36 protein-coding genes and 1 pseudogene (1 of these 37 running past the window's edge) are annotated in these 46,977 nt (G+C 53.3%); 26 read left to right on the top strand and 11 right to left on the bottom strand.

The annotated features are described in order from the left end of the window. Window positions 1-351 precede the first annotated feature (351 nt). The 15 genes and pseudogenes from C173_RS14255 (at window position 352) to C173_RS14185 (ending at window position 18,861) form a co-directional block, all read left to right on the top strand. On the top strand, window positions 352-3,735 hold the full coding sequence (locus tag C173_RS14255) for a DUF5107 domain-containing protein (protein WP_051478055.1): 3,384 nt from the start codon (window positions 352-354) through the stop codon (window positions 3,733-3,735). Further along, a complete protein-coding gene (locus tag C173_RS14250) occupies window positions 3,719-5,005 on the top strand; it encodes a cellulase-like family protein (protein WP_036725837.1) in 1,287 nt (428 codons plus the stop codon). Before C173_RS14255 ends, C173_RS14250 begins: the two co-directional genes overlap by 17 nt. A gap of 198 nt (window positions 5,006-5,203) precedes the next feature. Further along, window positions 5,204-5,744, top strand: a pseudogene (locus C173_RS14245) (Rpn family recombination-promoting nuclease/putative transposase); the annotation flags it as partial. A 78-nt stretch (window positions 5,745-5,822) separates the two neighbouring features. Next, the gene (locus C173_RS14240) at window positions 5,823-6,308 is read left to right on the top strand and encodes a molybdenum cofactor biosynthesis protein MoaE (protein WP_036725835.1); all 486 of its coding nucleotides are present in this window, start codon (window positions 5,823-5,825) and stop codon (window positions 6,306-6,308) included. Window positions 6,309-6,327: 19 nt separating this feature from the next. After that, window positions 6,328-7,035: a DNA alkylation repair protein gene (locus C173_RS14235; protein WP_036725834.1), complete on the top strand. Its 708-nt coding sequence runs from the start codon at window positions 6,328-6,330 to the stop codon at window positions 7,033-7,035. A gap of 107 nt (window positions 7,036-7,142) precedes the next feature. Beyond that, window positions 7,143-7,634, top strand: coding sequence for a pyridoxamine 5'-phosphate oxidase family protein (locus C173_RS14230; RefSeq protein WP_036725832.1), 492 nt, complete (start codon window positions 7,143-7,145; stop codon window positions 7,632-7,634). A gap of 183 nt (window positions 7,635-7,817) precedes the next feature. Continuing rightward, window positions 7,818-8,375: an RNA polymerase sigma factor gene (locus C173_RS14225; RefSeq protein ID WP_235191889.1), complete on the top strand. Its 558-nt coding sequence runs from the start codon at window positions 7,818-7,820 to the stop codon at window positions 8,373-8,375. Next, window positions 8,357-9,541 carry a hypothetical protein gene (locus C173_RS14220; protein WP_036725831.1) on the top strand — a complete coding sequence of 395 codons (1,185 nt, stop codon included), beginning with the start codon at window positions 8,357-8,359 and terminating at the stop codon, window positions 9,539-9,541. Before C173_RS14225 ends, C173_RS14220 begins: the two co-directional genes overlap by 19 nt. A 201-nt stretch (window positions 9,542-9,742) precedes the next feature. Next, entirely contained in the window at window positions 9,743-11,092 is a 1,350-nt protein-coding gene (locus tag C173_RS14215; RefSeq protein ID WP_036725829.1) for an ABC transporter substrate-binding protein, read from the top strand. A gap of 175 nt (window positions 11,093-11,267) precedes the next feature. Beyond that, the gene (locus C173_RS14210; RefSeq protein ID WP_036725828.1) at window positions 11,268-12,230 is read left to right on the top strand and encodes a carbohydrate ABC transporter permease; all 963 of its coding nucleotides are present in this window, start codon (window positions 11,268-11,270) and stop codon (window positions 12,228-12,230) included. Then, window positions 12,227-13,072 (top strand): carbohydrate ABC transporter permease, encoded by an 846-nt coding sequence (locus C173_RS14205; protein ID WP_036725825.1) that lies wholly within the window; start codon window positions 12,227-12,229, stop codon window positions 13,070-13,072. Before C173_RS14210 ends, C173_RS14205 begins: the two co-directional genes overlap by 4 nt. 101 nt (window positions 13,073-13,173) lie before the next feature. Further along, on the top strand, window positions 13,174-14,937 hold the full coding sequence (locus tag C173_RS14200; RefSeq protein ID WP_051478050.1) for a sensor histidine kinase: 1,764 nt from the start codon (window positions 13,174-13,176) through the stop codon (window positions 14,935-14,937). A 43-nt stretch (window positions 14,938-14,980) separates the two neighbouring features. Next, complete coding sequence (locus tag C173_RS14195; protein ID WP_036725823.1) at window positions 14,981-16,585, top strand: response regulator transcription factor; 1,605 nt, start codon at window positions 14,981-14,983, stop codon at window positions 16,583-16,585. A gap of 112 nt (window positions 16,586-16,697) precedes the next feature. Continuing rightward, window positions 16,698-17,780 carry a Gfo/Idh/MocA family protein gene (locus C173_RS14190; RefSeq protein ID WP_036725821.1) on the top strand — a complete coding sequence of 361 codons (1,083 nt, stop codon included), beginning with the start codon at window positions 16,698-16,700 and terminating at the stop codon, window positions 17,778-17,780. Window positions 17,781-18,180: 400 nt separating this feature from the next. Further along, on the top strand, window positions 18,181-18,861 hold the full coding sequence (locus tag C173_RS14185; RefSeq protein WP_036725818.1) for a hypothetical protein: 681 nt from the start codon (window positions 18,181-18,183) through the stop codon (window positions 18,859-18,861). Between the two features lie 403 nt (window positions 18,862-19,264). Here the strand turns inward: C173_RS14185 and C173_RS14180 are convergent, their stop codons facing one another. Next, window positions 19,265-20,308: a HAMP domain-containing sensor histidine kinase gene (locus C173_RS14180; RefSeq protein WP_051478049.1), complete on the bottom strand. Its 1,044-nt coding sequence runs from the start codon at window positions 20,306-20,308 to the stop codon at window positions 19,265-19,267. Beyond that, entirely contained in the window at window positions 20,305-20,979 is a 675-nt protein-coding gene (locus tag C173_RS14175) for a response regulator transcription factor (protein WP_036725816.1), read from the bottom strand. Before C173_RS14175 ends, C173_RS14180 begins: the two co-directional genes overlap by 4 nt. Window positions 20,980-21,195: 216 nt before the next feature. Here C173_RS14175 and C173_RS14170 point away from each other — a divergent pair, with 216 nt between their 5' ends. Together C173_RS14170 and C173_RS14165 are read left to right on the top strand one after the other, a co-directional pair. Further along, the gene (locus C173_RS14170; protein WP_036725814.1) at window positions 21,196-23,574 is read left to right on the top strand and encodes an ABC transporter ATP-binding protein/permease; all 2,379 of its coding nucleotides are present in this window, start codon (window positions 21,196-21,198) and stop codon (window positions 23,572-23,574) included. A 195-nt stretch (window positions 23,575-23,769) separates the two neighbouring features. Further along, on the top strand, window positions 23,770-24,111 hold the full coding sequence (locus tag C173_RS14165; protein WP_036725812.1) for a hypothetical protein: 342 nt from the start codon (window positions 23,770-23,772) through the stop codon (window positions 24,109-24,111). 44 nt (window positions 24,112-24,155) lie between these two features. Here C173_RS14165 and C173_RS14160 read toward each other — a convergent pair whose 3' ends face one another. Both C173_RS14160 and C173_RS14155 read right to left on the bottom strand, forming a co-directional pair. Continuing rightward, on the bottom strand, window positions 24,156-24,446 hold the full coding sequence (locus C173_RS14160; RefSeq protein WP_036725809.1) for a hypothetical protein: 291 nt from the start codon (window positions 24,444-24,446) through the stop codon (window positions 24,156-24,158). Between the two features lie 162 nt (window positions 24,447-24,608). Then, window positions 24,609-26,039, bottom strand: a complete 1,431-nt coding sequence (locus C173_RS14155) for a DHA2 family efflux MFS transporter permease subunit (protein WP_081751171.1) — start codon at window positions 26,037-26,039, stop codon at window positions 24,609-24,611. Between the two features lie 298 nt (window positions 26,040-26,337). Here C173_RS14155 and C173_RS14150 point away from each other — a divergent pair, with 298 nt between their 5' ends. From C173_RS14150 to C173_RS14135, 4 genes are all read left to right on the top strand, one after another. Continuing rightward, on the top strand, window positions 26,338-26,919 hold the full coding sequence (locus C173_RS14150) for a TetR/AcrR family transcriptional regulator (protein WP_036725805.1): 582 nt from the start codon (window positions 26,338-26,340) through the stop codon (window positions 26,917-26,919). Window positions 26,920-27,039: 120 nt separating this feature from the next. Further along, window positions 27,040-27,867: a metallophosphoesterase family protein gene (locus C173_RS14145; protein ID WP_036725803.1), complete on the top strand. Its 828-nt coding sequence runs from the start codon at window positions 27,040-27,042 to the stop codon at window positions 27,865-27,867. Between the two features lie 138 nt (window positions 27,868-28,005). Then, entirely contained in the window at window positions 28,006-28,479 is a 474-nt protein-coding gene (locus C173_RS14140; RefSeq protein WP_036725800.1) for a VOC family protein, read from the top strand. A 36-nt stretch (window positions 28,480-28,515) separates the two neighbouring features. After that, window positions 28,516-29,214 carry an SDR family NAD(P)-dependent oxidoreductase gene (locus tag C173_RS14135; protein ID WP_036725799.1) on the top strand — a complete coding sequence of 233 codons (699 nt, stop codon included), beginning with the start codon at window positions 28,516-28,518 and terminating at the stop codon, window positions 29,212-29,214. A 24-nt stretch (window positions 29,215-29,238) separates the two neighbouring features. Here C173_RS14135 and C173_RS14130 read toward each other — a convergent pair whose 3' ends face one another. Further along, the gene (locus C173_RS14130; protein ID WP_036725797.1) at window positions 29,239-30,450 is read right to left on the bottom strand and encodes a sugar efflux transporter; all 1,212 of its coding nucleotides are present in this window, start codon (window positions 30,448-30,450) and stop codon (window positions 29,239-29,241) included. Window positions 30,451-30,705: 255 nt separating this feature from the next. On the opposite strand from C173_RS14130, the gene C173_RS14125 reads away from it, so the two are divergent. From C173_RS14125 to C173_RS33660, 3 genes are all read left to right on the top strand, one after another. Next, entirely contained in the window at window positions 30,706-33,546 is a 2,841-nt protein-coding gene (locus C173_RS14125) for a glycoside hydrolase family 3 protein (RefSeq protein ID WP_051478048.1), read from the top strand. A gap of 152 nt (window positions 33,547-33,698) precedes the next feature. Further along, window positions 33,699-37,925 (top strand): hypothetical protein, encoded by a 4,227-nt coding sequence (locus C173_RS34670; RefSeq protein WP_051478047.1) that lies wholly within the window; start codon window positions 33,699-33,701, stop codon window positions 37,923-37,925. An 18-nt stretch (window positions 37,926-37,943) separates the two neighbouring features. Further along, the gene (locus C173_RS33660) at window positions 37,944-38,363 is read left to right on the top strand and encodes a hypothetical protein (protein ID WP_051478046.1); all 420 of its coding nucleotides are present in this window, start codon (window positions 37,944-37,946) and stop codon (window positions 38,361-38,363) included. A gap of 139 nt (window positions 38,364-38,502) precedes the next feature. Here the strand turns inward: C173_RS33660 and C173_RS14110 are convergent, their stop codons facing one another. Continuing rightward, window positions 38,503-39,414 carry a helix-turn-helix transcriptional regulator gene (locus tag C173_RS14110; RefSeq protein ID WP_036725793.1) on the bottom strand — a complete coding sequence of 304 codons (912 nt, stop codon included), beginning with the start codon at window positions 39,412-39,414 and terminating at the stop codon, window positions 38,503-38,505. A gap of 182 nt (window positions 39,415-39,596) precedes the next feature. Between C173_RS14110 and C173_RS14105 the strand changes: the two genes are divergently transcribed. Both C173_RS14105 and C173_RS14100 read left to right on the top strand, forming a co-directional pair. After that, window positions 39,597-42,731, top strand: a complete 3,135-nt coding sequence (locus tag C173_RS14105) for an alpha-mannosidase (RefSeq protein WP_036725791.1) — start codon at window positions 39,597-39,599, stop codon at window positions 42,729-42,731. A gap of 16 nt (window positions 42,732-42,747) precedes the next feature. Further along, a complete protein-coding gene (locus tag C173_RS14100) occupies window positions 42,748-43,887 on the top strand; it encodes a glycoside hydrolase family 88/105 protein (RefSeq protein ID WP_051478045.1) in 1,140 nt (379 codons plus the stop codon). A 481-nt stretch (window positions 43,888-44,368) separates the two neighbouring features. Here C173_RS14100 and C173_RS14095 read toward each other — a convergent pair whose 3' ends face one another. The 5 genes from C173_RS14095 to C173_RS14075 form a co-directional block, all read right to left on the bottom strand. Further along, on the bottom strand, window positions 44,369-44,743 hold the full coding sequence (locus C173_RS14095; RefSeq protein WP_235191888.1) for a hypothetical protein: 375 nt from the start codon (window positions 44,741-44,743) through the stop codon (window positions 44,369-44,371). Then, on the bottom strand, window positions 44,724-45,653 hold the full coding sequence (locus C173_RS14090) for a phosphotransferase enzyme family protein (protein WP_036725790.1): 930 nt from the start codon (window positions 45,651-45,653) through the stop codon (window positions 44,724-44,726). The genes C173_RS14095 and C173_RS14090 overlap by 20 nt, the downstream gene beginning before the upstream one ends. Before the next feature lie 75 nt (window positions 45,654-45,728). Then, on the bottom strand, window positions 45,729-46,181 hold the full coding sequence (locus C173_RS14085) for a GNAT family N-acetyltransferase (protein WP_036725788.1): 453 nt from the start codon (window positions 46,179-46,181) through the stop codon (window positions 45,729-45,731). Between the two features lie 38 nt (window positions 46,182-46,219). Next, window positions 46,220-46,675: a DinB family protein gene (locus C173_RS14080; protein ID WP_036725787.1), complete on the bottom strand. Its 456-nt coding sequence runs from the start codon at window positions 46,673-46,675 to the stop codon at window positions 46,220-46,222. Window positions 46,676-46,734: 59 nt separating this feature from the next. Further along, window positions 46,735-46,977: the 3' end of a hypothetical protein gene (locus C173_RS14075; protein ID WP_036725785.1), read on the bottom strand. It continues 336 nt past the right edge of the window; only the last 243 of its 579 coding nucleotides appear in the window; the start codon falls outside the window, past its right edge; its stop codon occupies window positions 46,735-46,737.

Below are 46,977 nucleotides of genomic sequence, written 5' to 3'. Positions count from 1 at the left end.
CCAACCCCAACCCCAACCCCAACCCCAACCCCAACGGTTGGGAAAGCGTATGCTCATCGCAGTGACGCCCGAAATCTAAGCTTACACAGAATAAGAATATAATCCATCACTTCCCGCATTTCGTCAATTGGAAACTCCCCGGCCAGCGGCTAGAGTAGAACTATCAAGTCAAGGGAGGCAGTGAAGGGCATGCAGTATGCAGGTGGGGGTAAGAAGCCGGAGGCAGCCGGGGACAACGCTGACAACGGTGGCAATGGGGACAATGCGGACAATGCGGATAATACGGATAATACGGACAATGTGGACAATCCGGACAGAGCAGACCGGGTACAGGTACGGGAGACCAGTGTGATGATACCAACCTATGAGGCAGGCGCCGCTGATCCAAATCCTATGTTTCTGGAGAAAAGAGTCTATCAGGGAAGCTCAGGGCGTGTATATCCGCATCCTGTGATTGAGAGCATCTCGAATGTGAAGCAGGATAGGGCGTACAAGCTGATTATTCTGGAGAATGAATATCTGCGCATAGAGATCATGCCGGAGCTTGGGGGGCGGATCTACCGGGCGCTCGACAAGACGAACAATTATGATTTTGTCTATTATAACCGCGTAATCAAGCCAGCGCTGGTCGGCCTTGCAGGTCCCTGGATCTCCGGGGGCATTGAGTTCAACTGGCCGCAGCATCACCGCCCCAATACGTTCGGCCCGGTTGGATATAAGCTTGAGGCTGCTGAGGATGGAAGCGCTGCCGTATGGGTGAGCGAGATTGACCGGATGTACGGGACGAAGGTTACGGCTGCGTTCAGACTCTATCCCGGGAGAGCCTATCTGGAGGTCCATGCGCAGTGTTATAACCGGACGCCGCAGCCGCAGACCTTCCTCTGGTGGGCCAACCCGGCGGTTGCGGTGAATGATCAGACGCAGTCTGTTTTTCCGCCTGATGTCACAGCTGTCTTCGATCATGGCAAAAGGGATGTATCGCGGTTCCCTATTGCGACCGGTACCTACTACAAACAGGATTATTCGGAAGGCGTGGACATCTCCCGCTATAAGAATATTCCGGTTCCGACCTCCTATATGGTCTATAAGTCGGATTATAATTTCGTCGGCGGATATGATCACGGTGTCCAGGCGGGGCTGCTGCATGTGGCTGATCATCATATCTCACCGGGGAAGAAGCAATGGACCTGGGGGAACGGTGAGTTCGGCCAGGCCTGGGACCGCCAGCTGACCGATGAGGACGGACCTTATATTGAACTCATGACGGGCGTGTACACCGATAATCAGCCTGACTTCACCTGGCTGCAACCGTATGAGGAGAAGAGCTTCACCCAGTATTTCATGCCGTATAAGGGCATCGGTCTGGTGAAAAATGCCTCGGTAGACGCTGCGGTCAATCTGGAGGTTGATGCCGCATTGGCTCAGGCGGTGGTGAAGGTATACGTGACTTCACGGTTTGAACAGGCCATTATCCGGTTAAGCGGAGCCGCAGGCGAATATCTGCGGGAGACTGCAGATCTGTCTCCCGCAGAGGTTATAGAGCGTAAGGTTATGCTGAACCATGGAGAGCAGGAGCATAACCTCAAGCTGACGGTTCATAGCGGGGAGGGCAGGCTGCTGGTCGCCTATCAGCCGAAGCGTCCGGAGATCGGGCGTATCCCTGAGGCGGCGAAGCCGCTGGCCCCGCCGGAAGAGCTGCGCTCAGCAGAGGAGCTATATCTGGCCGGCCTGCATCTGGAGCAGTACCGGCATGCCACCTTTGAGCCGGAGGCCTATTATCTGGAGGGGCTTAAACGGGACAGCGGGGATATCCGGCTGAATGTAGCGTATGGAACGCTGCTGCTCCGCCGCGGGCAATATGCGCAGAGTGAGCCTTTGCTCCGCCGCGCCATTGAACGTCTGACCTCGCGTAATCCTAACCCGTATGACAGCGAAGCCTATTATCAGCTGGGGGTTGCCCTGCGCGGTCAGAACCGCCTGGATGAGGCTTTTGCTGCTTATTACAAAGCGGTATGGTCGGCAGCCTGGCAGGATGCAGGGTATTACTCACTAGCTCAGATTGCCTGCCGGCAGGGCCGGTATGCCGAGGCGCTGGAGCTGGCGGAGCGTTCGCTGATCCGCAATGCGCGTAACTATAAGGCGAGGAACCTCAAGTCAGCTCTCCTGCGGAGGCTTGGCCGGCCGCAGCAGGCGAGGGGATTCGCAAGTGAGACTGTGCAGCTTGATCCTGCTGATTTTGGCGCATATAACGAACTGGCCCTGGCCCTTGCAGCACTGGGTGACCCTGCTGCGGCAGAAGAGGCGCTGACAGAATTGGAACGGCTTATGCGTGATGATGCACACAATTACCTTAATCTTATGGCAGATTATATGGGCTGCGGACTGTATGCGGAAGCTCTTGCTGTAGGGGAGAGGGCGGCCCAGCGGGGCAGACCCGGATCTGAAACCGGATTCAAATCTGAACCTGAATCCGTCTATCCAATGCTGCATTATGCCCTTGGCGAATGTTATGAGTGTACGGGACAAGATGAGCAGGCACGGGAGGCCCGCCGCCAGGGGCAAGCAGCCTCCCCGCTGCACTGCTTCCCGAACTCCCTGTCCGAGCTTGAATGGCTGTTAAGTGCCGTCCGGGCGAATCCCCTGGATGATAAAGCCTATTACTATCTCGGCAATCTCTATTATGACAAGAAGCGGCCGGAGGAAGCGGCGGCAAGCTGGGAACGTTCACGTGAACTGAGAGGGGATTTCGCCATCGTTCACCGCAATCTGGCCCTGGCCTATTACAACAAGCAGCACAATCCTGAGGCGGCGCTCGCTTCACTGGAGCAGGCCTTCGCCTGTGCGCCGCAGGATGCGCGGATTCTGTATGAGCTGGATCAGCTGCGCAAGAAGCTCGCGTGGTCCGCCGGGGAACGGCTGGAACATCTTGAATCACGGCGCAGCTTGGTGGAGCAGCGGGATGATCTGTATATCGAATATGTAACGATGCTTAACCAGCTTGAGCGCTATGACGAAGCGGTTAGGGCATTAAGCTCGCGTAACTTCCATCCCTGGGAGGGCGGAGAGGGGAAGGTGACCGGGCAATACCAATTCGCCCACAGCGGGCTTGGCAGACTGGCACTGGAGAACGGGCAGTATGAAGCGGCGCTTGAGCATTTCCGGCTGGCGCTGGCCTATCCGCATAATCTGGGCGAAGGGAGGCTGGAAGGGGCGCAGGAGAATAATATTCAATATGCTCTTGGCCGGGTATACGAAGGACTTGGGCAAGAAGAAGAGGCTGAGCGCTGCTACAGGGCGGCTTCACAAGGTCTGGCGGAGCCGGCAAGTGCGGTGTTCTACAATGACCAGCCGCCGGAGATGATTTTCTACCAGGGGCTGGCCTGGTTGAGGCTCCGGCAGCCGAAGGAGGCGCAGCGCCGCTTCAATTTATTGATCGATTATGCCGAGCGTCATCTTTTCGATGATATCAAGCTGGACTATTTCGCCGTATCGCTGCCGGATTTCCTGGTGTTTGAGGATGACCTCAACCGGCGCAATGTCATTCATTGCCGCTACATGCGGGGGCTCGGGCTTCTCGGGCTCGGGCGCAAGCAAGAAGCTGCGCGGGAACTGGATGATGTGCTGGCTATGGAGCCGAATCATCAGGGAGCCCTTGTTCACCGCCATATATGCAACGCAGGGAATGAATCGAATTCAACCCTAGAAGGAGTGAAAATGAATGGAATACGCAAATAGCAGGCTACCGCGCAAGCTTACCCTCACCATGTGGGATTTCTCCTGGTACACCATGACCTTGCCGGGCGAGCCTTATCATGATCTGGCGGCAAGATGCAAGGAGGCAGCCGACAGAGGATACAACACCATCCGGATCTGCGCCATGCCGTTCCTGTTATTCACAGCGGAAGGCAAACGCCCCGGACCACTGCACTTCGGCAGTCTGGGGGAAGTGGGCCAGCGTACCCGCTGGTACAACTGCCGCGGCGGTGCCGAGCTGGACGGGCATGCGCATCTGCTGGAGCTGTTCAGGCAGGCCAAGGCGCAGGGACTCTATATTATGCTGTCTTCCTGGGAATATCAGCAGAGCCCCAGCTTCCTGGCCTATCCCGCGCTGCGTGATGAGCTGGCTGCAGTTGCTCCCGCAGAGCGGTTCATGACCCTGGCCCGGTCGATGGACCAGCTCATCCGGTATATCAAGGGGGAAGGCTTCGCTGATCGAATTGTTTATGCCGAGCTGCATAATGAAGTGGAATTCGGGCAGCTTACCGCCGTGGGTACCGTGCAGGGAATCGGCGCAGCGGATACGCCTAGGCTGGTGGAGGCCATGCAGCCTTATATCGAGGAAGCGGTGGGTTATCTCCGGGGGCAGCATCCCGATGTTCTGATCACAGCCAGCTATACACTGAACGAAGCTTATCCGAAGGCATATGTAGCCCGTAATTTACAGGTGGCTCACTATCATCTCTATATCAAAGGCGTGCTGAATGAGCTTATGGACGCAGCGGGGTTGAATGATGAGGGGGTGCCTTTTCCGAATACCTTTGTCCGGTCTATGCTGAGGGAAGATGCCCCGCCCTTCGGGGAATGGAACCTGCCCGCAGGGCAGGAGTGGCGGATGGAGGGCAATCCGGTCGGGATGAAGCTGATCTATCTGCATGATTGGGCCGACCCTGATCTATGGGATCTCTACCTGTATGACCGCTATGGAGCCCATAAGCTGGCGATGCTGCAAAAAGCGGACATGCGCCTGGAAGAAGCGCAGGAATGGGCGGTACATTCGGGCCTGCCGGTGGTAATCGGCGAAGGCTATGTCGGCTATACCCCGCTGCTTGCAGGCTTCGAGGAAGGCCCGGTCGGGAAATTCATTGCCGAGTATGCGCTGCGTAAGGGGATGGCCCTGGGCTTCTGGGGCATGACGCTATGCTCCAACTGTGCGCCGCATCATCCGTTCTGGCAGGATGTGGCCTGGCAGCAGCGGTGGAACCGGTACATTCTTGAAGCGGAGTAGCGGAGTAGTGAAGCGGCGTAGTCAGCGCGGCAGACCGGCAGCTTGTCATGCCGCGTCCCTCCGGGGCGGACAGCCGTTCCGAAGTAACACGAGAGAGCGCATTGTCTTGGCTGTATGTTTTATAGAGCTTTGAGGACAGAATAGCAGTATATGGGGCCCAAAAGGGCTGGCTTTGTCTACAACGCGTAGTTCTGCCATGATATAATCGCAGAGAAGCAGTCTATTCTGGACATCAAGGCCAAGACGGCTGAGGGCAAACGGATCAGCATCGAAATGCAGCTGTTCAATCCATACAATATGGAGAAGCGGACGCTTTTCTACTGGAGTGAGATGTATTACCACCAAATTCAAAAAGGCGACGATGATCAATATACTGAACTACTCCTGTCTGCCGAATGACCGTCATCATAATGTGTTTCATCTTCGGGAAGATCACACTGGAATTTCTCTTAATAACGATCTTGAGATTCATGTGATGGAATTAACAAAGCTCGAGGAGCAGGCCGTTCCATTAACTGGTGGTCTGATCAACTGGTTATTATTCCTGAAGGGTGTTGAACAACCAAATTGGGAGGTGCTAACCATGAATGAACCGATGTTGAAAAAAGCAATGGATACGCTGGAGTTCCTGAGTCAAGATGCCGCTACACGTATGGAATATGATGCCCGGATGAAGTATTTACGTGATGAGGCGTCACGGATGAATGGGGCTAAGGCTGAGGGGATTGCTGAGAGGATCAAAAGACTGCTCCAACTTGGGGCAGTTTTTTTGAAAATATAAGTAATTTATATGTTTCACTCGAAGGGAAGTGAGCGAATGGGCCATTCGTTATTTGAAATTACAGAGTCCGCGATTATACCCGCTGAGGTATCTGATAAAGTTCTGCGCAGAGAAGCCGGGGCGATTACCTTATTCATTGGGACGGTGCGTGAGTTCACACAGGGGAAGAAAACCTTGTATCTTGAATATGAAGCATACCCGTCCATGGCTGTAACGCAGCTGAAGCGTATCGGGCAGGAAGTGCTGGAGCGCTGGCCGGATACGAAGGTTGCAGTCACCCACCGGATAGGTAAGCTTGAGATTACCGACATTGCAGTGGTCATCGCAGTCTCCTCGCCCCACCGTAAGGCTGCCTATGAAGCGAATGAATACGTGATTGAGCGGATCAAGCAAATCGTCCCCATCTGGAAAAAAGAAACCGGCGAGGACGGCAAAGCGTGGATTGGCGACCAGCTGAATCAAAATGCCTACCCTGAGGGCCGTCCGCTGCTGCCAGATATTCCAGCGGAAGACGAGAGGTAGCTAAAAGGAGGAACGTTCAATGAATGCAGAACAAGTGATGCAGGAGCTTGAAGCGCTTGGCAAGGAACGGACCAAGAAGATGTATACCGCAAACGGTGCACGGGAGCCGCTCTTTGGTGTGGCTACCGGTGCAATGAAGCCGATTTTCAAGCAAACCAAGATCGATCAGGCGCTGGCTGAGGAGCTGTATGCTACAGGTAATTATGATGCGATGTATTTTGCCGGGATCATTGCCGACCCGAACGGGATGACAGAAGCGGACTATAACCGCTGGATGGACGGGGCTTATTTCTATATGCTGTCTGATTTCGTCGTGGCTGTAACCTTGGCTGAAGCAGATATTGCCCAGCAGGTGGCGGATGAGTGGATCAGGAGCGGAGAGGATCTCCGGATGTCGGCAGGCTGGAGCTGTTACTGCTGGCTGCTGGGAAGCCGCCCGGATCAGGAGTTCCAGCGCGACAAGCTGGCCGGGATGCTGGAGCTTGTGGGTAAGACCATTCATGACTCCCCGGAGCGTACCCGGTACTCTATGAACAATTTTATGTATACCGTAGCCGTGTCCTATTTACCGCTGCATGATCTGGCATGTGAGACGGCGGAGCGGGTGGGTCCGGTCGAGGTGGACAAGGACAAGCCGAAGAGCAAGCTCATCAGCGCTTACGATAATATTATGAAGGCTGTCGGCAAAGGACGGACCGGCTTCAAACGCAAACATGTACGCTGCTGATTTCCCGGTTTTCACCGGCATCCGGTAATGCTTCGCCGCTTCTGGTTAATAAATGCTATGCATTTGGATAACCTATTCCCTATCCCGGAAGAAAAGAGGCGGTTAAGATGTCAACTACACACCATAGTCACGAGGAAGCCGTTGAGACGGTCCGCAAGCTGATCAAGGGTATTGATATGGCTATGCTTACCACGATTTCGGAGGAAGGGCTGGTCTCCCGGCCTATGAAGACACAGGAGGTTGAATTCGACGGAGACTTGTGGTTCCTGACCAAGAAGGATACGAGCAAGTTCGGGGAGATACTGTATGACCCGCGCGTCAATGTCGTGTATGCCGACAAGTCCTATGTCTCCATCCGTGGAACGGCCGAGATTGTAACCGATGTAAGTAAGAAAAAAGAGTTTTGGAGTGCAGGGTACGAGGCGTTCCTGAAGACAAGCTATGATGACCCGAATGTCATTCTGATTAAAGTCCATGCCGAAGCGGCTGAATACTGGAAGAGCGGCAACCTGGCCGAGAAGGCGGTATACATGTTCAAACGGATGACCGGCCAGGACACTGACAAGCTGAATCTGAATCAGACGGTCGAGCTGGAGTAGAGTAGAGTGGAGTAGACAGACAGGCGGTTTTAGGAAGCCTTAGGTTCATAGGTTCTGCAACGGAGAGATCAACAGAATTCATCTGTGGGTCTCTTTTTTTGTTGTGGAGCCGGGAAAAGATAATTGTCACATTACATACGGCTCAAGTGTTATATCTATATGATTTGCAGAAAGGAGATTATCGTGGACCCTATCGAAGAGAAAATTAGAAGGATACAAGACGGGGAAGGAGGCCTGTACTCGGATGTGATCAGGCTGTACCAGCAGCGGATTTACCTCTATTGTTACCGCTTGCTGAATAACAAGGAAGATGCGGAAGATGCGGTACAGGACATCCTGATCAAGGCCTACCAGAATATCGGGCAGTACAAGCCTCAGGCAGATTTCACCTCATGGCTCTACAAAATTGCTTATCATCACTGCCTGAACCTGCTGCGGCGGCAGAAATTCCAGCAGCAGGTACGGAAGCTGCTCCGGCAGGAGGTTACGGAGAAAAGCGCAGAGCAAATAGCCCAGAACCGCCTGTTCAGTGAGCCGGTCTCGGCTGCTCTGGGGAAGCTGGATGTGGAGGACCGGAATTTATTGATCCTGCGGATTTATGAAGATAAATCATTTGCGGAAATCAGTGAAATTCTGGGTGTGAGTACGGCTACCGTACGCAAAAGATATGAACGGACCAGGGAAAAACTTAAAAAAGCGATTGAGAGAAAGGAGAAACAATTATGGGCAAGCGTGAATTAACTCCAGAGGAGCAGTTTCTGAAGGAGGGAGACCGTTCAGCACATTGGAACACTGTTGATGTTCATGAACCAGTAATGAAGGCGCTCGGGCTTGAGTGGGCATTGACTGCTGAAGAAGACGAGACCCTGCTTCAGACCCTTCCGCCAAGCGGAGAGGCACCAAAAGTAATGCGCAGAATGGAAACAAGAACCGGGCGGAGACAGAAGCGGATTCCGGTGAAGGGCTGGGCGGCGGCGGTCCTGGCACTGGTCTTGCTGGGCGGCGGCTATACCCAATTCTCCGGCAAACTCCAGCAAGGAGCTGAAGCCCAGAGTTCGGGTGAAGTCCGGCAAGGGGCCGGAGCCCCGTATAAGGTGCTTCCGTATCAGCCGATTCCGGCGACGGCTTCCGGCGGAACGCTGATTGAGAAGGCGAAACAACCCTTGAAGCCTTATATTCCCAACGCAGAGCCGGATGCAGACGATGAAGCCAACCAGCAGCTGAGTATTCTCTATAACCAGAAGTATTCAAAAGGGGCAGAGCTCATGAAGGAGCTGCTGCTTCCTGGAGAGTATGCCACCTATGTAATTACGCGTGAAGATGAGGAGGGAGAGGGGAGTATGAACATGTATCGCCCGCCCCTCACGTTCAAGGACTATACCGCCTATAAGACCAGTGTAGAGGAGCACAACGCTCCGGTCCTGGAGCAGCCGGCGTATCTGCCGGAAGGGTATGCCCTGGACGAGGCAATCATTAAGCCTTCTTTCTTAAAAGTTCCGGAGGTGCAGGAGCTTAAAGGCGGAAACGAGAGAGACCTGGGAGACAACTTCCGGTTAGCCTGGAGAGTGGAGAAGGCGGAGAACATTGACTACCCGTATTCCTCACTGGTATACAAGAAGGGGGAGGTTCAGGTGAGAATCGGTGTCTCGCGTGTGGATGACAACCAAAACCCGGCAGATCCGCTCTCGTGGAGTGAACATACAAAGATGGAAAATATAGAGATCAAAGGCAGACAAGCTATTTTTTCGGATGACACGGACAACAAGGAGCTTGACTTGGGATTTAAGTACGAGTTAGTTTGGTCTGATCCGAGTGCAAAGGTTATCTATTCTGTGATCGCCGGCCAGGAGAATACGGAGCTAACGAAAGACGAGCTTATCGGCATTGCCGCCAGTATGATGAAATAAGTAACGCAGAGTTGACACTCAGGGCTGTTTCGCTATCTTAGGATAGCGGAGCAGCCTTTGAACGTTTTTTGCCGATCTGCAGGATGGCATATTCGTAAGATTTTATAAGAATTCGTGCATTGCTCTCCTATGAACTTCAATTCCATATTGTTACTATAGCAATGTAGCAAGAGAATACAGATGCATACAGGAGGGTTAAAGATGTTGAAATGGAAGCGTTCTCTTTCGGTCCTGGCGATGACAGCGATATTAGGTACACTGGCTGCCTGCGGCGGCGGAGGGAATAAAGTAAACAATGCAGGAGGGGCTACAGAAGCACCTGCCAGCACCAATGCTGCTGCGACGGCTGCTGCAACTGATGCACCAAGCACCAATGAGCCGGTCAAGCTGCGGATTATGTGGTGGGGCTCCCAGCCGCGTCACGAAGCTACCCTGGCGGCCCTGGAATTGTACACGAAGAATAATCCGAACGTAACCTTCGAGCCGGAGTATTCCGGTATGGACGGTTATCTGGACAAATTATCCACGCAGGCAGCGGCCAACAACGCACCTGATGTTGTTCAGCTTGACCCGGGCTGGATGCCGGACTGGATGGCCCGCCAGCAGCTGGCCGACCTGGCTCCTGAGGTGGATGTAAGCAAATTCGACGCGAAGCTGCTGTCAGGCGGCCAATTGGACGGCAAGCAGTATGCCGTTCCGCTCGGCTCGGTGGCCTTCGGTATGGTATATGATAAAGCCGCTATGGATAAGCTGGGCATTGCGAATCCGGCTAACGGCTGGACCTGGGATGAGTTCTTCGCCCTGGCGAAGGAATCCAAGTCCAAGCTGCCGAAGGGACAGTATTTTACCCTCGACTATGCAGGTAACTATTTCATGTACTCAGCGTATCAGTATGCCAGAGGCAAAGGGCAGGTCATCACAGATGACGGTCACTTCAACGTGGATGAAGCCACTTATCTGGACTGGACCCGCAAGTTCGAAGAGCTCCGCAAGGAAGGGCTTGTTCCTCCGGCGGATGTGAATGCCTCCGATAAGGAGAATGATCCGCAAATGGATCTGCTCGCAGCAGGCAAGGTGCTGTTCCGTTACAGCTTCTCCAACAATCTGGGAACCTGGGACAGCATTAAGCCGGGAGCCTACGCACTTGTAACCATGCCGCGTGCCGAAGAGGCCGGAGGCTGGCTGAAGCCGTCGATGTACATGGCGGTCTCCAAGAACTCCAAGCATGCTGAAGAAGCCAAGAAATTCATCAACTGGTTCGTGAATGATGCTGAGGCTGCCCAAATCACCAAGACCTTCCGCGGCCTCCCGGCCAACAAGGATAATGCCGCTCTGCTGGAAGCTAATATGAGCGATCTGGATAAGGTAGGCTTGGCTCTGCTCCGTGCTACGGAGCCGGATGGCCAGACCTGGTCGGCCGGAGCCGGCGGCTGGACGAACTTCGTGGATAAAGACTGGGTACTGGTCCGTGACCAGCTCAGCTTCGGTAAATCCACACCGGAAGAGGCGTTCAAGCAGCTGAAGGAAGCCTCGCTATCCTACGAGAAATAAGGTATGAACTGTAAGCCCGGGACAGCAATGTTCCGGGCTTTATCTTTTTAAAAGATAAGAATGTACGAATTAATCGTTATATTTTGAAAGAATTCGAGCATTGCCCTCCTTTAGCCGGAGTGTGGGCCAATACTATACTTAAGCTATACAAATTGACCACAAGAGGTGACCACAGATGAACCGCTCCACAACCACTTTAGCCCAAGCCTCGCCAGCGCCGAAAAAAAGCTCCTATTTCAAAAGCCGGTGGAACGCTCCGCTTGCAGGCTATTTGTTTATTTCGCCCTGGCTGATCGGGTTCCTGGTACTGACGGCGTATCCGTTGTTCTTATCCCTGTATTATTCGTTTACCGACTACACCCTGATGCAGCCGATGAAATGGATCGGGTCCCGCAATTACGAACGGATTTTCACCGCAGACCCCAAATTCATTCAATCCGCCAAAGTCACAGTCATGTATGTGCTGGCCTCCGTGCCGCTTAAGCTGATTGCGGCCCTGCTCGTGGCCATGGTACTCAGCAGAGCGGTCAGAGGGATCAGCGTCTACCGCACAGCGATCTATTTCCCTTCTCTAATCGGAGGCAGTATCGGGGTATCGCTGCTCTGGCGTAACATCTTCGGGGTAGACGGGATTTTTAACAAGCTGATTGCCGTCTTTGGCATCGAAGGGAAAAGCTGGATTACCAACCCGGACACCGCGCTTAGCACACTGATTCTGCTCACGGTCTGGCAATTCGGCTCCACCATGGTTATCTTCCTGGCAGGGCTGAAGCAGATTCCCAATGACTTGTATGAAGCTTCCTCGGTAGACGGGGCGAACAGGTTCATTCAATTCTTCCGCATTACATTGCCTATGCTGTCGCCGATTCTCTACTTCAACCTGATTATGGCCGTGATCAACGCCTTCCAGATGTTCACCTCGGCCTTCGTGATTACGAATGGCGGACCGATGAACGCTACATATGTATATGCCATGTATTTGTACGAACGGGCCTTCAGCCGGTACGAGCTGGGCTACGCTTCTGCATTGGCCTGGATTATGCTGGTCGCCATTGTGGCCGCAACACTTCTGATCTCTTACACCTCGAAGTATTGGGTATTCTATGAGACTGACACTGGAGGGAAAAAACGCAAATGACAACTTTGAATTGGAAGCCTGCACTCCGGCATGTGTTCATGATTCTCTTCAGCTTCCTCATGGTCTATCCGATTGTCTGGTGGATCGGAGCCTCGCTGAAGGACAGCACCGAGCTGAGTTCACCGGGAATCTTCCCGTCCGTTCCGCAATGGGAGAACTTCACCAAAGGCTGGAACTCGGTGCCCGGACATACATTCACTGATTTCTACCTTAACACCTTCTGGCTGGAAATTATGGTGCTGATCGCAACCCTGTTATCCTGCACGCTGGTTGCTTTCGGATTCGCCAGACTTGATTTTCCGCTGAAGAAATTCTGGTTCTCGATTCTGATGCTGACGCTGATGATGCCGGGCCAGGTGCTGATTATTCCCCAGTATGCCTTGTTCCATCAGCTGGGCTGGGTGAACACGTATTTGCCGTTTGTCGTTCCCCATCTGCTGGCGGGCGGGGCCGGCGGAAGCTTCTTCGTCTTCCTGCTGATCCAGTTCATCCGCGGTGTGCCCAAGGAGCTGGACGAATCGGCCAAAATCGACGGCTGCTCCTGGTTCGGGATTTTCTGGAGAGTGGTCATGCCGCTCGCCTTCCCGGCGGTCGTTACGGTGACGATCTTCTGCTTCCTGTGGAACTGGGATGACTTCCTGGGACACCTCCTGTACATCAACACAGTTGACAAATACACGGTGGGCCTTGCGCTGCGTATGATTAATGACTCCCAGTCTGCAGCCGAGTGGGGCCAGCTTCTGGCCATGTCGCTTGTCTCTATTGTTCCGGCAACGCTTGTGTTCACCTTCCTGCAAAAGTATTTCGTGGACGGGATTGCGACAACAGGCATAAAGGGATAAGATGTAAAAAAACATCCGTCCGATAACGGTAAAGCGCCTGAGCCTTATTCGACGCTTTACCGTTTATTTCGTATGAAGCGGAGGCGAAGGAAGGGGATCACTTGACCAATCCTTTTAAAAAGTACAGGATCGACCGTCTGTTTTTTCACAGCTTTGCCATTATAATTATTCTGGTGATAGCGGTAACGGCTTGGACCAGCTACAGCAACTCCTCCAAGGCCCTTGTACAGACCACCTCCCATTATCAGCAGCGGCTGCTGGATGAGTTGAACAATGAGATTACCACCCGGCTCGATATGATTGAGCAGATCTCACTGTCCACCTCCCGGGACAACGAGCTGACGACCTTTCTCTTGAACAGGCAGGATGATTTCGAGCGGTACCGCAAGCGTGTAAGCGTTGAGAGTGCGCTTGGCAATTTGACCTATGCCATTCCGTTGATTCAGGGGATTGACCTGTATATGGATGAGCCGATGCCGAGCGACGGCCAGAGCTATATCCAATTCCGGAATATTCGCGATCTGGATAAGCAGTCCTGGGCCAGGAATCTGGTGAAAAGCGATTTCGCCTGGTCGGGAGAACATTCCATTCCCAGTGTGCAGGGAGACATTCCGGTGCTTAGCTTCGCCCGGAAAATCATGAACGAGAACGACTATCTCGGTGTGCTTGTCGTTCATATTAAAGCCAGGGAAATCCGTGCGCTGCTGACCGGCAACTCCTCCGGGTCGAACCGGATCATGGCGGACAGCGCCGGCAAGCAGATTCTGAGCATCGGGGAGACGCTGGAGCAGAGCGAGTGGTCGAAATGGATCGACCTCAAGAGCAACAAATCCGGCTATGTCCACATTCCCGGCGATAAGGATACCGGCAATACGCTGCTGGTCTACTCCAGAATGGATAATTCCATCTGGACGCTGATTGAGTTCACCTCCTGGAAGCAGATTACGGCAAGCAGTCTGGAGCTGGCGGAATGGATCGGGCTGATCGGGATTGGAGCGATTCTGCTGGTCCTGCTATTGACGCATTATCTGAGCAGGCAATTCTCCAAGCCCATTAAGCAGCTTGTAAGCGCTATGAGAATATATTCAGTCGGCGGGCACAAGGAGGAGCTGCCAAGCGACTACGAGAATGAATTCGGTTATTTATTCTCCGGCTACCGCAAGCAGACCGAGCGTATCGAGGAGCTGTACCTGTCGCTGGAGCGGCGGTATGAGCAGCAGCGCAAAGCGGAGATTGAGGCCTTGCAGGCCAATATCAATCCCCATTTTCTCTACAATATGCTGGACCAGCTCAACTGGATGGCGATTGAGGCCGGACAGGATGAGCTGAGCCGGATTCTGGAGCTGATGGGCCAGATGTTCAGGATCGGCTTATCCAACGGGGCAAGCTTCATTATGGTATCGGAGGAATTGCAGCATATCCAGTGTTATCTCGAAATCCAGCAGCTCCGCTGGGGCGACGGTCTGGAGTACACTATCGAGGTGGAACCGGGGCTTCAGGAGGCTTATCTTCCCAAGCTCACCCTGCAGCCGTTCGTGGAGAATTCCATTGTACACGGCTTCAATAAGCAGCGCAGCGGCCATGTCTCGATCTCCTTAACTAAGGTAGAGGAGACGCTGCAGATTATAATTGATGATAACGGAGCAGGCCTGAAGCAGCCGGAGGCGCGGACGCACAGGCGGCATACCGGCGGCTATGGCATACGGAATGTGAGAGAGCGGATTGCCGGATATTTCGGAAATGACTACGGGGTTACACTGAGTGAACGTGAAGAGGGAGGGACCCGGGTAGAGATTGTTCTGCCGCTGCTCACAGAGGCTCCGGCACAGATACTGACTGCTTCTCTCGCTGCGAAGGAAGGCTGAGGACGGCTGCTGCGGGCCAGAGAAGCTTAAGGAGGCAGACATGATGTGGAAGATCGCTATTATTGACGATGAGCGCCAAGTACTTCAGGGGATGAAACGGGCGATTCCATGGGAGGAGCTGGGTGCGGAATGGGCCGGTGAGGCGCTGAACGGGGAGGACGGTCTGGCGATGATCCGGGCAACCAGCCCGGACATTGTAATCACAGATATCTATATGCCGGTGATGAGCGGCCTGGAGATGATGGAGCAATTAAGGAACGAGGGCTTCAAGGGCAAAATCATTATTCTAAGCGGTTATTCAGACTTCGAGCATGCCAGACAAGCCCTCCGGCTTCAGGTCAGTGACTATGTCTCCAAGCCGATCAGTCTGCCTACGCTTAGAACGATCCTGCACAAGGTTATTGCAGAGCTGCTCAGAGAGCAGGAGAAGGTGATCAGACAAGGCGAGCTGGAGCTAAAAATGATGCTGTATGAGCCTTTTGTCGAGAAGGAATGGGTCCGGTCCGCTGCGGTCGGCACCCTGGAGCCTTCGTATCGGAACAATTCCCATCTTCCGCCTTCGTATCATTACTGGCTGGAAGGCAGGCATGCAAGCATAGGGATCGAGCTGATCCGTGATGACCGGGCCAGCTCCTTCTCGGTCTCGGACTGGAATCTGCTGCGCTTCGCAGTCAGTAACATTGCCTGTGAGGTTACGCGCAAGCATTACGCTAATATGGAATACACTGAGCTGAACAGCTACCGGGCCTTGCTGATTATTCACCCCGAGGCAGAATGCACACAGCAGCTGGAGGAGCTGGGGACCCGGCTGGTCGACAGCATCCACTCGTATCTCAGGCTGGTAGTCCGCATAGGGATTGGAGGACTGAAGGATACATGGACGAAGATTCCAGAATCGACGGAGGAGGCGTTCCGCGCCATGGATCACGGAGCCTTACGGATCAGTCCGGCCTATGAGGTGTACTGCTACCGGGAGAGCCACAGCAGCGGGCAGGACCGTGGGGTGCTCTTCCCGGTGAAGTTCTCTTACAAGCTGGCCGCCGCGATGAAGGCTTCACAGGAGGCGGAGGCGCAGCAGCTTGTATACGGATACATTACCGAGCTGCAAGCGCAGCAAGGGGTCTCCGCCAGCTATGTGCAGATGCTCGGCAGCGAGCTATGGGGCATTATCACCTACTCCCTGTATGAGTCCGGATTCGTGCTCGATGATCTGTTCACCAATGACCAGATTGCCCAGGAGATCGGCAACCTGGCCATACCCGACCAGCTGGCAAGCTGGTTGTCCGCCAAAATTACAGCGATCTGTGCCAGCCGTCAATGGAAGGGTAGCAGCAAGCACCGGCAGGTCGTTGATTTCATGACGAACTACATTCATGAGCATTATGCCGAGGAGCTTACGCTGGCTGATCTGTCGGATAAGGTGTTCATCTCCCGGAATCATTTGTCGATTATTTTCAAGAACATTACCGGGGAGACCTTCAACAATTACCTGACCCGGGTACGGATTGAGAAGGCCAGAGAGCTGCTCATGGAACGCAATATGCTGGTCTATGAAGTGGCGGAGCGGGTTGGCTACAAGAACATTCCTTATTTCAGTACTCTATTCAAGAAGATCACCGGCATGAATCCCACGGAGCTGATCAAATGATGACACATATAATCCGCTAGAGACAAGTATGATGATAGAAGCCGCGATGACAGAGCAGGGACTTGCGGCTTAGCTGCATCAACATCAATGTGTCATCAAGGAGGACAGGGGTATGCCCGTTAACTTCAGCATTATCGGCGGAGGGGGATTCCGCGCACAGTATTATTTACGAATTGCCCGGGTCTTGCCGGACCTGTTTCGGATCGGCGGCCTTGTAGTCAGGGACCGGGCCCAGGGACAGGAGATAGAAGCGGCGTGGGGTGTTCAGACATACCGTTCCCTTGACGAGCTGCTGCGGAATGAGGACCCGGATTTCGCAGTAGTCTCCGTCAGCGGCGGGGCGGCAATGAACTATTTGTACCGGTTGGCCGAGATTGGCCTTCCGGCACTGACAGAGACGCCGCCTGCCTCCAGTCTGGAAGAGCTGGAGCAGCTGCACAAGGAGCTAACCGTGCACGGGGCTTGGATACAGGTCGCAGAGCAGTACCCGTACCATCCGATCCAGGAGGCGCGGCTGTCATTGATCCGCTCCGGCAGGCTGGGCAGAATCACCGAGACGACGGTCTCGGTATCCCATCTGTATCATGGGGCAGCCCTGATGCGCAGGATGCTCGGCATCGGGTTCGAGGAGGCGGTCATCCGGGGGATGCGGTTCGACTCCAACTGGGTTGGCGGACCAACCCGCAGCGGCCCTCCGGTTGAAGACAAGCTGATTCCGCTGCACAGGGATTTGGCCTGGCTGGATTTCGGAGACCGGCTGGGCATTTACGATTTCACCAAGGACCAGCACCGCTCCTGGACGCGCTCGAATCATCTTAGCGTGCGCGGAGAGCGCGGGGAGATCTTCGACAACCGGGTGCTGATCCAGCAGGAGAATCTGGTGCCTCTGCAAATGGAGCTGAAGCGCATCAACCGTGGAGAACAGGAGAATGCCGAAGGCTATTACCTCCAAGGGATAATTTGTGGAGAGCAATGGCTGTATAACAACCCGTTCGCCCCGGCTCGGCTGTACGATGACGAGCTCGCCATTGCGTCCTGTCTGGATAAGATGGCCCTCTATGCGGCTGGCGGCCCCGGCTTCTACGGACTGGAGGAAGCCTCGCAGGATGTATACCTCGGCAAGCTGATTGAGAAGGCCATTGAGTCCGGCGAAGCCGTAAGAGCAGAGCGGATGTGCTGGGCGGAGGGGAAGTAGGGTTGTGGCGGGAGTGTAGCTGCTGGTTATGCTGCTCACATTCTGGCCCGGCTTGAGCTATTGCTGTGGCTGAATGTGTGCTTGATCAAACTTCGTTTCGCTCAAACCCCGGCCTCATGCGGACATTGGCCCCGCCATTTTCGCAGTGGAAAGGCATATATTTATGCGAAGTCACTGTATGAGTGGAGTATGTTATTGACGGAGGGAGCAAGCCGGTACTATAATCTGAAAAACGGATGAAGCACATCCCGCACCCTGATTGATTGGGTGCGGGATTTTTTGTGCGTGAATATGCCTGTAACTTTAGGTTCTGACGCCCCCGGAAGTGAGTGGAGACAGGTGGAATGATCAAGCTCAGTTTGCGGGGGGAGAGTTGATTTTATAGAGGAGGAAGAGAGAAATGGGATTTGCTGAAGAGCATCAGAGATGGCTGGAATATCATAAGAAACGCAGGACGGGGGAACGTCTGGACCGGCTGGAGCGGGGGCACCGGCATGGGGAGCAAATGTTTGTGGAGCGGGTATGGTGGCCGATTTTCGGGAAGTTGGATGATCTTCATCCGGAGTACGAGGTTGCCGATTGGCGGGGCAGGCCGTATTTTGTGGATTTTGTGTGGAAGCCTGGACAGGTTAAGTTCGCTATTGAGATCAAGGGATATGGGCCGCATGTTCAGAACACGGACCGGACCAGATACCGCCAAGAGCTGAACCGGGAGACGTATCTGCAGATTGCCGGATACCGCGTCATCGCCATCCCGTACGATGATCTGGAGTCTGCACCGGAGCAGACAATCTCCCTGCTGAAAGCTTTGCTAACCCCAAGTTTGTTGAAAACCAGTTCGCAGGGGAGCAGTCAATTTACGAGGATAGAGCGCGACATCTTGCGGATTGCAATTAGTCAGAGTAGGTCTCTGCGACCGGTGGATGTGGAGAAGCAACTTGAGATTGACCCGCGTACTGTGAAGAAACTATTAAGTGCTTTATGTGAAAAAGGCAAACTTAAACCTATCTTACGGGAGGGTGGTAGGAGAGTGTGCAGGTATGAGCTTATTTCATCTTTTATGGATATCGATTTGTGGTAATTAGCGTTATTCCGCTTTTGAATCCGCCTAGTGGGAAAGGAGGAGAAAAGGGATAAATCCCATTAAATCTGCCCGAAGTGGGCAATAGAAGGGAAAGAACGGGATTTATCCCATTAAACTCGTCTGAATTGAGTAAAACGAGGAAAATAAAGGTATATATCCCATTAACTCTGCCTGAAGCGGGCGAAAGGAGAAAATGAGAGGGATAAATCCCATTAAGTCCACCGAAAGCCGGCGGCGATCAGAAATGAGGAGCATTAGTGCACCTGAATCCGGCAAAGTTGGCAGCGAGGCGGAAATGAGGGGCATTAGTGCCCCTGAATCCGGCAAAGTTGGCGGCGCGGCGGAAATGAGGGGCATTAGTGCCCCTGATCCCCCCGCAAACGGCCCCACGGCTAATGCCTCAAGCCCCGCCCACCGGCAGCTTGATCGTGAACGCCGAGCCTTGGCCCGGCTCGCTGCGCACCTCAATGGTGCCTTTGCTCAGGCTGATGATGCGCGCGGCGAGCGGCAGGCCGAGGCCGTTGCCCCCGGCGGCGCGGGCGGGGTCGCCCTGGTAGAACTTCTCGAAGATGTGCTTGCGCACCTTCGGGGTCATGCCGATGCCGGTGTCCGCGATGACCACCGAGATCCAGGCCCCGTCCGAGTGGAGCGCGACCGAGATCGTTCCGCCCTCCGGCGTGAACTTGATCGCATTGCCGAGCACATTAAGCCACACCTGCATCATCAGCTCCTCGTTGCCATAATACCGCTGCTCATCCAGCTCAATATCCAGATTCAGCTGCTTGGCGGACCAGAGGGATTCCAGCAGCAGCAGTGCCTGGCGGAGCTGCTCATCCAGCGGATATTCGGCCAGCTCTGAGAGCATCTCCTGGTTCTCCAGCTTGGATATCTTGAGGATGTTACCGGACAGATTGGACAGCTGCCGTGAGCTCTCAATGATCATTCCGGTGTATTCGTTATGCTCCTCCTTGCTCAGATTCTCTTCCTGCAGCAGCATGGCGTACCCTTCGATTGCTGCAATGGGCGTCTTGAATTCGTGAGACACATTCACGACGAAGTCATTGCGGAGGGTCTCGATGCTGCGAAGCTCCTGAACCATAAGGTTGAAATGATGTGCCACCTCACTGATCTCATTAATCCGGTGGGACTCATTCAGATAGATATTGAAGTTGCCGTCTGCAATCTCTTTGGCTGCCCTGCTGAAGTCTGTAATCGGGGCCAGGATCTTCTTGCCCACCATGATAGTGATCGTAGTCCCGACGACCAGGCTGAACAGCATCATTGTCAGAACGGGCGGAAACGGATTGCCGTGCTCCCTGGTATGATTGCCCAGCCGGTAATACAGAAAGGCTATGACTCCCAGGATGAAGACAAAGAACAGAATGATCACGAACACCATTGAGACGAAATACCACCATAGCCCCCTGTCTCTTCCCCGAATCATCCCTGCTTCACCGCCTTATAGCCAAGCCCTCTGACCGTGACGATTTCAAAATCCGGATTGTCCCTGAAACGCTCCCGCAGCCGGTTAATGTGAACCACCACCGTATGCTCATCCGACTCGGAGTCCATCCCCCAGATTTCATCCATGAGCTGCTGCTTGGTGAAAATTTTATTCGGATAAGAGATCATTTTATAGAGGAGATAGAATTCCTTTTGCGGCAGCACGGTGCGTTCAGGCCCCTGAATCACGGTTAACGCATCATAGTCCAGTACCGTTTCTCCCCATTCGATTTTGCGTTCGCTGATGATTTTGGCCCGGCGCAGCAGCGCCCCGACACGCAGGAGCATCTCATTCACATTGACCGGCTTGACCATATAATCATCAATGCCAACGAGGAAGCCCTGCTGCTTATCGGCAAAATTCTCCCGCGCCGTCACCATCAGGACCGGAAGCTGACTGTTGTTGTCCCGGATCATCCGTGTCAGCTCGAAGCCGTCCATCACGGGCATCATAATATCGCAGATCATCAGATCGATATATTCCTTATCCAGCATCGCCAGCGCATCCTCGCCATTCACAGCCGGAACCGTGCGGTAGCCGTGTCTGGTCAGTACAGTACAGAAGAGCTGCCGCAGCTTGGCGTCATCCTCAACTACAAGAATAGTAAACATAGGTTCTCCTCCTGGAACGGTTCCATGTTATAGAACGTATAGCCTGTATATATGTTCTGTGGTTTTTTTTAAGTATACCTCATCAAGATCAACTTAATCTCAACCGGGAGTTTAGGTTTAGTTTATATTGGACGATTATACTGGGGAACAGCAGGACAGGAAGTGCGTCGCACCTACAGAGAATAAGAGTATAGGAATGGAAAGGGAGACTGGACAATGCTGCAATTAAAAAACATTACCAAGAGCTATAAGACCGGTGAATTCACTCAAGTTGCACTGGATAAAGTAAATCTCAATTTCAGAGAAAGTGAGTTCGTTGCGATTCTGGGCCAGAGCGGCTCGGGCAAGACCACGCTGCTTAATATCGTCGGCGGACTGGATCAGTATGACAGCGGAGAGCTGATCATTAACGGCCAATCGACGGAGCGCTTCAAGGACAGCGAGTGGGATGCGTACCGCAATAACAGTGTCGGCTTTATTTTTCAGAGTTATAATCTGATCTCGCACTTAAGCATCACAGACAACGTGGAGATGGGGATGACACTCAGCGGGGTATCTTCAGCCGAGAAGCACCGCAAGGCGCTGGAGGTACTGGAGAAGGTCGGACTTAAGGATCATGTGCACAAAAAGCCGAACCAGCTCTCAGGCGGACAGATGCAGCGTGTGGCGATTGCCCGTGCGCTCGCGAACAATCCGGATATTATCCTGGCCGATGAGCCTACCGGAGCCTTGGATTCGGAGACCAGTGAGCAGATCATGGAGCTGATCAAGTCGATTGCCGAGGATAAGCTCGTCATCATGGTTACCCATAATCCTGAGCTGGCAGAGAACTATGCAGACCGCGTGATCCGCTTCTCGGATGGTCATGCGATCTCGGACAGCAATCCGCTGCCTACACAGAAGACCTCAAGTGCGTATAAGCTGAAGCAGACAAGCATGAGCTTTTTCACAGCCCTCAAATTATCCGGCAAAAACATTGCCACCAAGAAATGGCGCACGGGGTTGACCGCTTTTGCCTCCAGTATCGGAATTATCGGTATTGCCCTGATCCTGTCCCTGTCCAATGGCTTCGACAAACAGATCAGCTCCTATGAAACCGGGGCCTTATCCAACTTCCCGATCTCCATCAACCAGACGGCAATGAACTTGCAGAATGCAGGTCCTCCAGGCCAGGAAACAACGGAGCTCCCCTCCTATCCGGCTGAGAAAAAGCTGTATCCATACGACCCTACGGTGAATTCAGCCATCCACACGAACGTGCTGACCAAGGAGTATATCGAGTACCTTGACGGAATCGATCCCAAGCTGATTGACGGCGTCTCTTACACCCGTACCGTGAATATGAACTGGCTGGTGAAGAATGGGGACAAGGCGTCGGTTCTGGATAAAAGCAAGATCACAGTAGCACCGTATCCAAGCAAACAGGGCAGTGCCTCGGGCAGCTATCTGGAGCAATACTATGATCTGCTGGAGGGGAAATTCCCGACAGAGAAGACGGATCTTGTGCTGATCGTGGATCAGTACAACCGTCTGACCGATGGAGCAGTGAATGCGCTCGGACTGGATTATAAAGCAAAGAGTATCAATCTGAGTGATCTGGTCGGAACTCCGCTCAAGCTGGTCATGAACAATGATTATTATAAGCAAAATGGTGAACAGTTTGTAGTCAATGCAACCGGAGGAAATCTGAATGACCTCTACAACAGCCCTAAGGCAGTAACACTTAATATTGTCGGTGTGCTGCGCGCACAGGAGGGGTCGACAATCTCAACGCTGTCGCCCGGCCTAGTCTACTCCGATGAATTGGCAGCCTCCTTCATTGCAGATGCACAGAAATCGGAAATTGTACTCGCACAAGAGAAATCCGATATCAATGTATTGACGGGGCAAGCCCTGTCGGAGGGGGTCGCAGGCGGAGGCTCCGGTACCGGAATGGGCGAGATGCCGCTAGTGAACGCCGGGATGGCAGCGGCAGCCAGCATGTCGTCCATGACGAAGGAGAATGCCCTTGCAGCGCTGGGGGCCACGGATATTCCAAGCGCAGTCTCGCTGTATCCGATTGATTTCAGCGCCAAGGAATCTGTAACGGCTTATCTCGATAAGTGGAATGAAGGGAAGGCTGCCGAAGCTCAGGTACAGTACACCGACCTCGCAGCTATTGTCACCAACATTTCCGGCGGAATTATGGACGGGATTACGATGGTGCTGATTGCTTTTGCGGCGATTTCCCTGGTGGTCTCCCTGATCATGATTGCGATCATTACGTATATCTCCGTGATGGAACGTACGAAGGAGATCGGCGTACTGCGTGCACTGGGTGCCCGTAAGAAGGATATCACGCGGGTGTTCAATGCCGAGACCTTCATTATCGGAGCATGCTCGGGGATTCTGGGCATCGGCATCACTTATCTGCTGACCATCCCTGTCAATGCAGTCCTCTACAACCTGACGGAGCTGAAAAATGTCGCCCAGCTGAATCCGCTCCACGCGCTCGTTCTTGGTGTCATCAGCGTCCTGCTCACTATGCTGGGCGGAGCTATTCCGGCCAAGATGGCGGCGAAGAAGGACCCGGTGACTGCCCTGCGCAGTGAATAACCAGCCGTAGTCCAGATCAGCCAGACTGAAATAACGAAATGATGAAATGACGAAGAACCAAGGGAATCCGTTCCTTTGGTTCTTTCTGCATTTAATTTCCGCATGATAAATTGTCATAGATCACAGACATACAGGAATATTGTGGGATAAAATAACAGGAAATAGAGAGTTAATCATGTACCCAGGAGGGATTAAATGAAGACCAGAGGCAAGTTACAGGTCATTGCAGGTTTTCTTATGCTGGCGGCTATTATTACCTTGCACGATGTGCTGGAGAATCAGACTCTGAGAATCGTATTATCGATCACTGTAGCGGTAGCCGCTGCTTATTTTCTTTCCAAAATCAGTTCTCCGAAGCAGGTATCCGGCAGAACGATGACGGTAGCGTTAATATCACTGCTGTTATTCACTTGCGCATACCATATCCTTTTGTCCGTAGTTCTGGAGCAGAGTATATTCGCTAATGGTTTTTGGATGTTCTTATGCGTCATTTATTTGTTAATCTGGATGCGTGACCGGCTAAGTCCCTCAAAATAACAGCCGCCGCTTGCATTGGGAGTAGCCGGAGCAGCAGTCTGGGATTACTCCGCAGAAGGCAGCTGGGCGCGCAGCGTTTTCTTTTTGTTAATCTCCTTGGACAGCTCTAGCTGCTGCTGGGAGATTTTTTTGAGCTCGGCCTGCAGCTTGGTAATGCGGCTCATTTTACTGCTGAGGGAGCTTGGGGATGAGCTTAGCTTGCAGTCTTTTTCCAGCTGGTTGATCTTGAGCTTGGTCTTGCGGGTCTTCTTCTGCAGCTCTGTAATACCGGCTTCCATCTCTGCGATCTCCTGGTTTAAACGATCCAGCACCGGTTTTGTGAAATTAATAGCCATTCGGGCACCTCTTACTTTTATTAATATAATAAGCATTCAGGATATCATTGTACTATAAGCGCTACGTATATGCGAGGGTGTAGAAGAAGATCCGTGGAGTGCGCTCCGCGGGTCTTCTTCTGTCAGCAGCCTATGGAATAGCACAGCAGGCAGGTGCTCTCCTCAGACCTCCTCGGCGACAACGGTCTGCTGCTTCAGGGCCGGTTCCTTGGCTTGACCCACCTGCTTAATGAAGAAGGAGAGTAAGAGCCCGATAATTCCGATGCCCACAATAACCAGATAGGAATCGTTGATGCCCTGGATGGAAGCCTCCATTACCATATGCTTCTGAGTCTCGCCGGCAGTTCCGCCGCTGGCTGCGAGTTCCTGGAAGTGAGTGGCGGTACGGCTGGTCATCACGGTGACCAGCAGAGAAGTGCCTACTGCGCCGGCAACCTGCCTTACGGTATTGGAGATCGCTGTACCATGTGAATTCAGCCTGGAGGGCAGCTGATTCAGCCCGAGGGTCTGAATCGGCATCAGCAGCAAGGCCATGCCGATCCGGCGGCCGGTGGACATCAGCATCAAATAACCGTAGCTTGTCGAGTCTGTAAGATTCACGAAGCTGAGTGTAGTCAGAATCGTGATCGTCAGGCCGATAATGGCGAGCCATTTCGCTCCGAAGCGGTCGAACAGCTTGCCGGTGACCGGCATCAGCGCCCCCATAATCACCGCGCCGGGCAGCAGCAGCAGGCCGGATTCCATAGCGGTGAAGCCGCGGGCATTCTGCAGATAGAGCGGCAGCAGCATCATATCCGCATACATCACAATCGTAACCGCCACACTGATGACGGTGGTCAAGGAGAACATATTGTATTGGAAGGCCCGCAGATCCAGCAGCGGGCTCACGGAGGTGAGCTGCTTCCATATGAATAATCCTAGCGACACGGCGCCGGCGGCCAGCGACAATAGCACCTCTGCGCTGGACCAGCCAGCACTGGCTGCCCGGCTGAAGCCATAGAGCAGGGTGCCGAATCCGATGGTGGACAGGATCACGCTGGTAATATCGATTTTGGGAAAAGATCGCTCGGCCACATTTCTCAGATAAATAAAACCGCATACGATGACCATAACCGTGAGTGGAAGCATGCCGTAGAACATCATCTCCCAAGAATAACGTTCCATAATATATCCGGCCAGCGTAGGGCCGATAGCCGGGGCAAAGATAATGGCCAGCCCGACCATCCCCATGGCGGCTCCTCTTTTCTCACGCGGGAAGAGGGTCAAAATAACCTGGGTGAGCAGCGGCATGATAATGCCGGCACCGGCAGCCTGAATCATCCGTCCGGTAAGTAGCACAGGGAAGCTTCCCGCGAGCGCTGATACAAGGGTACCCGCAAAGAAAATAAACATCGAGGCCTGGAAAAGCTCCCGTGTAGTGAATCGCTGCATTAGATAGGCCGTAATGGGAATCAGCACACCGTTAACCAGCATATAGCCGGTAGTGAGCCACTGGGCCGTGGCCGCCGTAATATCGAAGTCATGCATCAGCTCCGGTGTAGCAACACTCATGATGGTCTGATTTAGTGTAGCCAGAAAGGCACCCAGAATCATTACGAAAAGAATAGGTCCCTTGGAAATGGGTTGGGCTTCTTTGCTTGCTGTCTTGTTACTCACTATTCTTCATCCTTTCAAACCGCCAACTCATGGACTAAATTTACAAAGTGTCGTATAGTTTACAATGTATAAAGTAGATTATAAATGAAAATATCATGTAATCAAGCAACGATTTTCGTGAAAATGTAAATTAGTTTACACTTTGATGATATGTGTAGTGTATATAGTTGAAAAACGACACTTTTGACTGAAAATGTAGCCTGCTCTTGGGCAGCACAGATTGGAGAGAACAGAAATGACGAATCCCGCCGAGCGGACAGATCCGCGTGTCCTTCGTACACGCCAATTTCTTAAAGAGGCTCTAATAGAGCTGATGGAAGAGATGAGTATAGAGAAAATTACCGTCAACCGCCTTGCGCAGCGGGCCCAAATTAACCGTGTGACCTTCTATCTGCATTACCGGGATATCCCGGATATGCTGGAGAAAATGGCGGATGATATGGCTGAGGAGGTTCTGGAAGTGGTGAGAGAGGATACGGATTTTATGGAAGCCGCACAACAAGAGAAGTGGCCGATGCTGGAGCACCTGCTTGTGCATATTGCAGAGAACGCCAAATTCTACAAAATCGTACTTACGTCGCGGAAGAGCACGATCTTTACCGACCGGCTTTTTAAACTGATGGCAGACATTATTTCTGCACGGGTGGAGAGCAGGGTTACCGCGCATGACGCTTCTGAAGTAACGGTACAGAAGGACATCGCTGTGTGGTACGGCTCGGCGGCCCTCATTGGCACCATCATCGCCTGGCTCCGGGAGGATATGCCGTATACACCGCAGTATCTAGCCAAGCAGATCACTTCGCTACGGGCGAATTGATTGCCGGAGGCAGATCAGGATGGCTCCACAGGTCCAAGAGCAGCCAATTCCTCCCGCATATAAATAGTAGAGACTACTATGTATTCTGAAGCTATTTTTGATGAGGTGGGGTGGTGCGAGATGAAGAGACAGGCAAGACCGGCACGGAAGCGGGTGCTTCGCGCCAATCGGCAGGCTGTACCCGGAGTGAAGCGCAGAATCAAGGTGCAGACAGTTGAATTTGCGGTGTTTGGTGACAGTCATGTGGGATATGGTAACAGCTTGAGCATCTTTAAGAGTCTTTTGCCTAAGGCAGTGAGCAGCGGGAACAAACGGTTTATCATCTTCGGGGGAGATAACACCCAGGCGGGGGCGGATCACGGGAATAACGCCGGGACGTACTATAAGGAATTCAAGGACACCGTTACCAGTACGCTGGGAAGCATCCCTTACAAGGCTTCTATTGGAAATTGGGAGGCCAGCACACGGTCGTTGTTCACCCAGTATTTAGGGGCGGTGGCCGGACAGATGAATTTCCCGGGAACGCAGGGCAAGGTGAGATATATATGGCTGGATTGCGCACTGGGGCAATTCACGCCGGCCAGCCTCAATCTACTGCGTAATCTGGATGACAGGTATTTCTATATTATTGATTTCCACTGGCCGCTCCGGGTACAGGGCATTACGGTGGATTCCAGCCATGTGCTCAGTGCGGCCGAGACCTCCAAGTTCTTCACAGCCATTCCGGCAAAAGCCAGAGAGAAGGTGCTGGCGATCTTCACACATCATGGTCACAAATTCTACCGGAAGCTGAATAACATCTATCCGGGGTACACGAAGACCAAATTCTTCGTCACCGGCTGCTCCGGGGACTACAAATGCAAGCCCGGCGGGAATATGGGCTATTATAACGCCACATTAACCAGCAGCGGATCAGGCTATAAAGTCGAGGCTTTTATTGCCCACTAAGCTTATTAGACTGAGCATAACTGAGGAGAATGTCTTCAAGGCATTCTCTTTTGTCTTTTGCTGCCTTATGAGAACTTGACAGCCCTTTCACAGGTTGGGTATGGTTGTCTGGTCAGCAGATAAAGGAGGCAGAACAGAATGTCAGGATTACTTGGAAATCACTTCATGACACAGATTGGGATTCTGGTTCACGATATCGAGAAGGTGAGTCAGGCGTATGCAGACTTTTTCGGACTGGACAAGCCTCAGATCAGCATCACGGACACGGCAGACATTGCCCGGACGGAGTATAACGGCGGAGGGACAGGGGCGCGGGCGAAGCTGGCTTTTTTCGACATGGGTTCTCTGCAACTGGAACTGATTGAACCGGACCATCAGCCGAGCACCTGGCGGGATTACCTGAATGAGCACGGGGAAGGGGTTCACCACATTGCATTCGTGGTGGAAGGAATGAAGGACAAGATCATGCTGCTCGAAGGCAAGGGATTCCCGCTCCAGCAAAAGGGCGAGTATACCGGCGGGCGGTACGCTTATATGGATACATTCAAGGAGTTGAAGGTTGTGCTGGAGTTGCTGGAGAATGACAACGATAACAGTAATAATAAGGATTAGTAATATAAATAGAATTCAGACAGGAGGAATTATACAATGAATATTCTGATTACAGGGGCGGGACGCGGACTGGGCCTTGAGCTGGCGGCGGCTGCACTGGAACGTGGACATGCTGTTATTGCCGGGGTGCGGGATCTGACGCGCGGGCAGGCAGCCTTAGCTGATCTGGCGGCAGTACACGCGGATAAGCTGACTCTAGTGACGCTTGATGTGACGGACGAGGCCGGAATAGCAGCACTTGCCGCCAGCCTGACAGAGCAGGCCCGGACACTCGGCGTCATCATCAATAATGCCGCAGTGCTGAATGCCACGGACACCCCGCTTGAAGAGCTGGATATGGAAGAGATGCAGCATGCCATGGACATCAATCTGTACGGGCCGATGCGGGTGGTCAAGCACCTTCTGCCTCTGCTGACAGGGCCGGATGCTTCAATCATTAATATCTCATCAGAGGCAGGCAGTATCACCAATGCTTACCCGGGCAGCTATCCGTATACGATCTCCAAGACAGCGCTCAATATGTTCACGCAGAAGCTCCATGTCACGCTGAAGGACCGCGGCATCCATGTGCTCAGCGTCCATCCCGGCTGGATGCCTACGGATATGGGCGGAGCTAAGGCACCGCTTCACCCGCGCACCAGTGCCGAAGGGATTCTGGACCTGATCGGGCAGAGAGCCGAGCCGTCCGGCCATTTCAGATTCGTGGATTACACAGGTAAGGATATGGATATCTAGCTGCCATGCCCGGCACTTCACCTGTCAAGAGGCGAGTGGAGTTGTAATGTTCTCGTCCGGAGAGCGGCGGGGCCAGAGCAGCAATCCCAGTGAGCAGACTACCAGCACTACGCAGAGCAGGTAGGAATGGCGGTATCCTAACCACTGGGCTGCGGCTCCTCCCGCCAGGCTTCCGGCCAGTCTGCCGATGGTTGTAGCATTGGTGTACAGCGTGGAGGCATAGCCGGGAAGGTCCGGCAGCAGATCCTGAATATAGCTGATGCCAATTGCAGAGATCACAGCGACAAAAAAAGCCAGCAGTACCTGTCCGGCGATGAGCTGCCACAGCTCACCTACTCCGATCACCAGCGCATAATAGATTCCCCCCATTGCCATTCCCCAGCCCAGCAGCACCTTGCTTTCGTATTTGGCTGACAGCAGCCCCAGCACCAGCATGAACGGAATTTCCATTAACGCACAGATACTGGCCACCGAAGCTACATTCTGTGTAGTGCCTCCCAGCGTATTGACAATGAACAAGGAGATATTCAGATTATTGGCCCAGTGTCCGGTATAGAGCAGGGTCAGGATGAGAAAAGGAACCAGTACCCTGGCATTCCTTTGCACCCCGGCGGGCTGCCGGACACGCTGTTGAAGCTGCTGCTTAGCGGCTGAAGGCCGTACGAAGCTGAACACCAGAAGAGCATTGAGCAGGAAGATCAGAGTGGTCGACGAGAAGATCCCCTGAAATCCGAAGCGGCTCAGGAGGGCGGCTCCTACCAGCGGACCGCTGATGAAGCCAAGGGAGAACATCGAGCGCAGGGCCGAGTTAGCCAAGGCATGATCAGGAGAGCTGCTGGCGCTCACAGCTTCTCTGGCACTGGCGAATAATTGCGGCATCGCCGGGGCGCCGGCTGCGGTGAATATTGTCATATAGGCCAGCAGCGGGTAGAAGTCATGGATGAATATGTATCCGGCAAAAGCAACCGCGTTGAACATCATACAGATCACCATCAGCCTGCGGCGGTTCAGCCCGGCGTCGGAGCGTTTGGCAATGAACATGCTTAAGGCTACTCCGCTAAGCAGCGTCACCGCTGTAAATATTCCGAAGGTTCCGGCGGATACGCCGAGTTCTTCTGTGAAGTAGACCGCCAGGAATGGAGCGCTGATCGAGATGGCCATTCCCTGGAACAGCATGCAGAGCAGGAATATAGGATAGGTTGGAATGAGGAGCAGAGCATAGGTTCTTTTGAGCATAGAGTGTGTGAACTTCCTTTCAGCATTGTTTAGTCTTAACTTCGATTTATCTATAGTATAACGTCAATAGTATGTGATGTATCTGATTAACGTCTTTACAGTACGGAATCCCTAATAATGAACTGATTTTTGGGCCAATTGTTCAGGTGTTATTGTCAGGAAGGATCTTTTAAGATGGAGGAGGATAGGACAGCCGGGCTGTGCGGAGGAAAGCGGACGCTGGTTTGGCTGGAGATGAAACCGTTATCATGAAGAATGAAGGAGAGATTACATTTGGACGCTGCTGCATATCCTTTTAGACAAACGGAATTGCCATTAGATGAACGTGTTCAGGATCTGCTCTCCCGGCTGACGCTTGCGGAGAAGGTCAGTCTGATGCCGCAATATCAGGCTGCCATTGAACGGCTGGGTGTAGGCGGTTACAAGCATGGAACGGAGGGAGCGCACGGGATTTCATGGCTGGGCAAAGCCACCTCCTACCCGCAGCCAGGCGGCCTAGCCTGTACCTGGAATCCGGCGCTGCTGCAGAGAATCGGCTCGGCGATCGGGGATGAGGCCAGAGCCTTTTACCGCAAGAATCCCACTATTAACGGCTTGACTCTCTGGGCACCGACTGTGGATATGGAACGGGACCCGCGCTGGGGGAGAACAGAGGAAGCCTACGGGGAAGACCCTGAGCTGACAGGCCGGCTGAGTACAGCGCTCGTCCAGGGAATTCAGGGGGATCATCCGGTGTATCTGAAAGCGGTAGCGACCCTGAAGCATTTCCTCGGGAACAATAATGAGATCGACCGGGGCGTGGCTTCGTCCAGCATTGACCCGCGCAATATGCGCGAATATTATCTGGAAGCGTTCAAGCCTGCCTTCAAGGAAGGCGGCGCACAATCCATGATGACCGCCTACAATTCGGTGAACGGCGTGCCGGTTATCCTCCATCCGGCGGTGATGGAGATTGTGAAGGGCGAATGGGAGATGGACGGCTTCATTGTGAGCGATGCCGGAGACCTGTTCGGGATTGTGAAGGATCATAAGTATTATGATTCCTTCGCAGAGTCCATGGCGGAATCCATTAAGAATGGCATTGACAGTGTAACCGAAGAGACAGAGGAGACCATTAAGGTTATTCACGAGGCGCTCCGTGAAGGAATGCTGACCGAGGCGGATCTGGACCGCGCGCTGGCGAACACCTTCCGCGTCCGCTTCCGGCTCGGTGAGTTCGATCCGGAGGAAGGTAATCCGTATACGAAGATAGACGACTCAGCCATTCTCAGCAAAGCGCATGGCGAGCTGTCACTCGAAGCCGCGAAGGAATCCATAGTGCTGCTGAAGAACGACAACGCTGCCCTTCCGCTGAATGCAGCCTCGTTGTCCAAGGTCGCTGTGATCGGCACGCTGGGGGACGAAGCGTTCAGAGACTGGTATTCCGGTACGCTGCCATATGCGGTGACCCCTTTGCAGGGAATCATCAAGAAGCTGGCAGGTAAGCAGGTCACCTTCGAGAGCGGAGATGACCGGATCATTCTGACCTCCGCTGCCAGCGGACAAGCAGTGGGCATCACGGGCGAGGACGGACGGCTCGCAGTGCTGCATGATCAGCCGGAGCGGGGAGAGATGTTCCGCCATACGGCGTGGGGCTGGACCGCTCATACCCTTGAATCTGCCAGCAGGGGACAATATGTTACCCTGACAGATGCCGGCACACTGACCGCTTCCGCTGATGAAATCTATGGCTGGTATGTGAAGGAATCGCTGAATCTGGTCCCGGAGGGGGAAGGCACCGTCAGCTTGCGGACCTGGAACAATCAGCCGCTCGTTATCAGTGCTGAGGACGGAACTATTCGCGCTGCTGAAGAACAAACGTCTGCCGAAGCAGCCCAATTCCATAAGAAAGTTGTCGTGAACGGCGTAGAAGCAGCGGCGGAAGCGGCCCGGGCCGCTGAGGTTGCCGTTGTATTCGTTGGTAACCATCCGCTCTTGAACGGCAAGGAGGAGATTGACCGGCCGGATATCGTACTGCCCGCAGAGCAGGAGAATCTGGTCAAGGCTGTCTATGCCGCCAACCCGAACACCGTCGTGGTGATCGTCGGCAGCTATCCGATTTCCTCCACCTGGATCGACGAGCATATTCCGGCTGTGCTGTACACCTCGCACAGCGGACAGGAGCTGGGCCATGCAGTCGCAGATGTCCTGTTCGGCGATTACAGCCCGTCCGGCAAGCTGAATATGACCTGGTACCGCAGCGTCAGCCAGCTGCCTGAATTCATGGACTACGATATTATCAAAGGCAAGAGAACCTACATGTACTTCGACGGTGAGCCGCTCTATCCGTTCGGTCACGGTCTGAGCTATGCGCAGGTGAATTATAACAAGCTATCACTGGCAGCGGAGGAAGTACAGCAGGATGGTATTATCAGTCTGAACGTAGAGCTTGAGAACAGCGGGAGTGTAGACGGTGACGAGGTAGTTCAGCTGTATGTCCAGTGCTTGTCTACCCGGATCAGGCGTCCGCTTAAGCAATTGAAGAGGTTTGACAAAATCCGGCTGGCTGCCGGACAGAAGCAGACGGTCACATTCACCTTACCGGCCGCTGAACTTTCCTTCTGGGACGTCAGCCGCGAACAGTACTGTGTGGAGGATGGGGAATACATGCTGATGGCAGGCCGTTCCTCGGGAGATATCCGGCTGTCAGCCACAATCAGGTTGCATGGCGAGACCGTTCCGCCGCGTGATCTGTATACGCCGGTTAAGGCTGAGAATTACGATGATTACGAAGCGGTTTTCCTTGATGAATGCAAGGCCGGCGGCGCTGCGGTGCATCCGGTGAAGGAAGGGGCATGGATCGCCTTCCATAATGTAAGGTTTGCAGAGGGTGCAGCGGGCGTCGAGATGCTTGTATCCTCCGTTCAGGGAGGCGTGGTTGAAGTCCGGACCGGCAGTCCGTCCGGCAAGCTGGCAGCAATGCTCGCGGTTCCGGCAGACGGGGAGCAGCAGTGGCACAGCCAGTCGGCTATAGCCGATATAGACGCCGGAATCACAGATGTATATCTTGTATTGCAGGGTGAGGTTCTGCTCAGCCGCGTTCAGTTTACGGTGTAGGTATTCTTGCATTGCGGGACCTTTGTATAGATGTGAAAAAAGCTTCTGGATGGCCCTTTGGGCGGTCCGGAAGCTTTTTTGTTGAACTGGCTGTGAATCAGTTCCTGAAAATACCATTACTTGTATACGGAATAATCAGGGAGTGACCTTCTATGCCAAGCAAGATTGCAGTGCATAAACCGGCAGAGCCGCAGAACGTGACCCACAGAAGGCCAGCGCAAGTCCCGCTCGCAGACAAGGCGGCATTGAAGCCGCCGCTGCGAACACCGCTTGAGCTCAACCAGCTGGCCCACCGCCTTCGAACGGCCCCGGAGACTGTAAGTTCCAGGGAGTTCAATCTGCTCAGCGGTGTAATTGGCCTGCGGAGTGCGCTTATGCTGCTGGACCAAGGCAAGCGAACCAAGTCTGAACAGGCTGAACAGACCCGCGCGAAAGCAGACAAACCTAGCTTACCTGAATTAGGCTCCAAAAAAACGGCTGAAATCAAGTCTCCACCAATCATCGAAAAACCGGATACGGCCCGGGCCATCCATGCCTTCAGGAAAACCTCACAGTCGGAAGCCAAGCGGGGAGGGAAGTCAGAGGTCAAGCCTGCCGTAGTCCAAGCACAGGCAGAGAAGACTGGAAAAGCGGAGGCGGCCATCCATGCCCGGTCACAAGGTGGACTCAAGCCTCCGGTGAAAGTGAGCTCCAGTGCGAAGCCGGAACGCAAACCGGAAGCTAAGATGGGCGCTGAGGCAGAGGAGAAGACCTCTGCCAGAATAGCCGCGCCAAGGCAGAGGCCGGCAGACAAGCCAGTTGGGCAGGAGCAAAAGTCTGCAGACAAGCCAGCTACGCCAGGACAGAAGTCTACAGCAGCAAGTCCACAGTCTTCTGCCTCGCTTCTGAAAGCCAGGAGAACAGGTGTCAAAGCTCCGGTTATTCATATTAAAGGCAGCAATCCGGGCGGCATAATCGGGCAGCTAAGCAGCGTTGCTCCGGCTGAAATCACTCAGGCGTACAACCAGGCGGTAGGTGTCTCCGGTGAGGTTCTGGGGCAGCAAAGACAGCAGGCAGAGAAGGCGCTGCCTGTCATTGCGGCACCCACTGGCATCGCACCCGGCCCGGCTGCTGATCCTATGAAGCGCACAGCGGCAGCTCCGCTGCCCGCCGCCAAGCTGCCTGCTTTTCAGAGCGGTAAGCAAGGCGGGGATACGTCAGCTGGAGTGAACAGCTTTCCTCAAGTCACCGAGGAGACAGATCCGGATCAGATGATGGAGGAAGCAAGCAGGTATGCGGCGAATCCGCCGGAGGTTGCTCTCACTGGTGAAGCTGATCCATCCCAGGTGGAGAGCTTTCAGACAGAAGCCAAGCAGCATGTGCAGACTGTACAGGCTTCCGAGCTGGAGCAGACCCGGCAGGATTTCGGAGAAAACCGGATTCAGCCCAAGCCTGATAAGAGCATTCTGCGTTCTGTGCATACGATCCGCGCGGTGGCGCCGCCAGCTTTTCAACTGAAACCCGCGGGTTCAATTCCGCCCGATGTAGCTGGCTACCTCAACCCGCAGCTGGCGGCTCAGCTTCAGGTCTATATGGAGAATAGTCAAGCGAAGTACCAGAAAGGAAAGGCGCCGTTTGATGCGGGAGTCACAGCTGCAGAGGGCGATACCAAGGCAGAGATCGAACGGCTGAAGACTGAAGCATCCGGGAAGCAGCAGACTGAGCAGGCTGCGGCTAAGGCAGAGGTCTTAGGATACCGGACGCAGTGGCAGGAAGAGATCAAGGCCACCAGCGGGGAATTCGACCGCGAAGCGGGGACAGCCGCAGCAGAGAAGAATCGGGAAATCAAGGGAATCAAGGATGAGAAGGAAGGCGAGGTTAAGCGCAAGCTGTCTGCTGCAGAAGCTGATTCCCGCAAGGAATACAAGAACACGAAGAGCCAGGCAGAGGAGAAGCAAAAGGAAGGGGAGGGTGAAGGAGAACAAAAGAAAAAGGCCAAGAATCCCTGGGAGTGGCTCAAGCAAAAAGGCAAGCAGATTGGCGAGGCCATCCAAAAGGGGATGAATTTCCTTTTCACACAGCTGCGCAAGGCCGTCAAAGCCATTTTCGATAAAGCTAAACAAGCGGTTGTTGGGCTGATTGAAGCCGGCCGGAAGCTGATTGTCAGTGCGATCAAAGGCTTCGGGAACGTGCTGAAGGGAATTGCGAATACCCTATTTGCCCGCTTCCCGGGCATTGCCAAGAAGATTAACGGCTGGATCGACCGTGCGGTGAACAAGGCAGTTCAAGTTGTGAATACGGCTGCTGCTCTCCTGAAGAAGGGAGTAAGCGCCGCCCTGGATTTCATGGGGAAAACGGTGGATAAGCTGTTCGCCGGCGTACAGTCACTGTATAACGGTATATTATCGGGAATTGGAAAGTTCTTGAGTGGTGAATTTAAAATTAATTTCGGCAAGGCGCTGGAGGTTGCACAGATTGCTGCGGAGGTTGCGGCTGCTTTTGCTACGGGCGGCGGAAGTGTCCTGGTGCAGATTGCCACTTGGCTGACCTCGACCCTCCCTAAGCTGCTGCGTCAGGCGAGCACGGTCATGACTGTGGTGAGCACCCTGCGGAATTTCAAGGTGCAGAATCTGAAGCAGCTTCTGAATCCGGCGGGCTTGGGCGGCTTTCTGGTCAAGGGGCTGTTCGGTGAGCTGAAGCCACTACAGACAGGCCAGGGAGATGATAAGGAGAAGGACAAGGATGGGGGCAAGGCTCCAAAAGGCGGAAGCCAGGAAAAAGGACTTATGAGGGTGCTGCAGCTTCTTCAGGGTGTGTTCGAACTTCTTCAAAAGACAGTCGGCAAGGTGTCAGGCGCGATTAACAAGGCTCTGCCGGTGATCAACATCTCGGGCAAGTCGTGGTTCAATCCGTTCAGCATGGTGTATGCCGGTATGGTTCAGGGTCTGGAGGTATTGAAGAACCCTGCCGAGGCTCTGAGTGAGGGGGCAGGCAAGCTGAAGGAAGCGGCTGGAGGCTTGTTCAAGGGAATTCGTGAGAAGGTAACCGAAGCCGCCAGCGGCATTAAAGCAAAGGTTCAGCTGCTCGGAAAACCGGCCCAGCTTATGTCCGTCTTGGCTAACAAAGGCGTCGATATGGTACTGAATTTTATCATCACTAATCCGCCGTCAGCACTGATTAAGGCCGTATTCAAAGGGATTGAAGCCGTGGCGGGCCAATCACTGGTTGACCTGATCCGCCAGCATATTCCGTTCGCAGACAAGCTGATTAACAAAATTGCAGCGTCCAGCCCGGTCCAGGGTCTGCTTCAGCCGCTTCAGGGACCTGTGGATAAGGTAGGCGGATTGATCGACGAAGCCACAGAAGGAGCAACGGGACTTGTGGATGAAGCCCAGTCACAGACCAATCAGGTCTTCGGCAACGGCACGAAGCTGCTGGCTAATTTGTCCGGGATCACCGGCGGTGCGGGCAAAGACAGCTCAGGTGAAAGCAGCGCAGGCAAAGACAGTCCAGGCAAAAAAGAAGAGCCCAAAGCCGGTGGAAAAGCGGGCGCTGCCAAAAATGAAACCACCGGTGATTTCCTCGGCACTGTCAAGGGAGGCGTGCATACCCGCCTGTTAGCCTTCGGCAAGAAGCTTTTGAAATCAGGGGTTAATCTCGTAGCCACGGGTGCCGGGAAGCTCAAGAACGCCATTGCCGGCCTGCTGGTCAACTTCAAAATCGGCAAAGAAAGCCACGAGCTCTGGGTCGAGAAACGCGGCAGCGGGCATGTGGTAATGATGGCTAGTGAGAATAAACGAACCGTACCCAAAATTATAGAGGGATTTAAGATACGAATAGGGAATTTAGACAAGGTTAAAGTTGGAAATAAAGATTTTAAAATTCACGAGCGAATCAAGCAATTAAAAGAACGTAATACCAAGATAGAAGCCACACCACAGGACAAGTTAGTGAATTCAGATCTTGAAACTGTCGCGCCTGTGATCAGTGAGGTTGAACAGTATCTAAAGAACAAAGAGGTTGGGGCTGAGGGGAAGGGTGAAGCTTCCAATAATTTTAAATGGGGAAATCCTAAAAGTACTCCCACGTATGGTCATACTTTTTCAGAGCACGGGGCTAAGAAAAAGCCAAATCAGCTTATAGATAGAGCCAGAGGAAAGGGACATCAAATCAGCCAATGGCTTGATGAGGACAGTGCGGCAGATTTTCTTGCAGAGGTAGCGAAAAAAGGCGCTGGTGTTCATGAAGAACCGTTACCACCTTCTATCAAGACAAGGGGATACTTGCCGGATGGTACTGAAATAAAACCTGATTTGGCTAGAGTGTTAGTGAAAGATGACGGTGGAATTAGGACTGCTTTTCCATATAGCAGTGCTTACCCTTCAGGAAAAGGACAATAATAAAAAGGAGCAATAACCATGGAGAATGTATACCCGGAGTATGTTACTAAGAGTGCTATCGAGGGTCTTGTAAAGAAAATTAATTTACCGTCTCCTGATGAATTCTCACAAGACTGGGAATATGAAGTGTCAGATTCTTCAAGATTAACCGAATTCATATGCGCCTATGAAAATATCGAATTAAACATAGACGAAAAATTTGCTTTAATGATTATTATTATTTCATCATTCAATGATGCTATAGTTGAAAGAAAGGCTGAGGAGAGTTCGGCCAGGCTAATCAGATATCATCTTCTTCAAGATATTAGTATTCATAAAAATACTATTTATTATTGGTCGATGTTGGATGAGGATGACCTGGACAATTGTCATGCTGTAACGTCTTTCATGAGAGAGATTGCATATACCGCCAAATTAGATGGTCAAGACAAGAGTTGATAGAGACCACAGCAATTGGATCAACAGCCCTTCCGCGCAGCGTCCACCCAAGCTAACTCCGATCCTGCATCAAAACAAAGGCTATCCCAACCAGCCGCTTTCACGGCTTTTTGGAATAGCTTTCTTTCTTGCGCTCCACTCAATACGACAGCGTAGACGAAGCCCCGCCAGACAACCCTTGCGCCTTGCGGAACGCGGACGGAGACATGCCGCTCTGCTTATTGAAGATGCGGTTGAATTGGGAGAAGCTGTTGAAGCCGCATTGCCCGGCGATGTCGGAGATCTTGTACCGGGTATGGAGCAGGAGCTGCTGGGCTTTGCGGACGCGGGTCATCTGGATGTACTCGGTCAAGGTGAAGCCGGTGACGGTTCTGAACTGGTGCGATAAATAATAAGGGCTGATATAGAATTCCTTGGAGATGGAATCCAGGGACAACTCACTGCCGTAATGGCTGTGAATGTGGGCGGTGATTGAATAGATTTTTTGCATCATGGCATTGCCGATCTCTTCCAGCACGTACGCATTCTTGTCATTCTGCTGGGACAGACTGCACAGAAACTGCTGGAACAGACTGTGAATCAGCACCGGATTCAGCGGTGAAGCGCTGCGGGAACAGTTAAAAATAGCATTGAGCGGCTCGAACACGGCACTGCGCGGGCCTCCGGTGAACCGGTAGATCGGAACCTCCTCGGAGAACGGCTGCAGCATTGCATTGAAAGCGGTCTCAAATCCGGGTATATTCCTGGGCAGGTTGAAGTTGATAATCAGCCGCTTATGCGGCGGGCCTGCGGGATACTGGGTCATATGCAGCCTGTACGGAGCAAGCAGAACAATGTCATATTGCTGCAGGGCATGTACATTACCTTCAATAATATGAGTAGCGCTGGAATCCAGCAGAATATGAATCTCATAAAAGTCATGATCGTGCTGAAACTCCATATTGATGTCGTGAGAGCGCTGATCGTAGTCGAAATAGTAAAAGAGCGGATCAGCCGGAGTATTGATACGTATGCTATATCCTTGGTCATATAAAAGGTCGCTGTCAAGCATAGCCTCTCTCCTCACCGTTGCCGTTTACTATAGAAGTCCAAGCCGTTTCCACCTGTATATTATAGGCTCAAAAAAGCAAAATATGCAATGAATCGGTCGGAATACAGCAAGAGTTGGGTAGTTTTTGGAGTGAAAGGTTTGCTATAGTGACCATATGAAAGCGGATACAGGGAGTGATAGAGATGTTATTCACAGAAGAAAAGCTGATCAAACGCCAGGCCGAAGTGGAAAAGTATAGATATCTTAAGGTTCAGGAGCTTACTGAGTTCGCGTTCGCTGAAGATGAGGAAGGGGCTAACGGTGTGTACCCGGAGTCGGTGTCCTTTGATGGCATCATCAGGCTTCAGGAGCATTGGCGCGGGCGGGACCGTTACATCTGGCTGCGCACAGAGATCGTGCTGCCGCCTAGTCAGGCAGGCTTCAAAATTGCCGGCAGATTTGATTTTGGCAAAACAGGGGACTTCAATAACTCCGGCTTCGAATCGCTGCTGTTCGTGAACGGGTCGCCTTATCAGGGCGTAGATAACAACCATAGAGAGGTAATCTTCGGTGATGAATGGGGCGGACAAACGGTAGAGCTGGCCTTCCGGCTGTGGTCGGGACTTGAGGGCGGCGGAGTGCCAAGAATTCAGGAGCACCGGCTCAGCGAAGCATTCATCGGCTATCTGGACGAGAGCATTGATGATCTGTTCTATATGTCGAAGGCAGCGCTCGACACCTTCCGTTACCTGGGCAGAGACCAGCCGGAGAAGCAGTGGCTGCTTAGAGCGCTGAACGAAGCCTTCCGTCTGATCGACTGGTCGGAGCCGGGCTCGCCAGAGCATACTGCTTCGCTGTATCAGGCAGGCGCCAGTCTGAATCAGGCGATAGAGGCGATGCCGCAGACTTTTGACGTAACGCTTACGGCTGTCGGTCATACCCATATTGATGTTGCCTGGCTGTGGAGGCTGAAGCATACCCGTGAAAAGACAGCCCGTTCCTTCTCCACCGTACTGCGGCTGATGGAGGAGTTCCCGGAGTACCAGTTCCTTCAGACACAGCCTCAACTGTACGCTTTTCTGGAGCAGGATTATCCGGAGCTGTTCGGGCGGATCACCGAGAAAGTGAAGGAAGGACGCTGGGAAGCAGAGGGGGCCATGTGGCTGGAGTCGGATTGTAATATCCCGTCCGGTGAGTCGCTGGTCCGCCAGATTATGTTGGGCAAACGCTATCTCCGTGAACACTTCGGCGTAGAGAGCAAGTACCTGTGGCTGCCGGATGTCTTCGGGTACAGCTGGGCGCTGCCGCAAATTCTCCGTAAATCGGGCATCGACACGTTCATGACGACCAAAATCAGCTGGAATCAGTTCAACCGGATGCCGCATGATACCTTCTGGTGGCGGGGGATGGACGGCTCAGAGGTGCTGACACATTTCATCACGACGTCCGAGAAGGACGGGGCGGAGTATACGTATAACGGACGGATGACGGCTGGGCTGCTGCGCGGGATCTGGAATTCCTATCAGGATAAGGAGATCAACGATCACCTGATGTTTGCATACGGCTGGGGTGACGGAGGCGGCGGGCCGACGCGGGAGATGCTGGAGCTTCGCCGGCGCTTCGACAAGCTTCCGGGCATTCCGAAGATTGAGATGGGCAGTGCCGGGGAGTATTTCACCGGACTGCATGAACGGATCGGGAAGGCGGAGGCGTTCGTACACACCTGGAACGGTGAGCTGTATTTCGAATGCCACCGGGGCACGTATACCTCACAAGCCCGCAACAAGAAATATAACCGCCGCCTGGAGCTGCTACTGCGCGATGCCGAGTGGCTGCATACGCTGATAGGTGTAAGACAGGGGAATCTTGAAACCGCTTATCCTGCGGCTGAACTGACCGGGATCTGGGAGATTCTGCTGCGCAACCAGTTCCATGACATCATTCCCGGTTCGTCGATCGCTGAGGTCTATGAGGACAGTGATGCTGAATATGCAGAAGGCGAAGCCCGCTCCCTAGCTCTGATTAACGGTGTAGTCCAGGAAAAGGATGAAAGCAGGCTCACGCTGATGAACAGCTCGAACTGGAACCGTCCGCGTTATGCGCTGCTTGCTGTAGGTGCCGCAGATTCTGCACAGGTTCATGACGCTGACGGGAACCGGCTATGGCAGCAACGGACGGCAGACGGGGAAGTATTGGTCTATGTTCCGTCTGTACCTGCACTGGGCACGGCGGTGCTGAAGGTAGTACACGGACAAGCAGGCGAAGCCACCCAGGACGCACAGATTCCGCCGCTTGCAGCCGTATCCGGCAACACACTGAGCACACCGCTTGTGGAAGTGGTGTGGAATGAGCAGGGGCAGTTCACTTCAATGATCGACCGGAAGAGCGGCCGTGAGCTGCTGGCGCCAGGGCAGCGGGGGAATGTACTACAGGTGTTCGAAGATAAGCCGCTGGATTTTGAAGCGTGGGATATCGATATTTTCTACCAGGAAAAGATGACCGAGATCACTCAGCTGACCGGATGTGAGCTGACCGAGAACGGCCCGCTGCGGGCGGTGCTGCGCATGACCTGGACCTATCACCGCACAGCGGTTACCCAGGATATCATCTTCTACCGCGATACCGTGCGGATTGATTTCCGCACTGAGCTGGACTGGCATGGGCATAACCAGCTGCTGAAGGTGGCTTTCCCGGTGGATATTCATGCGCTGGAGGCTACTTATGACATTCAGTTCGGTAACGTGAAGCGTCCTACACACTGGAATACGAGCTGGGATTACGCCCGCTTCGAAACGGTGGGCCATCAGTGGGCGGATATCAGCGAGAAGGGCTATGGGATAGCGCTGCTCAACGACTGCAAATACGGCTATGACATCAAGGACAGCGTGCTAAGGTTGACGCTGCTGAAATCGGCGGTTCATCCCGATCCGCAGCAGGATCAGGGACATCATGAATTTACGTATGCCCTCTACCCGCATACCGGTGATTTCGTCGAAGGCAGGGTGGTCCAGGAGGCGTGGGAGCTGAATAATCCGCTTCGCAGTGTGGCAGGTGAGCTGGAAGGGCCCCCGCTGCTCTATATTGATGGCGCACATGTGACGGTGGATGCGGTCAAACGCTCGGAGGACGGCAAGTATGTGGTGCTGCGGCTGCATGAGTACGCCGGTTCCCGGACACAGATTACTGTAGATAGCGCCTATTCTATGGCTTCCTGGCAGGAATGCAATCTGATGGAGGAGCCGCTGGGAGACTGGCAGGAAGCAGAGGAGCTGAGCTTCCAGGTGAAGCCGTATGAGATCAGGACGTTCAGAATCAAGCTGCGCGGGGCGCAGAGCTGAGAGGAGAGAGGCTAGGATGGGAGCAGGAGAGAAGCAAGCGGTGCCGGTTAGCTGTGTGAGCAAGGAAGAGGTTATGCAGAAGCTGGACCTGGTCACGAATAAGCTGCTGAAGCTGGGCCGGCCGGATAATGAAGCGGAATTGCAGAACCTGGGGGAAGACGCGGGACGCCGGGGGTATTTTGCCAGGGACTTCGGGATGGAAGAGTGGGATTGGCCGCAGGGAGTGGGGCTGTATGGCCTGCAAAAGCTTGACCGGCATTTCGGGGACGGCCGTTATGCGGCATACACCAAGCCATGGATGGCCCGGCAGCTTACGAAGGGACTACCCAGCCGGAATATTAATACGACTGCCCCGCTGCTCTCGCTGATGGAGCTGGAAGAGGCCGGAGAGCTGAGTCTCGAATGGATAGAATGGCTAATGCACGGCCTGCCCCGGACGCTGGAGCAAGGCTATCAGCATGTGACTACGGGGACTCATAAGCATGAGGTCTCGCTCCATGAGAACGAGATCTGGATTGATACGCTGTTCATGGCGATTCTGTTCACTGCCAAAATGGGTGTGAAGTACGACAACCCGCAGTGGCGCGAGACCTCGCTGCATCAGCTGCTGCTGCATATTAAATATCTGTATGACAAAAAAACCGGCTTCTTCTTCCATGGCTGGCATTTTGCAGAGCGCCACAACTTCAGTGAAGCCTTCTGGTGCCGCGGCAACGGCTGGTTCGCCCTCGGCCTGCCGGAATATCTGGAGCTGATGCGGCCCTATCTGGCAGACGGAGTCTTCAGCTATCTCCAGCAGACGCTACAGGCCCAGGCGGAAGCCTTGCTCGCTTGTCAAAGCGGGGATGGACTATGGCATACCCTGCTGGATGACCCCGGCAGCTATACCGAGACTTCGGGTTCGGCTGCGATTGCCGCAGGTATTCTGAACGGTGTGCGCCGGGGACTGCTCCCGGAGGCCTATAGCGAACCGGCTCTGCAGGCAATCCGCGCCATCCTGGACAGAATTGACGACGAAGGCACAGTGCTCGGCGTGTCCGGCGGTACTCCCATCGGCGCAGCCAAGGAGGACTACAAAGGGATCATCATTGCCCCGATGGCCTATGGCCAGGCGATGGCGCTGGTCGCGCTAGGCGAAGCGCTGCATTACTGCTGAGGGGGAAACTCTGCTTAGGCGAGAAGAGTCGGAACAGGAAGTGGGCAGGTGACAGAAGCCAGCGGATCAGACAAGCGGCGGCCAAGGACGAATCGTCCTCGGTTGCCGCTTTTTTTTGCATAGGAAGCTATCGTTTCCTCCTGCAGTGGATAAGGTGTGTGTAAATTTGTGGATAAGATTTCTTAGAGTGATTCGTAGAGTAACTGTGTTGCTGAAGGTATGCGAAAAACCGAATGCAATCGGCTGGTACAGCAGCGCCGCATAGCCCGAATGTATGTGGAAAACAGCATACGTTGTGCTCACATACCGGCGCATGGCCCGAATGTATGTGGAAAACAGCATACATTGTGCTCACATGCAGGCGTATGTCCTGAATGTATGCGAAAAACAGCATACATTGTGTTCGCAAGCAGGCATATGGCCCGAATGTATGCGAAAAACAGCATACATTGTGCAGGCACGGAGAATAGGTATGATTGCGTCAAGTATCCAAGCCGTGGTCCTCATCAATGCACCAGCCGAATTCGTCGGCAATGGCCATCGCCAGACCGGTTATGGCATGTTCGAGCTGCTCATCCATCATCGCCGGCAGAATGACCTCGACCAGATTCACCTCTTCAATCCCTTCCAGGGTGTAGTAAGCATAACTGCCATCCGAATTTGCGGAGATTCCCTTCAGTCCAACATGCGTGCCATGAAGCCCTTTGGAGAATTGAAGCGGTCCAGTCTGCTCAAATCCCAAGGTCTGCACGATAAACCGCTCCAGTACCTCCGTCCTTACAGTCTTGGCGTAGCCCGCAGAATGAATACTGATATAGTCATACACTTCACTCACCTCACGTATGCATATACTCAATCTTGCTTCTGTACAGATTTAGAATGCGCACCTGCTCCTCGCTGAGCTCCTCGAAGTTCCAATACATATGCATCAGGTTGTACTCAAACAGCTCTTTCAGTCTCATAAACAGCGGCAGCTGTCTGGACATCTCGGCGGAGAGGGGATGCTCTTCCTTATATCCGTCCGTGATTGCCTTAGTTATCGCACGCTTATAGTCTATGAGGTTCTGTCCGCCCGCAAACGAGAACTCCAGGGCAGAGTAGATAGGCACCGCCAGATCATAGACGTAATAATGCCGCTCGCAATCCTGCCAGTCAATCATCGTCAGCGCAGAGTCACTGTCCACAAGCGTATTGTTCAACCACAGGTCGCCGTGGATGATGCCGTAGTTCGCCTCATCTTTGGGCAGCATGCGGACCTGCTTGAGCACATCCTTCGCAATATCCCGTATGGCCCGCTCTTCTGCAGGAATAGACTTGAGAAAATCATATTCATCGTTATCATACCAATGCGGAATCGGCTGGGCAGCTTCAGACTGCTGATATTCTTTGCTCACCTGATGCATTCTGCCCATCTGTTGTCCGAGGGTTCTGAATATGGTTTTATCCCATTTGGCCCGGGGCAGATGAATTCCGGCTGCCGCCTGGAACAAGACTACGGACTTCTCTTCTTCATTCAGCAGCAGGGTGCTGACAAGCGAATCCTGTATTGTAGGTACAACCTCAGGCACCCGTACGCCCCGATTGAACAGATAAGTAGTCCAGTTCACTTCAGCTAATTGTTCTTCATAGGTCTTATAATTCGTGATTCGGGCGAAGAATGTCCCCTTCACCGAGTGGCAACGGTACATTTCATTGGTGACGGCCTCCATACTGGAGAGTTGAACCGGATAGGTATTATTGAGGAATTGCAATATTTGTGCTTGCATAAGATGCGCTAACCTCCCGCGGTAATTTCTGCACTGCATTAACATTGGTGAAGCTGTTCCGTATCTGAGAATGACTTACAGATCTTGAGACAGGCGGATCATATCCACCACCTGCATCCCGTTCTCATAGATTTCTTCACTATAATGTCTGATGAAAAAGTCCCTGTCTATCCCGGTGATCCGGAATCCGCATTTCTGATACAACGCAAGCTGGCCGATACTAGAGTTACCTGTGCCGATCTCCAGCGTTTTGAATCCGAGCCGCTTAGCCTCCTGAATCGCGTGATTCACCAGTTGCTTCCCGATTCCCTGCCCCTGGAACTCCTCATTCACTGCAATATTGACCAACTCGGCGGTCTCCGGTCTTGTAGGCAGTAACACATAGACTCCGACCACTTGTTGATCCGCCTCAGCAACGAAGCATTGCCCTCTTGCCACATAGTCTTCAACCAGCTTCGGGGAAGGGTCCGCCAATAAGAGTAATCCGGTTGGTGGTTGTTCACCCGTATGTAATGCTCTGATCTCCATTTCTTGCATTCGCTCCTTGTTCATTAATAGTTGCGAGGTTAAAGCCTTGAGAATGCGATGTAGTCAACAGGGGCAGGCTCTGCTCCTTCCATCCGAAGGGCCCGGTTGATCTGTCCACGGTGATATTGCCCATGTAACAGCACCTGCAGCAGGATGTCCCGGATGGAGGTCTGGAACGAACGTCCATTTTGGCTGCTGTAGCTAATCATCTGATCCAGCACAGATTCTTCCAGCTTGCCGATATAGCTGCGGTATTGCTCAGCATTCTCTTCGAACAGTTGCCGGATTGTCGTCAGGTCTTCCGCTTCTTCCCATAATGCGTATTGTGTGCTGCCCTTACCCTGCAAGCGCGACAGCCAGACTTGCTCCGCCACCGCCACATGCCGCACCAGCTTCAGAAGCTCCGCGTCCTTCGTGTAACTCGTTTCAAGTGCATCCAAAATCCGTCCGTCCGCCCAGTACAGGTGGTCCATCATGCGCAGGATTGTCTTCATTGGAGTTCCTCCTTAGCGTTTTTTAGCTTATTTCCACTCATTCAGCCTATACAGAAAAGCTATTTAGGTAAGCTCCATGAATGAATTAGGGTCCCGTTCTTTTCCAATTGGCTGTAACGTATAGCATTCCTGTTCTTGAGTTCATCAAACAACTGATAATAGTCCCGTTCCAAGGCTTCCCAATCGCTATAATGTCCATTCCCCGCCGATTCTCCGCTTGGACAGGCGACATTGGTCTCATTGTACAGGATGCCATGAGAAGTTTGCCATTCAGGCAGGATGTCCTTCCATTCTCCATATAC

The organism is Paenibacillus sp. FSL R7-277 (genome assembly GCF_000517965.1).
In the GTDB taxonomy this organism is placed as follows: domain Bacteria; phylum Bacillota; class Bacilli; order Paenibacillales; family Paenibacillaceae; genus Paenibacillus_AQ; species Paenibacillus_AQ silagei.
The sequence above is the reverse complement of the archived record's forward strand: the minus strand, read 5'-3'. Positions and strand labels throughout refer to the sequence as shown.

What these genes read in the sequence shown, in the direction of transcription:
- C173_RS14220 (WP_036725831.1), top strand. Translation starts at nt 8,357, where the DNA reads ATGGGCAAGCGTGAATTAACTCCAGAGGAGCAGTTTCTGAAGGAGGGA.
- C173_RS14230 (WP_036725832.1), top strand. Translation starts at nt 7,143, where the DNA reads ATGTCAACTACACACCATAGTCACGAGGAAGCCGTTGAGACGGTCCGC.
- C173_RS34670 (WP_051478047.1), top strand. Translation starts at nt 33,699, where the DNA reads ATGCCAAGCAAGATTGCAGTGCATAAACCGGCAGAGCCGCAGAACGTG.
- C173_RS14170 (WP_036725814.1), top strand. Translation starts at nt 21,196, where the DNA reads ATGCTGCAATTAAAAAACATTACCAAGAGCTATAAGACCGGTGAATTC.
- C173_RS14215 (WP_036725829.1), top strand. Translation starts at nt 9,743, where the DNA reads ATGTTGAAATGGAAGCGTTCTCTTTCGGTCCTGGCGATGACAGCGATA.
- C173_RS14145 (WP_036725803.1), top strand. Translation starts at nt 27,040, where the DNA reads ATGAAGAGACAGGCAAGACCGGCACGGAAGCGGGTGCTTCGCGCCAAT.
- C173_RS14090 (WP_036725790.1), bottom strand. Translation starts at nt 45,653, where the DNA reads ATGCAAGCACAAATATTGCAATTCCTCAATAATACCTATCCGGTTCAA.
- C173_RS14125 (WP_051478048.1), top strand. Translation starts at nt 30,706, where the DNA reads ATGAAGGAGAGATTACATTTGGACGCTGCTGCATATCCTTTTAGACAA.
- C173_RS14195 (WP_036725823.1), top strand. Translation starts at nt 14,981, where the DNA reads ATGTGGAAGATCGCTATTATTGACGATGAGCGCCAAGTACTTCAGGGG.
- C173_RS14255 (WP_051478055.1), top strand. Translation starts at nt 352, where the DNA reads ATGATACCAACCTATGAGGCAGGCGCCGCTGATCCAAATCCTATGTTT.
- C173_RS14140 (WP_036725800.1), top strand. Translation starts at nt 28,006, where the DNA reads ATGTCAGGATTACTTGGAAATCACTTCATGACACAGATTGGGATTCTG.
- C173_RS14160 (WP_036725809.1), bottom strand. Translation starts at nt 24,446, where the DNA reads ATGGCTATTAATTTCACAAAACCGGTGCTGGATCGTTTAAACCAGGAG.
- C173_RS14100 (WP_051478045.1), top strand. Translation starts at nt 42,748, where the DNA reads ATGGGAGCAGGAGAGAAGCAAGCGGTGCCGGTTAGCTGTGTGAGCAAG.
- C173_RS14185 (WP_036725818.1), top strand. Translation starts at nt 18,181, where the DNA reads ATGGGATTTGCTGAAGAGCATCAGAGATGGCTGGAATATCATAAGAAA.
- C173_RS14180 (WP_051478049.1), bottom strand. Translation starts at nt 20,308, where the DNA reads ATGATTCGGGGAAGAGACAGGGGGCTATGGTGGTATTTCGTCTCAATG.
- C173_RS14205 (WP_036725825.1), top strand. Translation starts at nt 12,227, where the DNA reads ATGACAACTTTGAATTGGAAGCCTGCACTCCGGCATGTGTTCATGATT.
- C173_RS14150 (WP_036725805.1), top strand. Translation starts at nt 26,338, where the DNA reads ATGACGAATCCCGCCGAGCGGACAGATCCGCGTGTCCTTCGTACACGC.
- C173_RS14130 (WP_036725797.1), bottom strand. Translation starts at nt 30,450, where the DNA reads ATGCTCAAAAGAACCTATGCTCTGCTCCTCATTCCAACCTATCCTATA.
- C173_RS14155 (WP_081751171.1), bottom strand. Translation starts at nt 26,039, where the DNA reads ATGATTCTGGGTGCCTTTCTGGCTACACTAAATCAGACCATCATGAGT.
- C173_RS14175 (WP_036725816.1), bottom strand. Translation starts at nt 20,979, where the DNA reads ATGTTTACTATTCTTGTAGTTGAGGATGACGCCAAGCTGCGGCAGCTC.
- C173_RS33660 (WP_051478046.1), top strand. Translation starts at nt 37,944, where the DNA reads ATGGAGAATGTATACCCGGAGTATGTTACTAAGAGTGCTATCGAGGGT.
- C173_RS14105 (WP_036725791.1), top strand. Translation starts at nt 39,597, where the DNA reads ATGTTATTCACAGAAGAAAAGCTGATCAAACGCCAGGCCGAAGTGGAA.
- C173_RS14235 (WP_036725834.1), top strand. Translation starts at nt 6,328, where the DNA reads ATGAATGCAGAACAAGTGATGCAGGAGCTTGAAGCGCTTGGCAAGGAA.
- C173_RS14250 (WP_036725837.1), top strand. Translation starts at nt 3,719, where the DNA reads ATGGAATACGCAAATAGCAGGCTACCGCGCAAGCTTACCCTCACCATG.
- C173_RS14085 (WP_036725788.1), bottom strand. Translation starts at nt 46,181, where the DNA reads ATGGAGATCAGAGCATTACATACGGGTGAACAACCACCAACCGGATTA.
- C173_RS14240 (WP_036725835.1), top strand. Translation starts at nt 5,823, where the DNA reads ATGGGCCATTCGTTATTTGAAATTACAGAGTCCGCGATTATACCCGCT.
- C173_RS14190 (WP_036725821.1), top strand. Translation starts at nt 16,698, where the DNA reads ATGCCCGTTAACTTCAGCATTATCGGCGGAGGGGGATTCCGCGCACAG.
- C173_RS14110 (WP_036725793.1), bottom strand. Translation starts at nt 39,414, where the DNA reads ATGCTTGACAGCGACCTTTTATATGACCAAGGATATAGCATACGTATC.
- C173_RS14080 (WP_036725787.1), bottom strand. Translation starts at nt 46,675, where the DNA reads ATGAAGACAATCCTGCGCATGATGGACCACCTGTACTGGGCGGACGGA.
- C173_RS14135 (WP_036725799.1), top strand. Translation starts at nt 28,516, where the DNA reads ATGAATATTCTGATTACAGGGGCGGGACGCGGACTGGGCCTTGAGCTG.
- C173_RS14165 (WP_036725812.1), top strand. Translation starts at nt 23,770, where the DNA reads ATGAAGACCAGAGGCAAGTTACAGGTCATTGCAGGTTTTCTTATGCTG.
- C173_RS14210 (WP_036725828.1), top strand. Translation starts at nt 11,268, where the DNA reads ATGAACCGCTCCACAACCACTTTAGCCCAAGCCTCGCCAGCGCCGAAA.